The sequence below is a fragment of the Afipia dichlorophenoxyacetatis genome (assembly GCF_055386385.1).
On record NZ_AP029250.1, the window covers coordinates 397,007 to 454,677 of the forward strand.

The window sequence follows — 57,671 nt, forward strand, 5'->3', positions numbered from 1 at the left end:
ACGAGTTGTGATCGCCGGTCTGAGACACCTCAATCGTGCTGCCAACGTTCGACTGGCTTGAGCTGAACGAGTTGGCGGTTCCGGCCTGCGAGATCGACAGGGTCAGGTTGTCGCCAAGCTGAGACAGCAAAACCGTACCTTGGTTCGAGGCCGCGCCCAGCGAGCCTTGATCGATGGAGACAGTGTTGCCGCTCTGTTTGGACATGCCCGTCTGCTGAGTGAAGACGTTGTTCCCGTCGCCGAACTGCTGAACGCGAGCAGTCTGATCATCTCCAGCCTGGATGTTGGTCAGCGTGTTGCCGTTGCCCTGTTGGCCAATTGCTGTATTGCCGGTCAGCAGAAAGCTCGAGGTGCTTTGTGTCTGGTCGCTGTTGATGACGTTGTTGTCGCCATTCTGGTTCGTGTCGAAGCTGTTGCCAGACTTGGCTTGCGCCGACGTAATGCTGTTGCCATTGCCAGTTTGTACAGCACTTGCGTTGTTGGTGTGGCCGCTCTGCGTGTTGGTGACAATGTTGCTGCCGCCGTTCTGCGTGATGTTGGCAACCAGTGTCTTGCCGCCGCTCTGGGTGGAGCTGACAATATTGCTGGTGCCGGTTTGCGAGGCATTCAGCATCGCGTCTGGCGAGGTCTGGGTGCTGGTCAGCTGATTGCCGTTACCGGCCTGAGTCACGATCGCAGTCTGTGAGCCGGAGCCGAACTGGTTGCTGTTGATGTTATTGCTGTCGCCGACCTGCATGGCCGTGAGCGAAGAGCGAGCCGTCGATTGGCTGTTCGAGATCACGTTGCCATTGCCATTCTGGCCGAAAATGAAGCTCTCGTTGTTGCCAGCCTGGGTGTTGGTCGCCTTGTTGTTGCTGCCGATCTGTGCAGCCTGGGTCGGAATGCCCGTCGAGCCGATCATGAACGGCAGACCACCCGCGTAGTCGTTCTTGCCGATCTGATTGTTGCTGAACGAGTTGTGATCGCCAGTCTGAGACACCTCAGCCGTGCTGCGAATGTTCGACTGGGTTGAGGTGACCGAGTTAGCCGTGCCGGCCTGCGAGACCGACAGGGTCAGGTTGTCGCCAGTCTGAGAAAGCGTAACAGAACCCTGGTTCGAGGTTGCGCCCAGCGAGCCCTGATTGATGATGACGGTGTTGCCGCTCTGTTTCGACATGCCCGTCTGCTGGTTGAAGACGGTGTTGGCGTCACCGATCTGCTGAACGGTTGCGGTCTGGTAGTCACCAGATTGGATGTTAGTCAGAGTGTTGCCGTTACCGGTTTGGGCACCGCTCAGCAGGAAGCTTGAGGTGCTCTTTGTTTGATCGTTGGTGGCGATATTGTTGTTGCCGGTTTGCGTCGTCTCGAACGTGTTGCCAGACTTTTGCTGCGTTGACGTAACGCTGTTGTTGTTGCCCATTTGGGCGGCGCTGGCGTTGTTGAAGGAGCCCGTCTGAGTCAACGAGATGGTGTTGCTGTTGCCGAGCTGAATGGTGCGAGCGCTATGGCCATCGATCGCTGATCCGCCATTGCTCTGGGTCACGGAGATCGAATCGCTGTCGCCATTCTGGCTGCTGCTAATGTTGCTGGCGGCGCCCTTCTGGCTGAAGGTGACGCTGCTGCCGGTGCCGGATTGCGTTGATTCCAGCGTGTTGTTGGTGCCCTTCTGGGTGATCGTGGTCTGAAGGTTTGAGCCGGAGTCCTGCGAAGCCTCGGTCGAGTTGCCGTTACCCTTCTGCGACAGCGTGACGGTACCATTGTCGCCGCCCTGGGTGATGTTCGCCTGATTGTTTTTGCCCGACTGTACCAGCGAGCCAGGTGTTCCATCGGTGGCAACACCCTGGAAGGTGTTCTTGTTGCCCGACTGCGTGACGGTCAGCGAATTGAGATTGCCGCTCTGGACGAGAGAGTTGCTGATCGATGGAGCGACCGACGGATCGGCAGTTCCGGCGATGTTCCCGGTGCCTGTCTGATTGATGGTGGCCTGGCCGTTGGTGCCGGTCTGATTGATGTTGGCCTGATTGTTGATGTCGTCCGCGAATGCGGCGGATGCCGCCAAGGCCGCGATAACGCTGACCGAGGCCAATAAAAGATGCTTTTTCACTTGGATCACTCCATTACCGAGAGGTGAATCCCCTCGCGACTGTGAGCGCCCAACGCGGCCAAGCCTGCCCCGGCACGTCGTTAACGCCCGGTTAATGCTAAAACACGCGCAAGTATAAACTGCAATGTAAAGAGGTCAGATTGTCGCAGTTAAAGTAAAATTTAATATCTATGCAGTAATATCGAAATAAAAATGAAAAATAATCGTCGATTTACTGAAGTAAAACTGTCGCAAATTACTGTGCGCGATTTCGATGTTCGCGCACACGTTTGTCGTTCAGCCCTCGGACTTCTTCGCCACCGGGGCCGGAAGCGGAGTTGCGGTGACCGTCTCCTTCGACAGATAGCTCTGCAGCAATGCGCGGCCGCTTTTCTGATCCGCGAAATTCCAGATGCCTTTCTGCACGCCCTGCATGATGGTGGCGTATACACCCAGATCGATGGCCTGACGCACGGCGAGCTGTGTGGGTTCGGTGCGGGTGACGCCTGCTTCAGCCTGAAGCAGTTTGTCGATCGAGACGAACTTGTAGACGTTGGCGCGCAGCGCGATCGAATAGACCGTCTTGGTGGTCGTAATGCTCGTCAGGACTTCGCCCGTCTGAACGGACACAATGCGCATGGCGACGGTGACCGTGTCCTGCCGGTATTGCACGTCGCCGCCAATATTGAGGAAGTTCGCACCAGCGCCGCCGGTGATGACGTTGCCATCGAAGCCGATAATACCGCCTTCGACCAGCAGGCCGGCGAAACGGATTGGCGGCAGCGGTCGTGCATTCTCGCCTTCGAATTCGGCGCGCGTCACCTTCACAAGCTGACGCTCGTTGAGGAGGTCGCTTAGACCATTGCGCTCATTCACCGTGAACCAGCGCCCGTGCCCCGCACGCTGAAGTGCATCGATCACGAAACCCGATCCGCCCTGTGTCACGGCTTTGGAAAACACGGCCACGTTGTCATTGGGCTCGTTCTTGCCGGTCAAATCCTGAAATTGGTAGACAGCGATGTCGAGCTTTCGCTTGGGCGGAATCAGATTTTCCAAATCAAGAGCGGTCGGTGAAGCCGGAGTCAGAATTGGTGCTTCCTCGAGCAACTCCCGGCCTTTCGGCTCCGTAACACAACCGGCAAGCAGCACGGCCAAGCCGACTAACGGCATAAATTTAACAGCAGACAACATCATCCAACTCTGACTCGTGATTTTAACCAGCGCTCGCCTTAAGGGGTGGTCGTGGGAGGCGACGGGATCTCCACATGGGTGATGGTCTGGCCGTCGTTGATGGTGACGTCGATGGTGCCGTTAGCGTTCTTCGAGTAGGTGATCGTCGTCCCTCCGAACGTGAACGTGCCGTTTGTTGCGGCACTCGAGCCGAAAATCTGCTGCGTGATTTGATTGGCGAGCGACGAATAAAGCTGGCTTTGTAATTGTTGCGCGAAGATCTGCCCGGGTGTGGGGGTGCCCCCGACGCCACCCGAACCGCTCGAGCCCGATTGGGTGAATTGGTTTTGCGCCTGTGCCGAACCCAACAAAGCGGAGCCGTTCAACGGATTGCCGCCGAATGTCGGGTTGGTTGGCGTGTAAACCAGCGTACCAGCTTGCGCCGAGCCTATGACTGCAAGAAGTGCTGCGCCAACCAGCGAAAAGCGGCGTGCGGTATTGCTGCGCACCGGAATAACTCCAGACGTCACTTTTTATCTTCTTCCATACTGTTGAACGGAGATCGGCGCCGGGGCCGTTCCGACCACTTGAATTTGGTAAGACAGGCCGGTCCCAACCTGAAGGTTGTTGATGGTGTTACCGCTGCCATTCACGCCGATCGATGTGGTGTTCGAATTACCGATCTGTGTGGTCGTGACCGTATTCTGTGCGCCGTTGACCGTCAGGTTCGACGAGTTTTGCGATCCGTTCTGATATTGATTGGTAATGTTGCCGCTGCCGCTGAGCGTAGCAGTGGCTGTGTTCACCTGCCCAATCTGCGTCACCGTCGAAGACAAAGCTGGCGCAAAAGTTGCACTCGATGGCTGCGACGCGGCTTGGTTGATGAGCTGATAGGCAGAAAGATCGGTGTACGGATTCGGCGTGGTAGAGTTGACCTGCTGCGCAAATGCTAAACTTGGCGCCATACAGGCAGACCCACACAAAACCATCGCGCCAAATGCTGTGAATGCGCCACGCGCACGTCGAGATTTCTGAGACACTTGACCACTTCCCCGATGTTACGGGTAGGCGGTAGCACGCGGCTCACTACAGTTTTGCGACAATTTGATTGGTGCGGTCGACGCGGTCATCACAAGTGCCCACCGTCGAAGCATCGTGTTGCGATGAAGTAACGCCGCGCGGATGTTGTCGTTAAATTTATCGGCTATCGAGCCTCTGGCTGAGGGTCAAAGCCAGCAGTGTGCATGCTGCACCGGATAGTAGGTATGCGCCGGCAGACAACAATCCAAAGTTGCTCGACAGAAGAAGTGCGACGAGCGGTGCAAAGCCGGCGCCGAACAACCACGCGAAATCCGACGTCAATGCAGACGCCGTGTAGCGATTTGCGCGCGAAAAATTCGATGCGACCGATCCCGATGACTGTCCAAACGAGATGCCGAGCAAAATAAAGCCGATGATCATGAACACGGCTTCACCGGCTCCGCCGCCGTTCAGGAGTTGGGGAGCGAAGCCGCTGAAAGCTGCAATGGCCGCGGCTGACACGCCGAGCAGTGTTCGGCGGCCGAGGCGGTCTGCGATTGGTCCGGATGCGATGATCGCCGCGACGCCGAAGATGGCTGCGACGGTTTCGATGATGAGGAACCGACCGGGTCCTTCCTGTGTGAACAGAAAAACCCATGAAAGCGGGAAGACGGTAACCATGTGAAACAGCGCGAAGCTGGCAAGCGGGGCAAACGTACCGACAAGGACGTTTCGTCCTTCTGCGCGCAAAGTTCTTACAACTGGTTTCGGCTCCAGGTCCCCGCTTTCGAACAGCTCAGAGTACTGCGGGGTCACCACGATGCGAAGCCGTGCGAACAGCGCTACGACGTTGATCGCGAATGCGACAAAGAACGGATAGCGCCAGCCCCAATCGAGAAAATCCGCCGCAGACAATTTCGTGATGAAGAAGGCAAACAAGGCGCTGGCAACCATCAGGCCGAGTGGCGCGCCGAGCTGCGGGATCATCGCGTACCATCCGCGACGTTGTTCCGGCACGTTCAACGCAAGAAGCGGAGCCAGGCCATCCCACGTGCCGCCGAGCGCCAGTCCTTGTCCAATGCGAAGCAGAGCGAGAAGCCAAGCAGACAGATGACCGATCTGGTCGTGTCCGGGCAGGAATGCGACCGCCACGGTGGAGGTCCCGAGCATGAACAGTGCGATGGTCATTTTCACGCCGCGGCCATAGACGCGGTCGATGGCCATGAAGATGGTGGTGCCGATCGGGCGCACGATAAAAGCGAGCGCAAAGATGGCGAACGAATAGAGCGTGCCGGTGAGTGGGTCGACATAGGGAAAGACCAGCTTCGGAAACACCACGACCGACGCAATGGCGTAGACAAAGAAATCGAAGAATTCCGAAGTCCGTCCAATAATGACGCCGATCGCAATCTCGCCCGTGTTGACGCTGTCGTGAGCGTTTTCGCCCTGCGCCTCACGGCGCGGTGACGCGGAAGCCGTGATGTCCATGCTCATGATCGATCTCGCGTCCTTCTCGGAAACACAAAAATTGCGGCAAGCGCGGGTAACCCGCCGTCCGACTGTCCCTTTTTGTCATTGGCGATTGTTTTGAGGGATTGGGCAAATTGTCCAATGTCTCTTTCGCTGCCGTGAAGCTACGCGGAACATCAGATGCGAAACTCTTATTGGCAGGACAGATGGTGCGCCGCTTTCGTCAATTCGCCCTGTTGCCACTCGTGGCGATGTTGGGAGCCTGCAAGGCAGTGGTTCTTTCTCCGTCCGGGGACGTCGCGGAGCAGCAGCGGGATATTCTGATCCAGTCGACCTCGCTGATGCTGCTGATCGTCGTGCCGGTCATGGCGCTGATTGCGATCGTGGCATGGCGCTATCGTGAATCAAATACGACCGCCACATATGAACCGGATTGGGATCATTCGACCCATCTTGAGCTCGTCATTTGGTCTGTACCGCTGCTGATCGTCATCTGTATCGGAGCGATCACCTGGGCGAGCACGCATCTGCTGGACCCATATCGTCCGCTCGGTCGCATCGCGGAGGAACGTCCCATCCCGGCCAACACCAAGCCGTTGAGAGTCGATGTCGTTGCGCTCGATTGGAAGTGGCTGTTCATCTATCCCGAGTACAACATCGCAACCGTCAACGAGATGGCGGCGCCGGTCGATCGCCCGATTGATTTTCGCATTACGTCATCGTCCGTGATGAATTCCTTCTTCATCCCGGCGCTTGCGGGGCAGGTATATGCGATGCCTGCGATGCAGACCCAGCTGAAGGCCGTGATCAACAAGCCTGGCGTCTACCAGGGCTTCTCCGCCAATTATAGCGGCGCGGGCTTCTCCGGCATGCGTTTCGCATTTCTCGGCGTGAATGACACTGATTTCGATCGCTGGATCGCCAAAGCGCGGACTGAATCCACGAAGCTTGATCGTGCGGTTTACTTGCAACTCGAGAAGCCGAGCGAAAATGAGCCGGTCCGCCGCTACGCTAACGTCGATTCAACGCTGTTCAACGCCATCATCAATATGTGCGTTGAATCCAGCAAGATGTGCATGAGTGAGATGTCGGCCATCGACGCGAAGGGCGGCCTTGGACTCGAAGGCGCGAGAAATACGCTTCCATTGACCTACGACAAATACGCGCGCCGCGGTGCCGTATTCGGTGCAGACCAGGCATATGTCGCCAGCCTGTGTACGGTGCAAGAAGCGGAGAACCGCCCTATGGAAGTACAAGCTCTACCGATGCTCGATCTGTCGCGCCTCAAGGGCGCGGGCCTGCCGCCGCCGTCGTTCTCGCCGCTACAGTCCTCACCATCGCTGTCGTTGAGCGCGATCCGTCGTCCATCCAATACCTGATGCAAAATGAGCTTTGAGATGTTGACTGATTCCTCCTTCCTCAAGTTCGTTTTCGGCAGGCTCACGTTGGACGCCATTCCGTATCACGAGCCTATTCTTGTCGCGACATTCGCGGTCGTCGCTCTGGGCGGTATCGCGGTCGTTGGGGCTGTTACTTACTACCGGCTGTGGGGTTACCTCTGGACAGAATGGTTTACCAGCGTCGACCACAAGCGCATCGGCGTCATGTACATGGTGCTCGGCATCGTCATGCTGCTGCGCGGCTTCGCCGACGCGATCATGATGCGTCTGCAGCAGGCGATCTCTTTCGGGGCGTCGGAAGGCTATCTGCCCGCGCACCACTACGACCAGATCTTCACCGCCCACGGCGTGATCATGATCTTCTTCGTCGCCATGCCTTTGGTGACGGGGCTGATGAACTATGTCGTGCCGCTGCAGATCGGCGCGCGCGACGTCTCCTTCCCCTTCCTGAATAATTTCAGTTTCTGGATGACGGTCGGTGGTGCTGTGCTGACGATGCTCTCGCTGTTCGTCGGCGAATACGCCCGCACCGGATGGCTGGCCTATCCGCCGCTGTCGGGCATCGCCTACAGTCCTGATGTCGGTGTCGACTATTACATCTGGGGACTTCAGGTTGCGGGCGTGGGGACGACGTTATCGGGCATCAATCTCATCGCGACGATCGTGAAGATGCGCGCGCCTGGCATGACCATGATGAGGATGCCGGTCTTCACCTGGACCTCGCTCTGTACGAACGTTCTGATCGTGGCGTCGTTTCCCATCCTGACAGCAGTGCTGGCGCTGCTGACGCTCGATCGATACGTCGGCACCAACTTCTTCACGAACGACTTCGGGGGCAACCCGATGATGTACGTGAACCTGATCTGGATCTGGGGCCATCCGGAAGTCTACATTCTCGTGCTGCCGGCATTCGGGATCTATTCCGAAGTGACGTCGGCGTTCTGCGGAAAGCGCCTCTTTGGCTACACGTCGATGGTCTATGCCACGGTGTGTATCACCATTCTGTCCTATCTGGTGTGGCTGCACCATTTCTTCACGATGGGTTCCGGCGCGAGTGTCAATTCATTCTTTGGCATCACGACGATGATCATCTCGATCCCGACGGGGGCGAAGATCTTCAACTGGCTGTTCACGATGTATCGCGGCCGCATTCGGTTCGAGCTTCCGATGATGTGGACGGTCGGATTCATGCTGACCTTTGTGATCGGCGGCATGACCGGTGTGATGCTCGCGGTCCCGCCGGCTGACTTCGTTCTTCACAACAGCCTCTTCCTGATCGCACACTTCCATAACGTGATCATCGGGGGTGTGGTGTTTGGCGCATTCGCCGGCATCACCTACTGGTTCCCCAAGGCGTTCGGATTCAAGCTCGATCCGTTCTGGGGGAAGATGTCGTTCTGGTTCTGGTTTTCCGGCTTCTACTTCGCCTTCATGCCTCTCTATGTCCTGGGATTCATGGGAGCGACGCGGCGGCTGCGGCACTTCGACGATCCATCGATGCAGATATGGACCGTGATCGCTGCGTTCGGCGCGTTCCTGATCCTGCTCGGCATCCTGTCCTTCCTTGTCCAGATTTACGTCAGCATCCGCAATCGCGAGGCGCTGAAGGATGTAACCGGCGATCCGTGGAACGCGCGGACGCTCGAGTGGTCCACGTCTTCACCGCCACCGGCTTACAACTTCGCATTCACGCCGGTGGTGCATGATCTCGATGCCTGGTGGGACATGAAGCGGCGTGGCTATACGCGCCCGCTCGAGGGCTTCAAGTCGATCCATATGCCGAGTAACACCGGCGCCGGCGTGGTCCTCGCTGCTCTCAGCACGGTCTTCGGCTTCGCCATGATCTGGTACATGTGGTGGCTGGCGATCCTGAGTTTTGCCGGACTTCTCGCCGCAGCGATCGTCCACACTTTCAACTACAAGCGCGACTTCTATTTCCCCGAGGATCAGGTCGTGCAAGCCGAAGGCGAGCGGACGCGCCGTCTCGCACTGGAGGCCTGAACCATGGATCTGGCGGTTAAACATAATACGAGCGCGCAGGCGCCGGCTTTCTATGTCGTTGACGAGCATCATGCCGAAGGCGGCAGCACGATGCTCGGCTTCTGGATCTACTTGATGAGCGACTGTCTCATCTTTGCGGTGCTGTTCGCCACTTATGGCGTACTCGGCGCTAACTACGCTGCCGGACCTTCGCCGAAGGATCTGTTCGACCTGCGGCTGGTGGCGGTCAATACGTCGATGCTGCTGCTTTCTTCCATCACCTATGGCTTTGCCATGCTGGCGATGGCGAAGGGACGCGTCGGTGCCATGCAGGGTTGGCTCGTGGCGACCGCCTTGTTTGGTCTCGCTTTTATCGGAATCGAGCTGACCGAATTCGCACACATGATTCACGAAGGGGCGACGCCGCAACGCAGCGCCTTCTTGTCCTCGTTCTTCGCTTTGGTCGGCACGCACGGGCTTCATGTGAGCTTCGGTCTCATCTGGCTATTTACGTTGATGACGCAGGTCGCACGTCACGGGCTTATTCCGGCAAACATGCGCCGGCTGACGTGTCTCAGTATGTTCTGGCACTTCCTCGACGTGATCTGGATTGGTGTGTTTACTTTTGTCTATCTGATGGGAATGCTTCGATGAGCGCAAATACCCACGCCGGTCAGGATCCGCACGGTCATTCCCACACCGACGATCATGCCCACGGCTCGCTGCAGAGCTACATGGTTGGCTTCTGGCTGTCGGTGATCCTGACCGCGATCCCGTTCTATCTCGTCATGAGCGGCGTGATCGAGAACAAACAGCTTACGTCGGTCGTTATCATGGCCTTTGCTGCGGCCCAGATTATCGTCCACATGATATGCTTCCTGCATATGAACGCGAAGTCGGAGAGCGGCTGGACCCTGATGGCGCTGCTCTTCACGATCATTATCGTGGTCATCACGCTCTCTGGCTCACTGTGGGTGATGTATCATCTCAACACCAACATGATGGCTGGCCATGACATGAGTCAGCTGCCATGATGATCATCTTCGAGACCCGAGAGGCCATGGCCGGAGGACAGACGTCTTCCCGCATGACTCCGTGTCTCGAAGAAGAGACATTGGGCAGTTCGCGCTCGTCTGTACGAAAGCTCATTGCGCTTGGCGTCGTTGCCCTTGTTAGCTGTGCGATTCTCTGTGCTTTGGGCGTTTGGCAGCTTGAGCGGCGCGTCTGGAAGCTCGATCTGATCAAAAGGGTGGACGAGCGCGTTCATGCATCGCCGGTATCGGCTCCCAGTCCGTCGGCTTGGGCGCATGTTAACGCAGCCGATGACGCATATCGCCACGTCTTCGTAAAAGGGAAATTTCTCGATAGCCGGGCAACGCTGGTCAAGGCGGTTACCGAACAGGGGCCGGGTTTTTGGGTGATGGCACCGTTCCGCACCAACGATGGCTTCTCGGTGCTGATCAATCGGGGATTTGTCCCGTCTGAGCAAGACATTCACGAAGCGCTCAAGGCGCGCGGTGGTGTGACGACGGTAACTGGTTTGCTGCGCATCAGTGAACCGGGTGGTGGATTTCTCAGGAAAAACGATCCGGCAGCTGATCGCTGGTATTCTCGCGATGTCGACGCGATCGCCCACTCACGCGGGATAAAGGATACCGCGCCCTATTTCATCGATGCGGATGCCGGTGCGGACCCTCGGGCATTGCCCGTCGGGGGATTGACCGTGATCTCTTTTCCGAACAACCATTTGATTTATGCGATAACTTGGTTCGGTCTAGCGCTCATGCTGCTGGGGTGGATGGCTTATGCTGCACGGCAAGAATGGGCCTTGCGCAAATTACATTCCGGACGAACAATCATTTGAGCGCGGGCGCGCGAATTTCAGTCGTGAAAGCTGAATGATTTCCATTGATCATGTCACCGACAAGAAGAACTTGCTTCTTCTTGTGCAACTGCGATGGCTCGCCGTCGTCGGTCAAATCGTGACAATCCTCGTTGTGCAGTTCGGGTTTGGAATTGCATTGCCGTTGACCGAACTCGCGATTGTCATCGCCTTCCTTGTCGGCCTCAATATCTTCAGCCTGAGCAGGCACTATCGCCATGACATGGTAAGCAACACCGAGCTGTTTTTCGCTCTTTTGCTTGATGTTGCCGCTCTCACCGTCCAACTCTATCTGACCGGCGGCGCGGCAAATCCCTTCATTTCGCTTTACCTTCTTCAGGTGACGCTGGCGGCCGTATTGCTGGATGCCTGGTCGACCTGGACGCTGGTCGTCATCACGAGCGGCTGCTTCGTTTGGTTGAGTGTTGCATACAGGGATATCTTTCACGAGCAGGGCAGCGGCTTTGCCAAGCTGCACATGCAGGGTACCTTTATCTGCTTCCTGCTGTCCGCGACGCTTCTTGTCTTCTTCATCAGCCGCATCAACCGGAATCTTCGCGCGCGCGATGCTCATCTTGCGGGCCTGCGCCAACAATCCGCTGAGGAAGATCATATCGTCCGGATGGGTCTGCTTGCGTCGGGCGCGGCCCATGAGCTTGGAACACCGCTTGCGACCCTGTCGGTGATCTTGAACGATTGGCAGCACATGCCATCTCTTAATGAAGCGCCGGAACTTTCGCAGGAAATCGCGGAAATGCAGCTTCAGGTGGACCGGTGCAAGACCATCGTTTCTGGCATTCTGATGTCCTCCGGCGAAGCACGCGGCGAGGGGACGTTGCGGACCTCCGTGAATACGTTCTTCGATTCGCTGGCTGAGGAATGGGAGACGATCCGTTCACCGGCGCGGTTCGACTATACGAACGTGTTTGGCGACGATGCGGTGATCGTCTCCGATGCCACCTTGAAGCAGGTGATTTTCAATCTGTTTGACAATGCGTTGGAGGCGTCTCCAAAGCTGGTCAAGGCTATGGTTGCCCGGATCGACGACAATATTGTTCTGACGGTCAGTGACCAGGGACCTGGTTTCAGCAAGGAGATGCTGGCGTCATTCGGAAAGCCTTATCAGTCAAGCAAAGGGCGCCCCGGAAGCGGCCTTGGACTGTTTCTTGTCGTGAATGTTATCCGTAAACTCGGCGGGGTGGTTACGGCGGAAAACGCGCCGAATGGAGGTGCGGTCGTGACATTGACGCTGCCGCTGGATTCGTTGTCACCCCGAGGTGGATATGGAATCTGATCGCCGCCTTCTGATCGTCGAAGATGATGCGTCGTTTGCCAGAGCATTGGGCAAGTCATTTGGCCGCCGCGGCTATGATGTCCGGCAGTGTCACCGCATCGATGATCTCGAATCCCTTCTGGAGGGCTTCTCGCCCCAGTATGCCGTCATCGATCTCAAGCTTGCCAACGGGTCCGGATTGGAATGCGTGAAAGTGCTTCATGAGCGCGATCCGGAGATGAAGATTGTCGTTCTGACGGGATTTGCGAGCATCGCGACGGCGGTGGAGGCCATCAAGCTCGGCGCCTGTCACTATCTCGCAAAGCCATCCAATACGGATGACATCGAAGCCGCCTTCCGAAGGGCAGAAGGTGACGCCTCGGTCGAGTTGTCCAGCCGGCCAACCTCCATCAAGAACCTGGAGTGGGAGCATATCCACGAAGCTCTCGTCGAAACTGAATTCAACATCTCCGAGACCGCACGCCGTTTAGGCATGCACAGGCGGACGCTGGCGCGCAAGCTGGCAAAAATCCGGATGAAGTGATCTATCCCCCGTTGGATCGTGTGACAGATTTTCGAACTTAAATCACGCTTGGAGTGACAAATGAGCACCGCAGACAGCGGCGAATGCTTCGCCGCAAGATTGTGAGGTGGAAAATTTAGTCAGGAAGCAATGGCGGACGCGGAAATGCCATAGTGCGCGGGCTTGTCCTTTACGTTTCGATTTTTTGATCTCTTCGGCTCTTTCGCCAACATGCTTTATAAAATGATCCGACGTCTTGTGACGTTTCTGCTGTTGCCCATGGGGCTGCTGCTTACGTTCGTCAGCGCCAATATTTATGACCCCTATCTTATACCTCTGCGCGGCTGGTGGAGCGTGGCTCTGGTCGCAGGCAGCCTTGCGGTACTGGGGGCGCTGGTGGCCGGCGGCTATGTCCGCAGGGGTATCCTGGGCAAGTTACTGATCCTGTTGTGGTGCTTGCCACCGATTGCGATGGCTTCGGCGGTCACGATATTTCAGGTTCATAAACACGTTGTACTGGACGCCGAGGGCAAGCGTGCTGAGGCGCTCGGGCGGCATTTTATTGTCGGCTATTCATCGTTCGATGAAATTGCGGCTCTGGCGAAGAAGGGATTGATTGCGGGAATTTATGTCGCTCACCACAATATCGAGGGGCGCACGATCGATGACGTTAAAAACGAAATCGCGAGTCTCCAGAACATTCGGCGGGATGCCGGACTTCCTCCGCTGATTGTTGCTGTCGATCAGGAAGGCGGCATCGTCTCACACATGTCGCCGCTGCTGACGCCCCTGCCGGCGCTGTCCACACTGACCCCACTGCCGCCCGAGGAGCGGTTGGCGAAAGCCGAAAGTTTTGGCCAGATTCACGGGCGGGAATTGGCGAATATCGGAGTCACACTGAACTTCGCGCCGGTTGCTGATCTTCTTCGGCAGCAGCCCAGCAATCCGCTTGATTTTCACAGCATGATCAGTCGCCGGGCGATTTCCGAAGATCCGGCGATCGTGAGTGATGTTGCGCTGGCTTATGTCCGAGGTCTGGAAAGCGCGGGCATCGAAGGAACGTTGAAGCACTTTCCGGGTCTTGGCCGCATCCGGCAGGACACCCATCATTTTCGTGCCGATCTGAGTACGCCGCCTGCGGAGCTTGAAGCTTCCGATTGGCTTCCATTCAAGCAGGTCCTTGCGCGCTCAAATGCTTTTCTGATGGTTGGGCACGTCGCTGTGACAGCCATCGATCCGGCGAGTGCGGCTTCTCACTCGAAGCGCGTTGTAAGCGGTTTGATCCGCGGCCAATGGGGCTTTCAGGGGATCATCACCACCGACGATCTCGTCATGGGTCCGATCTATGAGCACGGCGTTTGTAAAGCGGTCGTGGAGGCGCTGAACTCAGGCGTCGATTTGCTGCTCATCGCCTATGACGGCCTTCAATTCTACCGCATGTATCATTGTGCGTTGACCGCGCCGCAGGGAAGCATCGATGACACGATGCTTGAGAAAAGTGCCGCCCGGCTGAAGTCGCGAATAGTGCAGCACCAGGCGGACGCACAGACGCCGAATTCCCCAAGCCCTCGCGACTGATGTCTCTAGAGTCCCGATTCCAAAGTTCGCATCATTCCGCCGCTCGTCTGCGAACTTTGGAATCGAAGGACTCTAGCAAGTTATTATTCTAGTGTGGCTTTGGTTCTGAAGTCCGCATGCTGGATTCGCCGCACAAACGATGCGGACTTCAGAACCGCCACACTAGGCTGGTTCGGCCTTAAGGCGCCGTTTGCGGATGGACGCCCGATCGGGCGATTTGCTTGGCCAGAATCTTTGCTTCCTCGGTCAGGGCAGCGTTAAGGGGCGTCATCGGCTCTCGATGAGGCACAACGAGGCCAACCGAATATCCATGATTGGGTTCGACAATCGGGATCGAGCGGACGCGATCCGTCAGGCCCAGGGTCTCCGCCAGCAATGCCGGCATGATGCTTGCCCAGCGCCCGGTCCTCACGTGCGCGTAGAGCACGATCATCGAATTTGATTCCAGCATCGGTGATGCTGTCGCGCCGGCCTGCTGAAGCATGCGGTCGATGATGCGCCGGTTCTGCATATCGGGCGTCAACAGGCATAGCGGAATGTCCGCCACCTCGGCCCACGTTACACTCTCCCGATCACCCAGAGCGCCGTCTGCCGACGTAAGCAGCCGGTAGTTTTCGCGGTAAAGCGGAACGGTGTTGACGTTTCCAAGGGGCTCGTTGTCGAGATATGTGAGACCCGCGTCGACTTCGAGGTTTTCAAGCAGCCGAAGGATTTCGATGGACGTTCGGGAGATGATCGTGAAGCGTACGTCCGGATGACGAGCCCGAAACGGGGTTGTCAGGCTGGCTGTCATGGCCAAGGCTGTCGGAATGGCGGCGATCCGCACATGCCCCACCAAGCCGTGCTTGAGCGCTTTGATATCCTGTTCCATCGCCCGGGCTTCGCCGACGATGCGGCGGGCCCATTCGAGCACCCGTTCCCCGTCGGGTGTTAACCCCTGAAAGCGTGAGCCACGGTTAACGAGCAGTAACCCCAGAGATTCCTCGAGCTGCTTGATGCCGGCCGAGAGCGTCGGCTGCTTCACGTTGCAGCTCTCGGCCGCGCGCCCGAAGTGCTTTTCGTGGGCCAGGGCGATCAGGAATTCCAGCTTGTCGATCATTTCAGGGGGTCTCGGGTCGCTTTCCTCACCATGCAGCATTCGGCGTGAACTGAACAGCCAGGCCCCGCGGGTCTCGCCGCTTGATGGCTTTTTCAGGGGCGATTGATCAGCTTTTGCTATCGCAGCATGGGAGGTGCCAGCTTGATTAAACAGACCACATTGTAGAACGGTTCAAAATCAGAATTTTGGATGAAGTGGTTAGCCCAGATGGCACGGAATAAAGCGTGGAACGCCGACCGGGCCCTTGAGATCATTGAAGAGATCAAGGCGCTTGAAGGACCTCTCTTGCCCATCCTCCATGAGTTGCAGGAGGAGTTCGGATGCGTGCCCGAACCGGCGCTCCCCATGATTGCCCAGGCGCTGAATTTGTCGCGGGCCGAGGTGCACGGGGTTGCCACTTTTTATCATGATTTCCGCCGTGAGCCGGCCGGGAAGCATGTCCTCAAGCTCTGTGGCGCCGAGGCCTGCCAGTCGATGGGCGGCGATCATATTGCCGCGTGCGCCGAGAAAAGCCTGGGCATGAAGGTCGGCAGCACCTCTTCGGATGGGCAAGTCACGCTGGAGCATGTGTATTGCCTAGGCCTGTGTGCCGTTGCTCCGGCGGCAATGCTCGATGGTCGCCTCGTCGGCCGCCTCGACGAAAGCCGCCTCCAGGGATTGCTCGCGGAGGCACGTAAATGACCGTTCGTCTCTACATTCCAAAAGATGCGGCTGCCGTTGCGGTGGGCGCGGATGATGTCGCCTCCGCTGTGCTCGCTGAAGCGGGCCGCCGTGGTCTCGATGTTGAGCTTGTTCGCACTGGATCGCGCGGATTGCTGTGGCTGGAGCCGATGGTTGAGGTCGCCACGTCTGCGGGCCGGGTCGCCTATGGACCTGTCACGATCGGCGACGTGGCCGCCCTGCTTGATGCCGCCGCGAACAACGGTGGTGCGCATCCATTGCGGCAAGGTGTCGCGGATGAGTTGCCATGGCTGAAGCGGCAGACGCGGCTGACATTCGTGCGTTGCGGCGTGGTCGATCCGGAGTCGGTGGATGACTATCGCGCCCACGGCGGCATCAAGGGGCTTGAGCGGGCGCTCACCCTCGGCAGTGACGCGATCATCGATGAAGTGTTGAAGTCGGGCTTGCGCGGGCGCGGTGGCGCCGGCTTTCCGACAGGCATCAAGTGGAAGACGGTTGCCCAGGCGGCTGGCCCGCAGAAGTACATCGTCTGCAACGCGGATGAGGGCGACAGCGGCACCTTTGCCGATCGGATGATCATGGAAGGTGATCCCTTCGTGCTGATCGAAGGCATGACCATCGCTGGCATCGCTGTCGGCGCGACCAAGGGCTACATCTATATCCGCTCGGAATATCCTCACGCGATCGCTGCCATGAAGACGGCCATCGAAGCTGCCAAAAAGACCGGGCTGCTCGGTGCGCGCGTTGCTGGCTCAAACCACGCCTTCGATCTCGAAGTGCGGACGGGTGCGGGCGCCTATGTTTGCGGCGAAGAAACGTCGCTGCTGGAAAGTTTAGAGGGCAAGCGTGGCCTCGTGCGTGCGAAGCCGCCTCTACCTGCGCACAAGGGTCTGTTCGGCAAGCCAACAGTCATCAACAACGTGCTGTCGTTCTGTGCGATTCCTTTCATCCTGTCGGAAGGCGCCAAGGCATACGCTGATTTCGGCATGGGCCGTTCGCGCGGAACGATGCCGATCCAGCTTGCCGGCAACATCAAGCACGGCGGGTTGTTCGAAGTCGCTTTCGGTATCACGCTTGGGGAGCTGATCGACGATGTCGGTGGCGGAACCGCAAGCGGTCGCCCCGTAAGGGCGGTGCAGGTTGGCGGACCGCTCGGCGCTTACTTTCCGCGGGCGCTGTTTGACACGCCATTCGACTACGAAGCATTCGCTGCGCGTGACGGCCTGATCGGCCATGGCGGCATCGTCGTGTTCGACGACAGCGTCGACATGTCGAAGCAGGCGCGGTTTGCGATGGAATTCTGCGCCATCGAATCCTGCGGCAAGTGCACGCCGTGTCGCATCGGTTCGACGCGGGGCGTCGAAACAGTCGACAGGATTCGTGCCGGGATCGAGACCGCCAAGAACATCACGGTGCTCGAAGATCTCTGCAACACGATGAAGTTTGGATCTCTCTGCGCGCTCGGAGGCTTCACGCCCTATCCGGTCATGAGCGCGCTGAAGCACTTCCCCGAAGATTTCGGTGCGACGCCGACGCGTCTGCAGGCTGCGGAATAAAGGACAACACAAATGTCGCTCATTCATGAAGTCGATTACGGCACGCCGCGCTCGAAGAGCGAGAAGACAGTCACGCTGACCATCGATGGTCAGACAGTCTCCGTGCCGGAGGGCACCTCCATCATGCGCGCTGCGATGGAGATGGGAACCGAGATCCCCAAGCTCTGCGCGACCGATATGGTCGATGCTTTCGGTTCGTGCCGGATGTGTCTGGTTGAGATCGAGGGCCGGGCCGGAACGCCGGCGTCCTGCACCACGCCGGTGATGGATGGCCTCGTCGTGCGCACGCAGACCGATCGTCTCAAGCAGCTGCGCAAAGGCGTGATGGAGCTCTACATCTCCGACCATCCGCTCGATTGTCTGACCTGCGCAGCCAATGGTGATTGCGAGTTGCAGGATATGGCGGGCGCGGTCGGCCTGCGTGATGTGCGTTATGGCTATGAAGGCGAGAATCACGTGTTTGCCAAGTCCAGCGGCATCGCCAATGAGAATTGGATGCCGAAGGATGAGTCCAATCCTTACTTCACCTATGATCCGTCGAAGTGCATCGTCTGCTCGCGTTGCGTCCGCGCCTGTGAAGAGGTCCAGGGCACTTTTGCGCTGACGATTTCCGGTCGTGGCTTTGATAGCCGCGTGTCTCCCGGCATGAGCGAGAGCTTCCTCGGGTCGGAATGCGTCTCGTGCGGTGCCTGCGTTCAAGCTTGTCCGACCGCGACGCTCACGGAAAAGTCGGTCATCCAGATCGGGCAGCCCGAGCATTCCGCGGTGACGACATGCGCCTATTGCGGCGTCGGCTGTACGTTCAAGGCGGAAATGCGCGGCGAGGAAATTGTCCGCATGGTGCCGTATAAGGACGGCAAGGCCAATCGCGGCCACTCCTGCGTCAAGGGCCGCTTCGCATGGGGATACGCGACCCACAAAGAACGCATCCTCAACCCCATGATCCGCAACAAGATCTCGGATCCCTGGCGTGAAGTGTCATGGGATGAGGCGTTCAACTACGCCGCGTCCGAATTCAAGCGTATCCAGGAAAAGTACGGCCGGGATTCGGTCGGCGGCATCACCTCGTCCCGCTGCACGAACGAGGAAACCTTCCTTGTGCAGAAGCTGATCCGTGCCGGGTTCGGCAACAACAACGTCGATACCTGCGCGCGCGTTTGTCACTCCCCAACCGGCTACGGCCTGTCACAGACGTTTGGCACGTCCGCAGGAACGCAGGATTTCGATTCCGTTGAAGACACCGATGTCGTCATCGTTATCGGTGCCAATCCGACCGATGGCCATCCAGTGTTCGCATCGCGTCTGAAGAAGCGATTGCGGCAGGGCGCGAAGCTGATCGTGATCGATCCACGTCGCACGGACCTGGTGCGCTCGGCACATATCGAAGCTCAGCATCATCTGTCTCTGATGCCCGGCACCAATGTCGCCGTTCTGACGGCACTGGCGCATGTGATCGTAACCGAGGGGCTTGTCGACGAAGCTTTCGTTCGCGAACGTTGCGACTGGAGCGAGTTCGAGGGATGGGCGAGCTTCGTTTCACTGGCGAAGAACAGCCCTGAGGCGACGGCAATTGCGACCGGCGTTGACCCGAAGGAACTGCGCGCGGCTGCGCGGTTGTTTGCGACCGGCGGCAACGGCGCGATCTATTATGGTCTGGGTGTCACCGAACACAGCCAGGGATCGACGACGGTGATGGCCATCGCCAATTTGGCAATGGCCACCGGCAATATCGGCCGTCCGGGCGTTGGTGTGAACCCGCTGCGTGGGCAGAACAACGTGCAAGGCTCGTGTGACATGGGTTCGTTCCCGCACGAACTGCCGGGCTATCGGCACGTCTCGACCGATTCGGTTCGCGAGATATTCGAATCGATGTGGGGGGTTCAGCTTAACAAAGAGCCTGGACTGCGCATTCCGAACATGTTCGATGCGGCAATCGATGGCTCCTTCATGGGGATTTATGTTCAGGGCGAAGACATTCTTCAGTCCGATCCCAACACCAAACACGTGGTCGCAGCACTGTCTGCCATGGAGTGCGTCATCGTCCACGACCTGTTCCTGAACGAGACCGCCAACTATGCCCACGTCTTCCTGCCCGGCTCGACGTTCCTCGAGAAGGACGGCACGTTTACCAATGCGGAGCGTCGCATTCAGCGCGTCCGGAAGGTCATGTCGCCTCGCAATGGGCTGGCCGACTGGGAGGTGACCATCGGCCTGGCCAAAGCGATGGGCTTTGAGATGAAGTACGATCATCCCTCGCAGATCATGGACGAGATCGCGGCGTTGACGCCGACCTTTACCGGTGTGTCCTATGCCAAGCTTGAGGAAATGGGTTCAGTCCAGTGGCCGTGTAACGAGAAAGCGCCGGAGGGAACGCCGGTCATGCACATCGATCACTTTGTGCGGGGCAAGGGTAAGTTCGTCATCACGGAGTATATTGCCACCGACGAGCGCACCGGCCCGCGCTTCCCGCTTCTGCTCACAACGGGCCGCATTCTCAGCCAATACAATGTCGGTGCGCAAACCCGCCGTACCGATAACGTGGCCTGGCATGCGGAAGATCGGCTCGAAATGCATCCGCACGATGCCGAACAGCGCGGCGTGCGCGACGGCGATTGGGTTAAGTTGGCAAGCCGTGCTGGCGAGACCGCCCTGCGTGCATTGATCACGGACCGCGTTGCGCCTGGGGTTGTTTATACGACGTTCCACCACCCCGATACGCAGGCAAATGTCATTACGACCGATTTCTCGGACTGGGCGACGAACTGTCCAGAGTATAAGGTGACGGCAGTTCAAATCTCGCCATCAAATGGGCCGAGCGAATGGCAGAAGTCCTATGACGAACAAGCACGAAATTCACGGCGGATTGCACCGGTCGTGGAAGCCGCGGAGTAATTCATGAAGTCGCCCGCTGTTTCGGTTCACCGCCGGATCTGGCGCGAGGGCGGCTTTAGCGAGAGCAATCGTTCGATTCCCGAAGAGACACCGATTGCCTTGACCTACAACGCCGGCACCTATGCCGTGATGATGGGGACACCGCAAGATCTGGAGGATTTTGCGGTGGGCTTCAGTTTGACGGAGGGGATTGCCCATTCCACCGCGGATATCCAGTCACTCGACGTGGTGATGCTGGATGAGGGCGTTGAGCTGCGCATGTGGCTTGATCAATCTCGCGCAGACCGCCTGCGTGAGCGGCGCCGCAACATCGCAGGTCCGACAGGGTGCGGATTGTGCGGGATCGATTCTATTGTCGAAGCTGCACGTCCTGCGACTATGGTCGGGGTTGGCCGTCAATTCTCGGCAGATCAAATTATGCAAGCTATGCAAAGCATATCTTCGCTTCAGACGCTCAACATTGAGACGCGTGCAGTGCACGCGGCTGCTTTCTGGAATCCGGAGCAAGGCGTTGTTGCGCTGCGTGAGGATGTCGGCAGGCACAATGCACTCGACAAGCTGACGGGAGCGCTGGCGCGCAACGCCGTTAACGCGAGCGAAGGCCTTATTCTTCTGACCAGCCGCGTCTCGGTTGAAATGGTCCAGAAGACGGCCGTGACTGGCGCAGCTGTGATGGTGTCGGTGTCGGCGCCAACGGCGTTGGCCGTGCGTATGGCTGACGAGGCAGGGATCACTCTTGCGGCGATTGCGCGCTCGGATGGATTTGAAGTGTTTACGCATCCGCATCGGATAGCTGATGGAGTTACTGCGCATGTCGCCTGATCGGCTTGTCTACATGGCCAACCAAATTGGCACGTTTTTCAAAAGTCAGGGTGAAGATAAGGCTGCTGCCAGCACCGCTGACCACATCAGAAAGTTTTGGGATCCTCGAATGCGCTCCGCGATCCTGGCGCATCTCGAAGCGGGAGGTGTAGGATTAAATCCCGATACACGTGAGGCAGTGGAAGCCTTGAAAAAAACAGGATCGTAAGACGACAGACATGCCCGCAATAAAAATTGGGCAGCTGATTTTTCGCACCTTGGGGAGAAGTTGAATGACGACTATTGAACAGGCAGGCGCCTCACCGGGCGCCGGTGCCGGTATTTTTGACCGCGAGCGCATCATCGCAAAGGCCGGCTTCAATCGCTGGCTGGTTCCACCGGCAGCACTTTGTATCCATCTCTGCATCGGCATGGCTTACGGTTTCAGCGTATTCTGGCTGCCACTGTCGCGTGCGGTCGGTCTGACCGCACCGAAGGCATGCCCGGACATGACGATCATGCAGGAGCTGTTCACCACCACCTGCGATTGGCGCGTGTCCAGCCTGAGCTTGATGTACACGCTTTTCTTCGTGGTGCTTGGTATCAGCGCTGCCATCTGGGGCAATTGGCTGGAGCGTGTTGGTCCGCGTAAAGCGGGCTTCGTCGCGGCGCTGTGCTGGTCGGGTGGACTCGTGCTGGGCGCGATCGGCATTTACACGCACCAGCTCTGGCTGATGTGGCTCGGATCGGGCGTCATCGGCGGTATCGGCCTTGGCCTCGGTTATATCTCGCCCGTGTCTACGCTGGTCAAATGGTTCCCTGATCGTCGCGGCATGGCGACTGGCATGGCCATCATGGGCTTCGGTGGTGGCGCGATGATTGGCGCGCCGCTCGCCAATATGTTGATCAACTATTTCAAGACGCCGACCGATGTCGGCGTCTGGCAGACGTTCCTCACGATGGGTGTGATCTACGCCGTGTTCATGATGATCGGCGCGTTCTCCTATCGCATCGCTCCTCCCAACTGGCGTCCAGAAGGATGGACGCCGGTTGAGAAGGCCAACACGATGATCACGACTGGTCACGTGCATCTCGACAATGCGCACAAGACCAAGCAGTTCTGGCTGATCTGGGGGGCGCTCTGTCTCAACGTGTCGGCCGGTATCGGTGTGATCGGCATGGCGTCGCCGATGCTGCAGGAGATCTTCGCAGGTAAACTGATCGGCCTGCCGGATGTGTCCTTCAGCCAATTGACCGAAGCGCAGCGTACGGTGATCGCAGGCATTGCGGCTGGCTTCGCCGGCTTGCTGTCGCTGTTCAACATCGGTGGCCGGTTCTTCTGGGCCTCACTGTCAGACAAGCTCGGCCGCAAGAACACCTACTATACGTTCTTCATTCTTGGCATCATCCTTTACGCGCTGGCGCCAACCCTCGCGGCAACCGGCAACAAGATGCTGTTCGTGCTCGCCTTCGGTGTCATCCTGTCGATGTATGGCGGCGGCTTCGCAACGGTGCCTGCCTATCTCGCCGATATTTTCGGCACGCAGTTTGTGGGTGCGATCCATGGCCGCCTGCTGACGGCCTGGTCAACCGCAGGCATCATCGGTCCCGTTGTGATCACCTACATCCGCGAATTCCAGATCGCGGCGGGTGTCCCACGCGCTCAGGTCTACGATTTCACCATGTATATTCTGGTGGGCATGCTGGTGCTGGGTCTGATCTGCAACATGTTGGTCAAGCCGTTGGCACCGCACTGGTTCATGAAGCCAGAGGAAGTCGCCGCCCTTCAGGCCAAGGGGGCAGTGGGTGCGACGAACGGTGGTTCTTACGGCATTGGCACAGGTGGTCTGGACGGCAAGGCCGCGCTGTTCTGGGCCTTCGTCGGCGTCCCGCTGGCGTGGGGTGTGTGGCTGACCGTGCAAAGCGCGATCAAGATCTTCCACTAAGATCCGCGATCAAACACGCGGGCGGGATATGACATCGAGCCGTCATATCCCGCACCGCCTCACCCATAGATTTATCGTTTATTTTCAGGAGATACTTATGCTTCGTACTGGCACCTGCCTGGTGGCCGCGCTGGCTATCGCTGGTTCACTTGCTACGGCTTCGGCGCAAACCGCTGCCCCGGCACCCGCACCAAAGACTTCAAAATTGCAATTGACCAAGGAGCGCCTGAAAGAAATGCGCGCCAAGTGGAGTCAAAACAAAGGCAAGCTCAAAGCCTGCCGGAAGGACGTCAAGGCCAAGGGACTGGCCGGTGATGACCGCTGGTTTTATATTGAAGAGTGCATGGGCAAGAGCTGACACTGCAGCTTTCAAAGCAATCGATTGGCAAAGGCACGATGAAAGTCGTGCCTTTTTCTTTACCCGCCCTCCAGCTGCTGAAGAGCTTTTGAGCGTTTTCCGCTCACTGCTTGTAGTTCTACGAGTCCGGTCATTAAGCTTTTGCTCACCGGTGTCCCCATACTCCCATAAAGGCTGGAATTTTGGTGATTCGCGAGTCGGGGAACGCGCGGATTGCACGAGCGGGGCGCAGTATTGACGAAGGATGCTTGGGGCTCGAAGCGGTTGGCACGTCTTTCGGCGTGTGTGGCTCCTCATTCCTTCCTGGGCTTTGTTCCGAACGGATATCCGGAACGGCATTCAGTCGAGGCAACAGTGCGCCTCATTCCTCAACAGTTGCGTCGTGCGTGCGTCGTTCCAGGCATGAGACCCGTCGTGGGCTGAGCAATATCTAATCCAAAGGGCTGAGAATATGAGGTTCACGGTTAAAGCGAAGCTGGCCAGCGCTTTCGGCGCGATCATCGTCCTGTCGATGATTTCCGGCGGAGTTTCGTACTGGAAGCTGAGTCAATTGGTGGAGATTTCCTCAGTCCTGGCACAGCGCGCGGGTCGTATCGAGAAGGCCGGCGAACTCCAAAATCAAGTTCTGTACCAAGTCCGCGCAGAGAAAAACATCATTCTGGAATCGAATGATGCCGAAATTGCACGGCTGACAGATACGCTCAAGGAATACCGCAAGGAAGCGACACGCATCGCCGATGAAATCAAGGCTGGTACGACGCCGGCGGGCAGAAAGTTCATGGACAAGTTCTCTTCGTCTTACGACAAGATGAACAGCATTCAAGACGAGGCGGTCAAGTTAGCGACACTCAATTCCAACAACAGGGCGGCCCATATCTGGAGCACTGAGGGTGCAGCCGCCGTCAAGAATTTCTCCGACACGGCAGACGCACTGTTCAATGATATCAGCCGGTTGCCAGCGTCTATCGAGAGTACGCGCGCGATCACCTCGCTGCTGTCCGCACGGCTTGAATCGTCCAGAACCCAGAGATTTCTGATTGTTTCCTTCTCGGCGACGAGCCTGGAATCGCTGGATTCCGCGGTGAAAAGTATTGGTCCGTCAACAGCCGCTTTAAAAGCCGCTGCGCAGTCGCTGTCGGCACAAGTCGGCCCGCTGGGTCTTTCAGCGAGCAACCTGATCGCCCGGGTGGATCAACTCGAAAAAATTATCGTCCGTACGACCGACATCGTGAAGGACGGCGGTAACATCAAGGCGGCGACGCTCTCGGCTATTGAAGGTCGCAAGGCCAATGATGAGGCGGTCGCGAATTCGGCGGACTATGTCAATTTCGTCAAGAAGTCGTTGGTTGATACGACGGCGCAGGCCGAGCAGGATGGCGCTCAGGCGCAGATGTTGCTGATCGGAATCATCTCCGTATCTCTGCTGATCGGTATTGGTTCCGCAATATGGATTGCTCTCAATATCAGCCGGGGTCTCGGCCGCGCCGTCGGCTTGGCCGATGCAGTTGCAATTGGTGACCTCAGCCACAAGATCGACGTCTCCAGCAATGATGAGGTCGGGGATCTCGTCAATTCACTGAACACGATGACGGAAAACCTCAATGCAACGGCTCGGATCGCGGATACGATTGCCAGCGGTAATTTGACGATCGATGTTAAGCGGCTGTCGGACAAGGATACGCTCGGCATGGCGCTCGAACGGATGGTCGAAAGGCTTCGGGCGATCGTTGCTGAGGCCATCACTGCCGCGCAGAACGTGTCGGCGGGCAGCCAGGAGCTGTCAGCAAGCGCCGAGCAATTGTCCCAGGGGGCGACCGAGCAGGCTTCGTCCGCTGAAGAAGCTTCGTCTTCGATGGAAGAGATGGCTGCCAATGTGAAGCAGAACGCCGACAACGCCAGCCAGACCGAGCGGATCGCGGCACAGTCCGCCAAGGATGCCGAAGCCAGCGGCCAAGCCGTCAACCGCGCTGTTGAGGCCATGCAGACCATCGCGGAAAAGATCACCATCGTGCAGGAGATCGCACGTCAGACCGATCTGCTCGCGTTGAACGCGGCGGTGGAAGCCGCCCGTGCCGGCGAACACGGCAAGGGGTTTGCGGTGGTTGCCTCTGAGGTCCGTAAGCTTGCGGAGCGCAGCCAGGCAGCTGCGGCGGAGATTGGCACTTTGTCGGCGGACACCGTCAAGGTGGCGCAGGAGGCCGGCACGATGTTGTCGAAGCTGGTGCCGGATATCAAAAAGACCGCGGAGCTGGTTGAAGAGATCACGTCAGCCTGCCGCGAGCAGGACGTCGGCTCCTCGCAGATCAATCAGGCGATCCAGCAACTCGACAAGGTCGGCCAGCAGAATGCCAGTGCGTCCGAGCAGGTGTCCTCGACCTCGGAAGAACTCGCCTCGCAGGCCGAGCAGCTACAGGCCACCATCTCCTACTTCAAGATCGATCACCATGTTCAGCGGGAAGCAGGTCTCGCTGAGACCTCAATCAACAAGGCCGTCAGCCAGCTGCGCGGCAAAGCGGCGAGTATGGCTACGTCTGTCAAGAAACCGGTCGCCAAGCCCGCTCGTGCGGCCAAGGCAGCCAACAGTGGCGGCTTTGCTTTTGCAATGGGGGACGGCGAGGACGACCGCGACGCCGACTTCCAGCGCTAAACAACTTGCCGGCCTCGCTGCAGGGTGAGGTCGGCTCTTTCCTGTCTTGAGTGGAGCGCGACATGGCCGAAACGGCGCAATATCTGACGCTCGGTCTCGCTGGCGAGACCTTCGGCATCCCGATCCGCAATGTTCGGGAAATCCTCGACATGCGGCCGATCTCGAAATTGCCCCATGCACCCGAGTTCCTGCTGGGAATGATCGATGTGCGCGGCAGCGGCTATCCGATCGTTGATCTGCGTACCAAGCTCGATTTGCCCGCCATACCTGCGACCGAGGCCACCCGCATCATCATTCTCGATGTGCCGCTGGAGGATCGTCTTGTCGGGGTCGGCTTCGTCGCCGACTGCGTTTTTGAAGTCACCGATATTGATGAAAGCCGCATCGAGCCTGCTCCGTCCGTCGGTGGTCGCTGGAAGTCGGATTATCTCGCCGGCATCGGACGCAAGGGCGACAAGTTCGTCATGATCTTCGATCTCGCGCGCCTCATGGCGACGCAGGATAACAAAGACGAAATCACTAGTGTGAGCGATTCGCCGTCAATCCGGCTGGATCTGCAAGATGTTAGAGACGGTGAGAGTTATCGCGGCCTTAGTGGGGCGATAAGCGGCTAGAGATCAATTACGTAGACCTATGCGACGTAGTGAGTATTGATTATCGTTTCAGGATCCTAACAATTCCGAATCAGGGTTGCTTCTTGTTGCCAGCGTCAGCCTCCCGATAACACGCAGAGCGCAATAAGAAATGCACGGCCGCCGAACGTCCTTTTCATCTCGATCATTATTGATGATCGCCGAAGACATGGGACAGCTTGGTATGTGGTCGTACAACGAGATGTCTCAGGAGATCTCGTGGTCGCCTGGGATGCATAAGCTGCTGGGCACTAACCCCGCGTTCGATCAGCCTTCCTTCGATGCATTTCTACGAAATGTGCATCCTGAGGATCAGGAAAAGCTGCACAAAGCGTACGAACTCTCCAAACAAGGCGTATTCTCCGAACTGACATTCCGGGTCATCCATCCCAACGGTCAGCTGCGCTGGCTGACGGGCCGAGCCGAAGTCCTGTACGCCAAAGATGGGTCCTATCTGCAAAGCTCCGGTCTCATTGTCGATGTGACAGAGCAGCAGACCCTGCTCGAACTTTTTCGCCGTAAGGAAAAGCGGCTGGATGCCTTGGCCGAAGGGTTCAATTTCAGCATGTGGTCGGCCGATCGGACGGGGGCATTGACGGCATTTCCGCAATGGCGCCTTTTTGGGGTTTCCTCGCTTGCGAAACTGCTCGATTGGGCTTGGCTTGATCGCGTGCCTGAAAATGAGCGGGAGCAGGTCCGCGCGACCTGGCAACAGGCCGTCGCGGACGGAAAGCATTTCGTGTCACGGGTCAGGTTTGTATTCCGTCCCTCCGAGAAACCTGCGCAGATGCTGATTTATGCTGCGCCGGTTCGGAATTCGGAGGGGGCAATTGTCGAATGGGCTGGGTTGGTTACAAGTCCTGCGGACGTGATGCGCCCCGCGCCAGATGCGCAACAAATAAAGGCGCCGCATATTAGGGCTGCCCGGGCTTTGCTGAATTGGTCGATCGAAGACCTTGCGAACAGAAGCAAGGCGTCAGTATCCAGCATCCGACGTGTCGAGAGTTGCGATATGTCTTCAATTCGCAAGCCGACCCTCGAAGCGATTAAAGCCGCTTTAGAGCAAGGTGGAGTTATCTTCGGAAATCGACACGGAACGATTTCAGTCGCGCTACGCAGTTAGCGCCATTGCCTGGCGAAAAGCGTTCGGCTGCTCCGAAGATGGATCCTGTGCAGGCACCAATGTGGTGGCATGCGATGTGCAAATTTCGACGACTTCATCCCATCGGGCAAGAAATGCATCCACACATGCGGGATCGAATTCTTTGCCTTTTTGTTTCTCAAGGTAGTCGCGTGCCTTTTGAACAGGCATGGGATCCTTGTAGGGCCGCTTGGTCGTGAGTGCGTCGAACACGTCTGCGACCATCACGATTCGCGCGGCGATTGGGATGTCGTCTCCCTTGAGGCCTTTGGGGTATCCGCTGCCATCCCATCTCTCGTGGTGGGCTTCAGCGATGATCGCAGCAAGTTGGATCAGCTCGCAGTGGCTGTCCGCGAGGATGTTCGCGCCAATCGCGGCGTGCGTTCTGATGATGGCCATCTCATCAGCGTCCAGCCGCCCGGGTTTCAGGAGGATGTTGTCGGGAATGGCAACTTTGCCGACATCGTGGAGTGGGGATGCAAGATAAATATCGCGACACAATCGCTCGGACAGGCGGAGCTGTTTAGCGATGATACGGCTGTATTTTGCAACGCGAAGCGTGTGATCACCCGTGTCGTTATCTCGATATTCGACCGCGAGGGCGAGTCGTAGAATGATTTCTTCCTCACGCTCCTGAAGCTTCAGTGTCGCGGCTTCCACTTCCCTCGCAAGCTCGGCCGCCTGATTGTTCAGTTTTCTGACGGCGCTTCCCAGTTTAATAAGATTACGAAGCCGAACGCCAAATTCGATCGCCTGGGGACGTTTCGGCAAAAAGTCGGTCGCACCTGCTTCCAGCGCACGCAGGCGGACGTCATCCGCTTCAATCGACGTCACCATTGCAATGGGAATGTCGGAAAATCTCGGCAGAGACCGAAGCTCGCGGATCAACGCAATCCCATCCATCTTCGGCATTTCGTAATCGGTGAGCACGATGTCGAAGCTTGTGGTCCGTGCGGCGGCCAATGCTTCGAGAGGATCCAGAAAGGTCGTTGCCTGAACGGAGCCTTCGGCTTCAACGAGGCGCTTTAGCAGGTCGAGCACAGAGCGGCTGTCGTCGACCAATAGCGCGTGGGTAAGCATGAGACGGCCTTTCTAGCCGGCGGAAGTGATTTCTCCATGGAGCCTAATTGGTACGGCTTAATATGGAACTAAATGCCGAAATCGCATTGAGCGCATTGAGGTAACGGATCGGGAAACGGCCTCATATGGAGCTGTGGATAGGTCGCATCTGCTCAATTCCTGCCGAAATACCTGCAAAACGGGTCAATCGTTTGGCTGCGATCGGTGGTGCTGTTGCCGTCCGAATTGAACGCCATGACGATCTGAGCGATTTTTGCGCTTTTCGAAAAGGCTCGTGTTGGCCTGCGATAAGGTGATCAGGCGAAAGAGCGGTTTTTGTTCAGGACCCGTATTTCTACGAGCATCAGCGTTAGCACTTTGCTGATCATACCCATCAATACTCTTGGTCGGGTGTTGGATTTAGTGATTCGCGCATTGGGGAATGCGCGATTTGCTTGGGCTGGGGCGCAGTTATTGATGGACAATGCTGAGGATTTGAAGCGGCCGGTACAGCTTCCGGCGGATTGCAGCATCGGCGCAATCCGTGGCGTCTATGAGATGGTGCGGGATGCCTTCCGGCGCGACAGCCGGGTGGAAATCGACTGTTCCAGTGTCGATAAGGCGGACGTGACGTCCGTCCAGCTGCTGCTCTCGACGGCGAAGACCGCCACTCTGGAGGGCCGCCCGCTGGTGCTCACCGCGCTGTCGCCGTCGCTTCGGACCACCTTCGAGCGTGCCGGACTGCCCGATGAGACCATAGGCGGGCAAAGCGGCTCTCAGCAGAACAATCCTCAAAATAGCGATGGCACGTGATGGGCAACATCCTCACCGTCGACGACTCGCCCAGTATTCGTCAGATGATCAAGGTCGTTCTGACGCCCGCCGGTCACACCGTACATGAAGCGGGCGACGGTGCGCAGGGATTGGAAAAGGCGAAAGCCACCAAGATGGACCTTGTTATCACCGATCTGAACATGCCGGTGATGAATGGATTGGAGTTCATCAAGGCGGTGCGCGCAACGCCCTCCTTGCTGGGTCTACCGATCGTGTTTTTGACGACCGAATCCAGCGACACGCTGAAGCAAGAGGCCAAGGCTGCAGGTGCGACAGGGTGGATCACCAAGCCGTTCAAGCCTGAGCAGTTACTCGCCGTTGTCAGCAAGTTGGTGCGCGCATGACCTCGCTGGATCCTGTCGATATCTTCCGCCAGGAAGCTAGCGAGCTGTTTGAAGCACTGGAAGGCGCACTCCTCGATCTGACGGTGCGCCCTGACGACCGCGAACTCGTGGATTCGGCTTTTCGCGCGTTGCACACCATTAAAGGGTCGGGAGCCATGTTCGGCTTCGACAAGGTGGCAGCGTTCACGCACGAATTCGAAACTGCGTTCGATCGTGTGCGCAAAGGAGAAATTAAGCCGACCGAAGATCTGATTTCGGTTGCGCTGGCGGCAAAGGATTACATCCGGGCTTTGATCGAAGCGCCGGAGACGACCGATACCATTATCGGCGACGCGATTCTGGACGATCTCGGTCATCTTGTCGGGATGAAGAATCCGGGCACGCCATCTGTTGCTCATCCAGAGCAGAGCGGTGCTGTCATCGATTTGGGGCTGGAGACTCCGGCTGCGGAGACATCCGACGACTCACAAACCGGGTGGCAGCTGCGACTGGAGTTCGACAACCACGTTTTGTGCAACGGCTCCAATCCACTCGACTTCCTCGACGACCTGCGCAAGCTCGGCTCATGCTTTGTGGTTGCGCTGACGGACGATGTGCCGACCCTCGAGGAGCTGGAACCTGAATACTGCTTCCTGAAATGGGATGTGACGCTGCATAGCCCGTGCGATCGTGCAGCGATCGATGACGTCTTCATGTTCGTGATGGACGAAATGAAGCTGACGGTCACCCCGATTTTCGGCGCTGAGGCGCCGACACTGGTGCCGTCGTTGCCGGAACCTGCGGTCAGTAAGGTCGCAAAAGCTGAGGTTGCCGAGCCATCCGCTGTATCATCTGGCTCGGTCAAGGCTCCTGTCAGCGCCGATCCCGCGGTCGACAAGAAGCGGGATGAAGCCAAGCGCGAAGAGCCAAAGCGTGAGGATCGCAGCATTGCGACGGTTCGCGTCCAGGCCGAGCGTCTCGATGAACTGATGGATCGTGTCGGCGAGCTGGTGATCGCACAGGCGCGCCTGAGCCAGCTGGCCGCCACCGGCGAAGACCTTTCGATCAAGATGATCGCCGAGGAAATCGAGCGATTGGCCGCCAGCTTGCGCGACACCACGATGGGTGCGCGCATGGTGCCGATCGGTTCGTTGTTTGGGCGCTTCCGTCGCCTGGTTCACGATCTGTCACGCGATCTCGACAAGCCAGTCGATTTTGTCACCGCCGGTGAAGATACCGAGCTCGACAAGACCATGATCGAGTGCCTGGCCGATCCGCTGGTGCACTTGATCCGCAACGCCATCGATCACGGCATTGAAGATACGGCCAGTCGCCATGCCGCGGGCAAGACCGAACAGGGGCGGATCGAATTGAGTGCGGTTCACTCCGGCGCTCAGGTGCTGGTGACGGTGAAAGATAACGGCGGCGGTCTCAATACGGCGCGTATCCGCGCCAAAGCCGAAGAGCAGGGGTTGATCGCGCCCGGCGCCGCGATGGCCGACCACGATGTCCATCAGTTCCTATTCCATCCGGGCTTCTCCACGGCCCAGACCATTTCTGCGTTGTCGGGCCGCGGTGTTGGCATGGACGTGGTCAAGCGCACCATCGAGAACATGCGCGGCACCATCGATCTTTCCACCGTGCCTGGCCAGGGCACCACGGTGACGCTGCGATTGCCGCTGACGCTGGCGATCATCGAAGGCCTGCTGATCCGCGTCGGCGAGGGGCGTTATATCGTTCCATTGTCGGCGGTAGAAGAATGTGTGGAGCTGACTGCTGCCGATGAACGCTCACGCGGGCGCAACTTTCTCAATGTGCGCGGCGATCTCGTTCCGTTCCTGCGGCTGCGCGACTTGTTTGAGATGCCGGGCGCTCCAGATCGCCATCAGAAAACGATCATCATTTCCACCGGTGAAACGCGAGTTGGCTTGGTGGCCGATCAGATCATCGGAAACCACCAGACCGTCATCAAGTCGCTGTCGAAGCTGCATTCCGAAGTAACGATGTTCTCCGGCGCGACCATTCTTGGCGATGGTTCGGCTGCGCTCATTCTCGATGTCGCTCAGCTGGTGGCACACGCACAATCGCATCAAGTCAACGAGGCCGCGTAATGAATCTGCAGCACTCAGAGATCAATGCGGCAGTCGCGGTCCACGATGGTGCGCTGATGCAGGTTGTCATGGTCGGGCTTGGCGATGAGATGTTCGCGCTCGACGCTGAGTTGGTGCGGGAAATCATTGACCCGGTACCAGCGACGAAGGTGGCGGGGGCCCGCCCATTTCTGCCAAGTGTCATCAATGTGCGCGGCAACGTTATTCCGCTGGCCGATCTACGCATTCGCTTCGGCATGCCTTTGAAAGATAACTCCGCCGAGACGCGAATCGTGGTGATCGAAATCACGCTCGGTGGTGATGCGGTGCTGGTCGGCATCATTGCTGACAGAGTCTACGAGGTTACGGAGATCTCGAAGGCTGACGTCCAGCAAACCCCTCGTGTCGGCATGCAGTGGAAACCTGAATTCATCTCTTTCATTACCAAGTGGCGCCAGGAATTTGTCATCGTTCCGAACTTGGAACGCATCTTTAATTGAAATCTACAGGGCAGGGGTTTGAAAATGCGCTTCACCATTAAAGCAAAGCTCGCCGCGACCTTTGGCGCAGTAATTGTGTTGTCGATTGTCGCAGGTGGTATTGCCTACGACAAACTCACTTCGCTGACGAACTCTCAAGACATGATTGCTCGTCAAGCGCTCATCGCTGAGAAACTGGGCGCCTTCCAGGACCGTATTCAGGGGCAGGTTCGCGCTGAAAAGAATATCGTGCTTTCCAGCGACGCCAAGCAGATCGAAACCTTCACAAAGTCTTTGCACGAGCGCCGGGCGGACGCCAACAAGCTCCGGGAAGAAATCTATGAAGTTGCCAGCGACACTGGCAAGCAGATCATGGATCGTCTGACGGCCAAACTTGCTCGCGTTTATGAGTTGCAGGATCAGGTCGTAAAATTCGGAACGCAAAACTCCAATTATCGCGCGTCGCAGATTTGGCGGTCTGAAGGCGCAGTTGCGGTCAAGGAGTTTAATGCTGCACTCGACGCTGCTTCCGCTGAGATCGAAAAGAACAAGTCTGCAGAAGGCGCGCGGGATACTGCAGCAGCAATTGCAGCCGTACGTGTCGAGCTCGCTACCGCTTTACGTTATGTTTCAGAGACGTTTGCTTCGAGCTCTCTCGAGGAGCTTGAAGCAGATCGAAAATCTGCCATGTCCCAACTGGACCTTGCGAACAGTGTTTTGGCAAAAGCGTCAGGTGGATTTTCTGCGCTCGGTGTTTCACCTAAGAATCTCGAAGTTGCGAAAGATCACCTCAAATCTGTCACGTCCCGTGTCCTGGATATCGTGAGCGAAGGGGGCAACTTGAAGGGTGGCAACCTGACCATGGGGGAGGGATTGCAAACGCTTAATGAGGCGTTGGCTGTTCTCAATGAATATTCCGCCCATGTCACGAAAAAGACGCAGGACATCACAGCTCAGGCTGCGGCGGAGGCTGCGTTTGCCAAGCTTCTCTTGATCAGCATCGTGATCGCATCCACGTTGATCGGCATCGCGGCGGCACTCTGGATTTCGATCGGTATCAGCCGCAGCCTGAGCCGTGCGGTCAATCTCGCTGACTCCGTTGCCAAGGGCGATCTCACCGAAACGATCGCGGTCACGAGTAACGATGAAGTCGGTGATCTTCTGACATCGTTGAATGGCACGGTCGAACGTCTTCGTTCTGTCGTCGCCGAAGCGATCACTGCCGCGCAGAACGTGTCGGCGGGCAGCCAGGAGCTGTCGGCGAGCGCCGAACAGCTGTCGCAAGGCGCGACCGAGCAGGCTTCGTCTGCCGAGGAAGCCTCGTCCTCGATGGAGGAGATGGCCGCCAATGTGAAGCAGAACGCCGACAACGCCAATCAGACCGAACGGATCGCGGCACAGTCCGCCAAGGACGCCGAAGCGAGCGGCGAAGCCGTTGGACGCGCGGTTGAGGCGATGCAAACCATCGCGGAAAAGATCACCATCGTGCAGGAGATCGCTCGCCAGACCGATCTGCTCGCGTTGAACGCGGCGGTGGAAGCGGCCCGGGCCGGTGAACACGGCAAAGGCTTTGCGGTGGTGGCTTCTGAAGTCCGCAAGCTTGCGGAGCGCAGCCAGGCAGCTGCGGCGGAAATCGGCGCTCTCTCCACCGAGACAGTCAAGGTTGCCCAGGAGGCCGGCACGATGTTGTCGAAGCTGGTGCCGGACATCAAAAAGACTGCGGAGCTGGTTGAAGAGATCACGTCGGCCTGCCGCGAGCAGGACGTGGGATCCTCGCAGATCAACCAAGCCATCCAGCAGCTCGACAAGGTCGGCCAGCAGAATGCCAGTGCGTCCGAGCAGGTATCCTCCACCTCGGAAGAACTCGCCTCGCAGGCAGAACAGCTGCAAGCCACTATCTCCTACTTCAGGATTGATCATGGCTCGCAAAAGGGTGCGATGCCGACGGCAGCGATCGACAAGGCCGTCAGTCAGTTGCGCGGCAAAGCGGCGAGCATGGCTGCAGTTGAGCGCGGTGCGAAGAAGCCGGTCGCCAAGCCCGCGCGTGCGACCAAGGTGGCAAGCGGCGGCGGGGGTGGTTTCGCCTTCTCAATGGGGGACGGTGAGGACGACCGCGACGCCGACTTCCAACGCTAACAATTGGCCGGCCTCGCGGTAGGGTGAGGCCGGCTCTTTTCCTGTCTTGAGTGGAGCGCGACATGGCCGAAACGGCGCAATATCTGACGCTCGGTCTCGCTGGCGAGACCTTCGGCATCTCGATCCGCAATGTTCGGGAAATCCTCGACATGCGGCCGATCTCGAAATTGCCCCATGCACCCGAGTTCCTGCTGGGAATGATCGATGTGCGCGGCAGCGGCTATCCGATCGTCGATCTGCGAACCAAGCTCGACCTGCCGGCCATACCTGCGACAGAGGCCACCCGCATCATCATTCTCGATGTGCCACTGGAGGATCGTCTTGTCGGGGTCGGCTTCGTCGCCGACTGCGTGTTCGAAGTGACCGATATCGACGAAAGCCGCATCGAGCCCGCTCCGTCCGTCGGCGGCCGTTGGAAGTCGGATTATCTCGCCGGCATCGGACGCAAGGGCGACAAGTTCGTCATGATCTTCGATCTCGCACGCCTCATGGCGACGCAGGACATGTCCGCTTCTTCGGAACCGGAGCCCAGTGAATCTGTCGCAGCCTGATAAAAGCGAGCTGCAATGTCCGGATCCGTAGCACGTTTGACCGACCGTCAGTTTCGTTCGATTGCCGAACTGGTGGAAGGACATGTTGGAATCAAATTGCCACCCGCCAAGCGTCTGATGCTTGAAGGACGGTTGCAAAAGCGTGTTCGCGCGCTCAACCAGGCAAGTGTCGGCGAATACGCAGAGCGCTTGCTCGACGGTGAATATCTGGAAACGGAGCTTGTTCACCTCATCGACTGCGTGACGACCAACAAAACAGATTTTTTTCGCGAACCATCGCATTTTGATTTTCTTCGCGACGTGGCGGTCCATGAGCTTTTGGGCCAACGGGGTCGCGGCTCTCAAGGTCTTAAAGTCTGGAGTGCCGCCTGCTCAACCGGCATGGAAGCGTACACGACGGCGATCGTTCTCGATAACATGCTGAGAAACGGCGCGCGCTTCCAGTTCCGAATTCTCGGAACCGATATTTCGACCAGCGTGCTGCGTTTGGCAAAGCTCGGGATTTACTCGAAGGAGATGATCGGACCGGTCCCGGAAGATCTGGCGAAACGCTATTTTCTGCGATCACGCGACAAAGCCAGCTCTGAAGTGCGCGTTGTCCCTGAGTTGCGCCGGATTGTCAATTTTATGCGAATGAACTTGATGGATCCGAGTTACCCGGTCGATCGGGATGTCGACATTATCTTTTGCCGAAATGTCTTGATCTACTTCGACAAGGCGACCCAGCGGAAAGTAGTCGATCGGCTCTGCAGCCATCTCCGGCCCGGAGGATATCTTTTGGTGGGGCATTCGGAGTCCATGGTTCATCAAGGTTCCGTTGGCCTTAGGCAGGTTCAACCGACGATTTTCAAAATCGAGAGCAGGAGCTGATCGATGTTGAACAATAAAATCCGTGTTCTGATCGTCGATGACTCTGCATCGGTTCGCCAGATCCTTTCGACCATTCTGAGCGAAGATCCGGACATCGAAGTGATGGCCGCCGTATCCGATCCCTTCGCCGCGGCGAAACGGCTGCAGGAGGAATTACCGGATGTGATCATCCTCGATATCGAGATGCCGCGCATGGATGGGATGACATTCTTGCGCAAGATCATGGCGCAGCGCCCAATCCCCGTCATCATTTGTTCGACGCTGACCGAACAGGGCTCGAACCTGATGTTCGAAGCATTCGAGGCCGGTGCGGTCGATATTGTTCCGAAACCTCGCGTCGATACGCGGCAAGCTCTCATGGAATCATCTGGGCGTTTGCGTGATGCCGTGAAATCTGCGTCCCGTGCGCGGGTCCGGCCTCGCGCGGCGCGGCGTCCCGTGGAAGCAAAATTGACGGCCGATGCGATTATGCCGCCGCCGGTGGCAGGCCGGTCCCGCCCGGAAACGGAACGTATCGTTTGCATCGGGGTCTCGACCGGTGGAACGGAATCTCTTCGGGACGTTTTGGAAGTGTTACCGCGCGCCTGTCCCGGTATTCTGATTGTTCAGCATATGCCGCAGGGGTTTACCGCAGCTTTTGCGAAGCGGCTCAACGGTATCTGTGAGATCGACGTCAAGGAAGCGGAGGATGGCGAACCCGTATCGCCCGGAACGGCATACATCGCTCCGGGCAGCAGGCATATGCTGCTGCAACGGACTGGCGTTCGCTATCACATCGCGATCAAGGATGGTCCTCCCGTTTCGCGACACCGCCCATCGGCTGACGTGCTGTTTCGTTCGGCGGCACAGTATGCCGGCAAAAACGCGCTCGGCATTATCATGACGGGCATGGGCGATGACGGGGCAAAAGGATTGCTGGAAATGCGTAAACTTGGCGCGGCAACACGCGCGCAAGACGAGGAAAGTTGCGTGGTCTTCGGCATGCCGAAAGAAGCCATCGCATGCGGCGCAGTTGAAAAGATTGTGTCGCTGTCAAAAATCTCCAGAGAGATCATGCTCTGGCACGATGCTGGTCAGGCGGCTTGATAACCATGTCGAATTGCTCTTCAGTGGATGTCATGACTGGGGTCACCTCGGTCGAGGACGCCGTTTCTCAGATCGAGACAACGTTTGCTCAAGTCGGAGGCCACCTTGGACGTGGTCATGCGATATTCGAGGATCTCAATGGCGGCCTTGCGCTTCTGTCCGACGAGCTGTCCGGAGCCAAGATTGAAGGCGCGACGACAGCACTTCATGACATCGCCGCAAAATTGACGGGACTTGCGGAGGTTCTGCCGCAGGAAAGCAAGCTACTTGGCGCTATCGGCACCAGTGCGAATGAGGCGTCCAATGTACTGAAGCCGCTGGTCAAGCAGATTCAGATGGTCATGATTATCGCGCGTAGCGCGCGGATCGAAGCCGCGGCGCTTGATACGAGCCAGGAAAGCTTTCTTGATTTCACTCAGGAAGCCTTTGAGCTCGCAAAGGCTGTTCAGGCCGCGATCGATAGCTGTGCGGATGATCAGCAGCGTCTTATGGACGCCATTAACGTCGCCCTGAACCGCCAACGGGATTTTGAAGGGCGTTATCACGCCCAGCTTCTGTCGGTCAGCGACGAATTGATTTCTGCGCATTCGGGAATGCAGGGACGGCAGGCGGACAGCGTGCGCCTTGCTGAACTAACAAGCGCAAGCACCAAAAGAATAGCTGGAGCAGTCGGTGCCGCGATCGTTTCCCTGCAGGCGGGGGACAGCACCCGGCAGCGCCTCGAACACGTCTGTCGGGGATTGCGAATTGCGGCTGGCTCGGAGCCGGGTCTCGTTCCGGCGGTCAGCAACGCGCAGATGGACGAGCGAGCGGTCCGTTTGATCTGCCAACTTCAGGCCTCTCAGCTCAAGAGCTCTGCGACGAGCTTCGATGGCGATATCCGTGATATCGAACGGTCCTTGAAAGCGTTGGTCGCCGATGCGACAGAGATTGTCGGTCACGGCCGTTCGTTGTACGGCGGCGATGGCGACATGACGTCGTTCATGTCGACCGTGAAGCAAGCCTTGGCTCAGGCCTCAGCGCTGATAAACACGTGCGAAAGTTCCAGGCAATCGGTCGAAGATGCGTTGTCAGTTGTCGAAGAGACGCTGGGGAAGTTCCGGTCGGCTATCACAGCCCTGGCCGAGACCATCGTTGATATCATTCTGATCGGCATGAATGCAGGGCTTAAGGCTGCGCAGCTTGGCGTCAAGGGGCGCGCATTTGTCGTGATCGCGAATGAACTCAAGGCGACGGCGGATAACATCTCCGCGGGTGCAGACCTGTTGAAGCCGATTCTTGATCGCATCGAAGGATCCGCCGGGAACCTCAAGCAGTTGCGCGTTGAGGGGGATTCGTCGAAGATGTCGGATCTTGAACCCTCAATTCTGCATGCAATTCATGAGATCGAGGCAGGCAACGGTCAACTCAGCCAGTTGATGGATCGCCTTGTGCGGGAAGGCTCTCAGTTCGAAGAGCTGATGGCCGATGCACAGACATCGCTATCTGTGCTGAGTAGGAAAGCTGCGATCCTTCCGCAGGTTGCCCGGCAATTGGAAACGGCGAACGGAAGCCCGATCAAACTGTCTACCGATGAAGCATCCGCAATCGAATACATCTTCGACGATCTCTATGCGCAATACACCATGATGAGCGAGCGGGACGTTCACCAGCAGTTTGCCCAGCGCGTTGGTCTGTCGCTCAAGCCCGGGAAGAATGAGCCGGCACCGGCCCAGGACAGCGCCGATGACGTGCTGTTCTTCTAACGGACTGCGGTGTCCGATGAACGATCATCGCAATTGGTGATCGTTCAGACGCAGCGCCACTTCGTTAGTGACGGGGTTTCTTCTTCTTGGGCTTTTTCCCAAACGCGGGCTTGTCGATTGTTGGCCAAGCCTGATTTTCAGCAGCTTTGTCGCGCTTCGGCTTTTTGCTTGATGGTGGTGAGCCCTTGAATTGATGCGGCTCCTTGCCTCGCGACTTCTCTTCGAATCGCGGTTTCTCTTCAAACGATCGCTTGTCTTTGCGGCGTGGCGCCTCGTTGCTGTCACGGTGCGAAGCTTTTCGAAAGCTTCGTTCAGCCGAGATGTTTTCGCGCTGCGGTCCACCGGGCAGCGCCTCGATCCGGATGTTGTCTTCCTTGTCCGGTCGCTTGATCTGTAACGCGAACTGTTCAGCGGCATGCACCGAAATCTCGAACTCGGTCGTGGTGTCGGAGATCCGGATCGTGCCGATGTCCTGTTTGCTGATATTGCCTCGACGACAGATCATCGGCAGCAGCCAGCGGGCCTCGGCATTCTTCTTCCTGCCAATCGCGGCGCGGAACCAGACGCCACCTTCGGGCAGTCCTCGGGTCTTCGCTCTGGGGGCTTGACCGACGTCGCCTCTGTCCCTGTTTCCTTTTCGCGAACTGCGATCTTCCTTAGGTCCGCGATCGTCACGAGAACGGCGGCTTTCGCCGGGATCGAGAATGTCCTCTGCGGCGGGGAGCTGCGAACGATACAGTCTGGCGAGTGCGGTCGCGATGTCCTCGGTCGATCGCTCGGCGAGCAACGCGCGTGCGAAGACCATATCTTCATCGGTTGCCGGATCGCTGAATAGCGTACTCTGCATCATGCGCTGTTGATCAAGCGCGCGAATCTCCTCGGCAGTCGGCGCCACGCCCCAAATGACGTCGATGTCGGCCATCTCCAACAACACATCGGCGCGGCGACGACGGGCGGGTGGCACTAGCAAAACACTGACGCCCTTTTTCCCCGCGCGGCCTGTGCGGCCGGAGCGGTGCTGCAGCACTTCCGGATCGTTCGGCAGATCGGCGTGAATGACGAGGCCAAGATTTGGCAGATCGATGCCGCGGGCGGCAACGTCGGTCGCAACGCAAATTCGCGAGCGCCCGTCGCGCAGGGACTGCAGCGCTTTGGTTCGCTCGTTCTGTGTCATCTCGCCCGAAAGCGCGACGACAGAGAACCCGCGCTCTAGAAGGGCCGCCTGCAAATGGTTCACGGCGCTGCGCGTATTACAGAAGACGATTGCGGTCGGAGATTCGTAGAACCGCAATGTGTTGACCACAGCATGTTCGACATCGCTGGGTGCCACGCGGATCGCGCGATATTCGATGTCCGAATGGCCGCCTTCGCCACCGGTGACTTCGATGCGGAAGGCGTTCTGCTGATATTGCTTGGCCAGCGCAGCAATGCCGCGCGGCAAGGTTGCTGAAAACAGCAGCGTGCGCCGCGTCTCGGGCGTAGTTTCGAGGATAAATTCCATATCTTCGCGAAAGCCGAGGTCGAGCATTTCGTCGGCTTCGTCGAGCACGATGGCTTTCAGTTCAGAGATATCGAGCCGCTTGCGACGGATGTGATCGCACAGCCGCCCCGGCGTGCCGACGACGATGTGTGCGCCATCCGCAAGCTGACGCTTTTCCTGCTGCGGGTCCATGCCGCCAACGCAGGAGACGACGCGTGCACCAGCATGCTGATAAAGCCACGAGAGCTCACGGTGAACCTGCAATGCCAGTTCGCGGGTCGGAGCCACAATTAACGCCAGCGGCGCGTCAGGTCTCTGCAACCGTTCAGCGTCTCCCAAGAGATCGCTGGCAATGGCAAGGCCATAGGCAACGGTCTTGCCCGAGCCTGTTTGCGCGGAAACCAATAGGTCGCGACCGTTGGCTTCCTCGGCGAGGACCGCCTTCTGGACCGGCGTCGGGTCATTATAATTACGCTCGGCGAGAGCGCGGGCGAGCGGCGGACTTGCGGATATGGATTTCACGGACGTCGGACCTTGAATGGCGGCATCGCCAAGAAGCAATGGGAACGGATCGAGCGCGCACGGATGCGAGCGCCTCAGCAGGTTCACGGGCTAGGTGGATTGGGCGTGCTTTAGGCTACTTTCGCTCAAAGAGCCAATAAATACTGCGATATCGCCCTTAATAGCCCGGCTCTCAGCCGAAATACGGCCTTAAAGAGGCGAGTTAACCATCTGCTGGCGTTCGCCCAGCAAAAAACGGCGCACATTGCTGTGCGCCGCTTGGTTTGAGGTCGGTATCAGGCTGTTTAGCCGGCGGCCATGATAGCCCGTTGCGCCATCACCTTGATGAGGTTCGCCCGGTAATCCGCGCTTCCGTGAATGTCCGCGATCAAGCCATCCGGCGAGATGGTCACGGAATCGATCGCATTGGCCGCCCAGTTGGCCTTCAACGCAGCTTCGATCGCGGGTACACGCATTACGCCGTCCTGCGAAGCGCCGGTCGCAGCGACGCGAACATCTCCGGCTTTTGTCTTGGCGACGAACACGCCGGTGAGCGCAAAGCGCGAGGCAGGGTGACGCATCTTTGCGTAAGCTGCCTTCGCCGGGATCGGGAATGCGACCTCGGTGATGATCTCTCCGTCTTCGAGGGCCGTGGTGAACAGGCCCTGGAAGAAATCGTCGGCCTTAATGCTGCGCTTGTTGGTTTTCACCGTCGCATCGAGCGCGACTACAGCGGCGGGATAGTCCGCGGCCGGATCGTTGTTGGCGATCGAACCGCCGATGGTGCCGCGATAGCGCACGGCGGGATCGCCGAGCACCGAGGTCAGATGCACAAGAGCAGGAATGGCCTTCTTGACGTCAGCATTGCTCAGAATGTCGTAGTAAGTTGTTGCCGCCTTGATGGTGAGGGTATCGCCTGTTGCCGAGATGCCGATCAACGCCGGGATCTTGGCAAGGTCGATAACATCGGATGGCTGTGCCAGCCGCTGTTTCATCACCGGAAGCAGTGTGTGACCGCCGGCGAGATACTTCGCTTCGGTGCCCTTTTTGAACAGGGCAACGGCATCCTCGACGGTCGAGGGACGATGATATGTTGTCTCGTACATGATCTTCCTCCCCGCCCTTATTCTGCGGCCTGTTGTTGATGAATGGCGTGCCATACCCGGTCGGGGCTGGCAGGCATCTCAAGCTTGTTGTTGCCGATCGCGTCGGTAATCGCATTGATCACCGCCGCGGATGATCCGATCGCACCGGCTTCGCCGCAGCCTTTGATGCCGAGCGGATTGCCCGGGCAAAGCGTTGTAGTGTGCGACACCTTGAACGAGGGCAAATCCTCCGCGCGCGGCATGGCGTAGTCCATGAACGACGCGGTCAGGAGCTGGCCGCTCTTGTCGTAGATGGCATGCTCAAGCAGGGCCTGTCCGATGCCTTGTGCGAGGCCACCGTGTACCTGGCCTTCAACAATCATCGGGTTGATCAGGCGGCCGAAATCATCGGCTGCGACGAAGTTCACGAAATCCGTCTTGCCGGTGCCGGCGTCGACCTCGACCTCGCAGATGTAGGAGCCTGCAGGGAAAGTGAAGTTGGTCGGATCATAGAACGCGGTTTCCTTCAGGCCAGGTTCCATGCCTTCGGGAAGGTTGTGGGCCGTATAGGCAGCAAGCGCGACCATTGGAAAGGCAATGGCCTTGTCGGTGCCGGTGACCTTGAACTGACCATCCTCGATGACGATGTCGTTTTCAGAGGCTTCGAGCTGATGCGCGACGATCTTCTTCGCTTTCGCCTCAACCTTTTCCATCGCCTTGACGATCGCCGACATGCCGACCGCGCCGGAGCGAGATCCATAGGTGCCCATGCCGAACTGCACCTTATCGGTGTCGCCATGAACGATCGAAACCTGGTTGATCGGAATGCCCAGACGATCCGCAACGACCTGAGCGAACGTGGTCTCGTGGCCCTGGCCATGACTATGCGAGCCGGTCAGGATTTCGACGGTGCCGACGGGATTGACGCGGACTTCGGCGGATTCCCACAGGCCCACACCTGCGCCGAGGCTGCCGACGGCTTTCGATGGAGCGATGCCGCAGGCTTCGATGTAACAGGACAGGCCAATGCCACGCAGCTTGCCTTCTTTCTTGGCCTTTTCCTTCCGCGCGGGGAAGCCGGCATAGTCGATGGCCTTCAATGCGGCATCAAGCGACGCGTTAAAATCGCCGGTGTCGTAAGCCATGATCACCGGGGTCTGGTGCGGGAAGCTGGTGATGAAGTTCTTCCGGCGCAGGTCGGCCGGGTCGACCTTCAACTGCCGCGCCGCTGTTTCCATCAGCCGCTCCATCACGAAGCTTGCTTCCGGGCGGCCCGCGCCGCGATAGGCGTCCACCGGCGTGGTGTTGGTGTAGACGCTGATGACCTCGGCGTAGATGGCTGGGATGTTGTACTGGCCCGACAGCAGCGTGGCGTAGAGATAGGTCGGCACCGATGACGAGAACAGCGACATGTAGGCGCCGAGATTGGCGTAGGTCTTTACCCGCAGGCCGATGATCTTGTTGTCCTTGTCGAAGGCCATTTCGGCCTTGGTGAGATGATCGCGGCCGTGCGCGTCGGTCAGGAACGCCTCGGTGCGGTCGGATGTCCATTTCACCGGTCGTTCGACGCGTTTGGAGGCCCACAGCGCGACCATTTCTTCAGGATAGATGAAGATCTTCGAGCCGAAGCCGCCGCCGACATCCGGCGCAATCACGCGCAGCTTGTGCTCCGGCGCGATGTTGTAGAATGCCGATAAGACAAGTCGCGCGACGTGTGGATTCTGCGACGTCGTATAAAGTGTGAAGTGTTCTTCAGCCGTGTCATATTCAGCAACGGCCGCCCGCGGCTCCATGGCGTTAGGCGCCAGGCGGTTGTTGGTGATGTCCATCGCCACGATATTCGCGGCTTTGGCGAAGGCGTCGTTGGTGGCGGCTTCGTCGCCGATCGTCCAATCGAAGATCACGTTGCCGGGCGCTTCAGGGTGAAGCTGCGGCGCACCGGAAGCGATTGCTGCAGTAATATCAGCGACTGCCGGTAGTTCCTCGTAAGTGACTTCGACGGCTTCGGCGGCGTCGCGCGCCTGATTGCGCGTCTCCGCGATGACGACAGCGACAGCCTGCCCGACAAAGCGCACGATTTCCGGCGCCATCGCCGGCCACGCACCCATTTTCATCGGCGAGCCGTCCTTGGAATGGATCATCCAGCCGCAGATCAAATTGCCAACTTTGTCGTCGACAATCTGCTGGCCGGTGAGGACATCAACGACGCCGGGCATATTCTTCGCGGCGGTGACGTCGATTTTCTTGATTTTGGCGTGGGCATGCGGGCTGCGGACGAAGCTCGCATAAGTCATGCCGTGAAGGCGAACGTCGTCGGTGTATCGCCCTTTGCCCGTGATAAAGCGTTTGTCTTCCTTGCGCGCAACGCGTGCGCCGATACCTTCAATTCCCATATCTGATCTCCCTGCCGGAGCGTTTGAGCCGCTGTTCCCTCGAAACGTGGCGGCTTTGAATGTTTTTATTAATCGACCGAGCGCGTTATTCCGCGGCTGCAGCGACTTTCATGCGACCGGCTGCGTCCAGCACGGACTTCACGATGTTGTGGTAGCCGGTGCAGCGGCAGATGTTGCCTTCCAGCTCCTGGCGGACCGTCGCCTCGTCGAGATCGTCGCTGTGACGATGAACAATATCGATCGCCGTCATGATCATGCCGGGCGTGCAATAGCCACATTGCAGACCATGATTGTCGCGAAACGCGGCCTGCATCGGGTGCAATTCATCGCCCCGCGAGATGCCCTCGATGGTCGTGACGTTGGTACCGTGGGCTTGGCCGACCAGTGTCGTGCAGGATTTGACGGCGCGGCCATCGATATGGACGACACACGCACCGCATTGGCTGGTGTCGCATCCGATATGGGTGCCGGTGAGCCCGAGATGATCGCGCAGCAGATGGACGAGGAGCGTTCTGTCCTCGAGCTCGGCAGACACCGCCTTGCCGTTGATAGTGAGTTTGATTGTCGACACATAGACCTCCCTAAGGACTTCGAGCAGAAGATTTTTTAATTGTTCTAATTAACAACCTGCTCGCAAAACTTTGCAACTCGGATTTTCGTCGAGGCTGTCGTGTCGCAGTCATGCGCGCGCAGCTTCCGAAGATTCGTTCATCCCGATGAGCCGCCGATCAATCTCGCAGATGCGAAAGGAAACGACTTTATGCATCCCCATAATGCAGGGGAAGCGTTTGATCGCATGCAGCTTCTTGACTAGTTTCTCCGCCAAATCAAAAGGCAGAATGCTGCTAACGGAGTGAGCAAAGACGTGATCGACAAGCGGGTAAAGACCGTGGCGGATGCCGTGGCCGGAGTGAAGGATGGAGCAACCGTCCTTGTTGCTGGATTTGGCACCGTCGGTGTCGCCAATAATCTGCTCGAAGCGCTGCACGAACAGGGAGCGAAGGACCTCACGATTGTTGCGAACAACTCAGGCAATGGCGACTGGGGACTGGCGCGGCTGATCAATTCCGGCCGGGTTCGCAAGGTGATCTGTTCTTACCCGCGGTCGGACGACTACAGCGCGTTCCTGAAAGCTTACCGCGCCAAAACCCTGGAGCTTGAGCTCGTCCCGCAGGGGACGATCAGCGAGAGAATGAGATGTGCGGCAGCCGGTCTCGGCGGCTTTTTCTCGCCGGTCTCCGCCGGCACCAAGCTGGCCGAAGGCAAAGAGCAGCGCATGATCGACGGCAAGCTGCATGTCTTTGAGAAGCCGCTGAAGGGCGACCTGGCCGTGGTGAAGGCTGCAAAGTCGGATCGCTGGGGCAATCTGATCTACAACAAATCCGCGCGAAACTTTAATCCGGTGTGCGCCATGGCTGCCGAACTGACGGCCGTAGAGGTTGACGAATTCGTTGAACTGGGTTCGCTCGATCCGGAAGCTGTCGTCACGCCAGGCATCTTTGTCGATCGCGTGGTGGTGGTTGCGGGAAAACAGACTGGAGACAAGTGATGACACCTTTGACTCGGCGCCAGATGGCATGGCGCGCAGCGCAGGACCTCCACGAGGGCAACTTCGTCAATCTCGGTATCGGCATTCCCACGCTGGCGGCCAACTTCGTGCCGAAAACACGCGAAGTGATCTTTCACAGCGAGAACGGCGTGCTCGGCCTTGGCGGTGCACCCAAGCCCGGACAGGAAGACCCAAACCTGATCGATGCGGGCAAGAACCTGACCACGCTCGTGACGGGCGGCGTTTATGTGCATCACGCTGATGCATTCCTGATGATCCGTGGCGGTCATCTCGACGTCAGCCTGCTCGGCGCGTTCGAGGTCTCGGAAAAAGGCGATCTCGCGAACTGGACCACGGAAGACGACGAATTCCCGCCGGGGGTTGGCGGCGCGATGGATCTCGCCGTCGGCGCCAAGGCGATCCGGGTGATCATGGAGCACGTCGACAAGAAAGGGCAGCCGCGTATCAAGTTCAACTGCGCCTATCCTTTGACTGCGGCAGGCTGCGTTAAGCGCATCTACACCAACTATGCCGTCATCGACGTCACGCCGTCGGGTTTGTCCGTGGTCGAGATGATTCCAGGAATGACGCTGGAAAAGCTGCAGACCATGACCGAGCCGCCTCTCAGGCTCGCGAATGACTACAAGGATCTCGCGCCGCCGGCCGAGGCCGCCTAGTTCGCAGCGCAGACAAATTGCGTTTCGAGCCCGAAGCTGATCTCAGCTTCGGGCTTTTTGCTGTCATGTTCTCATCAATGTTCTGATGTCTGATTGAGTTCACGGAAAAGCGGTTCCCTTGGAACTTTTTCTTCCATTTCGAATTGGTGATCAGGAGGCAGATGCTCCTTCAGAGGAATAAACCTGGATCAACAATCCGGGCTTTTCCCATTCGATATAGTTCCGTTCGGAAGCGCTTGAGGCTTTGCGGCTGAGAGCTCTGTCAACTGTCTGCTCGGCCAGCAACGCCTGCGACGTTCATACGACAGGGAGCAAGAGTGAGGCTGGAAAGAGAGACGAAGGGATGTCGGTTGTGACGAACATCCAGGCGTCCCAACAGCGGTCACGTCCTGCAGATGTTTCAGCTGTGGCGAAAGCCGGTGTTGTCGAGACTGATATTCCGGCGAGGTTGGATTCGCTTCGGTGGAGCAGTTTCCATACCCGCGTGATTGCCGCACTGGGGATCACCTGGATCCTTGATGGCCTGGAAGTCACGCTGGCGGGCGCATTGTCAGGTGCGTTGAAAGAAAGCCCTGTCCTCAGGTTCACCAACACCGACATCGGCATTGCGACGAGCGCTTATCTTGCGGGCGCCGTGTTGGGCGCCATTGGCTTTGGATGGCTGACGGACCGTATCGGCCGGAAGAAATTGTTCTTCGTGACGCTCGCAGTCTATCTCACGGCAACTGCCGCCACTGCGTTTTCATGGAATCTCGCCAGCTTTGCCGTCTTTCGTTTTCTGACCGGCGCAGGCATCGGCGGTGAATATACGGCGATTAATTCCACAATTCAGGAACTTGTGCCTGCGCGCTATCGCGGCCGGACGGATCTGATCGTGAACGGCAGTTTCTGGATAGGCGCTGCAATCGGTGCGGTAAGCGCCATTGTGTTGCTGGATCCTAAGGTGATCGATCCGGAACACGGTTGGCGATTGGCATTCTTTATTGGCGCCGCGTTGGGTCTGATTGTGTTGTTCATGCGGCTTTGGATTCCGGAAAGCCCGCGGTGGTTGATGATCCATGGCCAACCGGAACGTGCCGTCCAGATTGTCTCGGAGATCGAAGATTCTGTTGCGCAGCACCGTCGTCAGGATGAGACGCCGTTGCCGAAAATGAAATTGAAGATGCGGACGCACACGCCGCTGCGTGAAGTCGCCAACACCCTGTTCGGGACCTATCGAAGCCGTTCGTTTGTTGGTCTGGCGCTGATGACGGCACAGGCGTTTTTCTACAACGCCATCTTCTTTACTTATGCCCTGGTGCTGACGGATTTCTTCGGAATTTCATCCGAGCATGTGGGTTGGTACATTCTGCCATTCGCGGCGGGAAATTTCCTCGGCCCTGTCATCCTCGGCCCGCTGTTCGATACGTTGGGACGGCGCAAGATGATCGCGTTGACTTACAGTATGTCCGGACTTCTTCTTGCGATCTCCGGCTATCTGTTCTCGATCGGCGTTCTCAGTGCGCAGACTCAAACGATCGCCTGGATGATCATCTTCTTCTTTGCGTCGCCAGCGGCGAGCGCAGCGTATCTGACAGTGAGCGAAACGTTTCCGCTGGAGGTGCGTGCATTGGCCATTGCACTGTTTTACGCGATTGGAACCGGTGTTGGTGGTGTGATCGGCCCCGCTTTGTTTGGTGTGCTGATCGATACAGGTTCGCGCAGCAGCGTGTTTGCCGGCTATCTGCTCGGATCAATTCTCATGCTTGCTGCCGCTGTCATCGCCTGGCGGTACGGGGTCAACGCCGAGCGAAAATCTCTTGAAGATGTAGCGCGGCCGTTGGCTGCGCAGGAGTAATCGATGAGTGAGAACGTGACTGAATCATCTCCAAAACCTGACCGGGATATCTTGCCCGCCCCGGCGGGCATTGTGCCGGATCTCGATAAGACGGCATTGCTGCTCGACATTGACGGCACGTTGATTGAACTCGCGCCGACGCCGCGAGACATTATTGTGCCGCCGAAGCTCGGCCCCACGTTGCTGGCGTTGCATGATCGTCTTGATGGTGCACTTGCGCTCGTCAGCGGTCGATCGTTGACAGATATCGACGTTATCTTTGCGCCACTGCAGTTCCCTGCGGTCGGTGGTCACGGCGCGGAAATGCGGCTATCGACCGATAACGAGGCTGTCGATACGCACGCGCCACCAATGGATAACGACCTCAAGCGCCGTTTCATCGCGATATCACAGCTGAGCCCCGGCATTTTGCTTGAAGACAAGGGCTATTCAATCGCGCTGCATTATCGCTTGGCTCCACAATTTGAGCGCGCGATCTATGAATCCGTCTCAGCGATCAGAGCTGATCTTCCAGAGGCGCCGATCGATGTTCTTCCCGGCAAGTCCGTTGTCGAGATCAAGCACAAGGGATTTACCAAAGCGACAGGCGTTCGAGAATTGATGAGTAACGCGCCATTCGCTGGCCGGAAGCCTATTTTTATAGGTGATGACGTCACGGACGAATCTGTCTTTGCGATTATGCCTTCGTTTCGCGGTATCTCGTTTTCAGTTGGCCGGCGTGCGCATGGCGTGAATGGACATTTCAAGGCGCCGAAAGATGTGCGGGCGTGGCTGGCGCATCTTCTCGACGATGAAGCTCTGGCCGCAGAATAGGAGAAATATAAAAACTGCTCTGTTCTTGTGCGTGGGATCAAATCGACGCTTTTCTTTTCAACACGAAGTCAATCCAAGATTCCTGTGCTTCAAGATGCGGAACTCGGTTCCATGTTTTCGCGCGCCCAACTTTGACTTCAATTCGTTTGAATGGTGATCAGGAACCATATTGATGAACAGGTGTTAATTTCGCTGTAGCGAAACTAAGGGAGGGGCCCCTGTGGATCTTGTCGTCGTTTCGAATCGGGTAGCGCGGGCCAAAGCAAATGAGCCCATGACGGGCGGTTTGGCAGCAGCGCTGTTGCCGGTAGTTGAAAAATCCGGAGCGATTTGGGTCGGCTCAAGTGGCCACGTTCGTGATGGTGCTCATAAAGATTCCTTCGCTGAAATTGAATCGCTCGGTGCGGGTGCTTTAGCGTTGCTTGATCTGCCGGCGGCACATTACGGTGGCTATTACGAAGGCTTCGCGAACTCCGCATTATGGCCGGCACTGCATTCGCGTTCCGATCTCATCCACGTTTCGCATGACGATTATCAATCCTATCGCGAAGTGAATGCGTTTATGGGGCGTGCGCTAATGCGCTTCCGCAAGCCCGACACTGCGTTCTGGGTTCAGGACTATCATTTCCTTGCGCTCGGCGCTGAAATGCGCGACCTCGGCGTTCGGAACCCGATTGGTTTTTTTCTTCATACGCCATGGCCATCACGCTCCGTCATGGAATGCGTGCCGCATCATCGCGAGCTGATCGAGGCGATGCTGGCTTATGACTTGATCGGGTTCCAGACAGATAATGACCGCGATAATTTCGCGGAGTGTCTGCAATCCGATCTCGGCTTGTATGTCGAAAATGGAATTGCAACCTCGCGCTTCGGCACCTCGCGCCTGGCGACGTTCCCGATTGGAATCGACGTCGATGGATTTGCTGCGCAAGCCCAGCGCGCGTCATCGCATCCCGACGTGTCGCGGCTGCGGCGAAGCCTGCATGGCGAGCGTCTCGCGATCGGTGTGGACCGCGTCGACTATTCCAAGGGGCTGGTCAACCGCATCAGCGCCTTCGATCGTCTGTTCGAAATGCAGCCCTCACTGAAACGTTCGGTTTCCCTGTTGCAGATCGCAACGCCTTCGCGCGGTGGCATCGAGGCTTATAGTAGCTTGCAGGATGAACTGGCGAAGCAAGTGACCGATGTGAACGGGCGCCATGGTGAGGTGGACTGGACGCCGATCCGCTATCTCAGCAAGGGGTTCAGCCAAACCGTTCTCGCGGGCTTCTATCGCGCGGCACAGGTCGGTGTGGTGACGCCGTTGCATGACGGAATGAATCTGGTCGCGAAGGAATATGTCGCGGCTCAGAACCCCATCGATCCCGGTGTTCTGGTGCTGTCGAAATTCGCAGGCGCGGCCAATGAGCTCGACACAGCCTTGCTGGTCAATCCCAACGACATCGACGGAATGGCGCGAACTATCGGGATGGCGCTGTCGATGCCCGCCACCGAACGCCGGCTGCGTTGGGAGGCAATGATGACCAAGCTGCGGGCTGGGACGATCCACCAGTGGTTTGCGGGATTTATCACCACGCTGGAGGCGACCCACCTGTCGCCCGACGAGCCCTCGACTCCCGAAACGGCGATTGTCCGGCCGTTGCGGTCGGCGAACGGGGCATTCTTGCACTAAAGCCGGGCAAGATCGTCCTCCATCGTCTCATTACAGTACGGTGGGCGCAGGAATTGTGTCTTCAAATCAATGGCTTGTGGAATATTTGCCGTTGATCCCATCACTCCCTTGCAAAATCACGCGTGCCCCGTCATGACAGCGCATCCGGAGGGATGGCCGAGTGGCTTAAGGCGCACGCTTGGAAAGCGTGTGTGCGGGAAACCGTACCGTGAGTTCGAATCTCACTCCCTCCGCCAGCGACCTTCCTCGCATCATTCTCTGTTAGAATCGCACCGGCTGCTTGAGCGGCGGTAGAGAACGTGCGCGATCGGGCAATCTCCACCACTCCGGGATGAAGCACTTATTTCCTCGGACAGACCGCTCCGGTTTTCACCCAGGCCGCGGCCAGCGCTTCTGCACCCTGCTGGGTGCCCGGGGCTGGCTGACGACTGGCGCCTGGGGCCCAAGCCCAAGCCACCAGATGATCGGTGCCAATGTGGGTGACGATTTCATCCAGGGATCGACCGCCGTTGCGTGCAGGATCCTTGATCTGCGCGCAGATTTCGCCAGGCGTCTTGCCTTCCCAACCCATCTCCAGTGGCGCGAGGTGCCATGCAGGGTCGCCCGGCACTCTGCCGGGATCGAAGTTGGTGTCCTTGTGGCAGTTATTGCATCGCATGGAGGCAAGGCCGTGGCCGTCCTTGCCGCGCTCCACTGGCGGTTGATGCAGCCGCCGCATGTCACCCTGGCGTGGACGATCGCCTGCCGGATGACAGTTGGCGCAACGCGGGTGGGTGAACACCTTGCTCAGCTCGCCGAACAACGCAGCCGAGCGAGCTTCGTTGTCCTGAATGGTTGCGAAGCTGTCGGGCGAGGCAAGGCTCCCCTGTGGGAGAGCTGTCACCGCATACGTTGAAAGCATGCTCGTCAGCAGAGCCGCAGCTGCGATGAGAAGAATACTGATATTGGATTTCATCTGTTGCCGCCCCCAGGCTGATCGTTTCTTGACGCTGGATACTTGTCTTGACGCGTTTTCTTCACGCGAACCGGTCACCACTTCGCTCAAAAACGCTCTAGGCAAGATAGCGTTGGGGATCGGCGAGGATCACGTCGCGCACGGCTTCATGATATTTGACGTAGCCGGTGCAGCGGCACAGGTGACCATCCAGCGCTTCGGTGATCGTCTTCTCGAGTTCAGCGCGTGCGATTCGTTGCTTCGAAAGCCGTTCGAGCAGAACCTGTCCTTCGTTGAGAAAGCCTGCTGTGCAGTATCCGCACTGAAACGAGAAATGCTCGATGAAGGCTTTTTGCAGCTCGGATAATTGCCCGTTCTTCGCATGGCCCTCGACGGTTCGGATGGCTTTCCCATTGAAATTGGCAACCGTGACGATGCAGGTCGGGCTGGTGTAGCTGGTGCCGTCGGCGTCGTCGACAATCACAGCGCAACTCAGGCACTGCCCGGCGCCGCAACCGAATTTTGTGCCCGTCATCCCGAGGTGCTCGCGCAGAAAATCATTCATGGTCAAATTGTCGCGAATATCCATAGGACCGTGGATTTGACCATTGATTGTGATGCTGAATGTCGTCACGCCAGCACCTCCTTGAGCATCTCTTCTGTCACGGGCAAAGATTGGAAACGTCGGCCGGTCGCATCAAAAATCGCGTTCAGCAGCGCCGGTACCACAGGAATCATGACGACTTCGGCCATGCCTTTCGGGGCTTCGTCCGGAGACAGCGGCGGAAGAATGTCGATCTCCAGATCGTGCAATGGCAAATCGGAGCCGCGCGCGATTCGATATCGCCCCAGATTCCATTGCCCATCGCCGGGGCCGCCCTCATATGGCGGCAAGGTTTCGAACAGCGCATAACCCACGCCCATGGCAAAGCCGCCCTGTGCTTGTCCGATAACAACCTCTGGGACGAGGGCCTTTCCGCATTCGAAAACACTGTAGGCCTTCGCAATCCGTAAGACCCCGGTCGCGCGTTCAATCTCGACGCGAACCACTGTGCCGCAAAGCGAGGTGAAGCTGGTGCCGATCCGGTTGTAATCGGTGGGAGGATATTGAACGCTTGTGCGATCGAGACGGGCGAATTGACCGGCGCCTCTGCGAACGGCAAGTGCATCAATGTCTGCCGTCCAGTGTTCATTGGCGACCTTGAAGCTCGCCTTCGCCCACGCCCATCGCGAGAAGGCATGAGTCATTGCGCCAGTTACCACGTTGAGCGCATGCGCCTTCGCCGCGATCTCTGCCAGTGACAACGGCGGCAACCCTGCCAGCGTGAGCCGTCCATCCTTCCAGCGTGCGTCTGACCACTGTGTGGCTCTCGGATCTGTTGGTGCGATGTGCCAAAGCTTCAGCGCGGCGGGCCATAGTCCGAATCGAAATATCACGCGGGCTGCCTCGGCGGCGGCGTGAGTCCCGACATGCGCGCCGATCGAGGCGCTCGTCGGTGAACTGATCGCAGGCACCCAACGCGGATTGCGCTGCGCGGCGTCCTGCGCGGCCTGTTTCATTGTATAAGGGTCTTCGGAAGCGATGAGGCCGAGCGGATCGAAGGTGTCGATCCGCGCCACCGCGACTTCATCGGCAACACCGCCAAGATAGGCGGCGACCCGGTTTGCCAGGGCAGTGCCGATGCCGTTGCCCATCTCGACGTGATCGCAATAAATGGCAACCCGCCCATTCGGATCGATCTCGACGCGTCCGAGCGAGCAGTCGGCACCCGATCCATAGTCCTTGGTCACGCAGGCAACGCCTGTCCCGACCACGATTCCCGGTGTCGTGCGTGATTTCTCCTCAGCACGGCGCGTCCAGATCGGGTGTTTTTGCAGCTTGTCGAGAATCTCCGGCGTGCGGATCGATACGAAGTAAGGATTGCCGGTGATGGTACGACCGCCAGTTTTGAGTGCGTTACGTCGCCGGAATTCGATCGGATCGAGCGGCAGCGCCGTCGCCACCTCATCGATCATGACTTCCAAGGCAGTCATGGTCTGCAGTGTGCCGTAGCCGCGCATCGATCCTGCCGTGATGCCGCGCGAGTGAAGTGCGACCGTTGTCACATCGGCTTTCGGGACATCATAGATCCCGAGCGCGCCGGTAGCCGCGACCACGGCGACGCTCTGCGAGTAATTGGCAAGGCCGCCGCCATCCAGCACATGATCGGCAGCGAACGCGCGGATCATGCCTGTCTTGCGGTCAACGCCGATTGTACTCCGCATCTTGAATGGGTGCCGTTTGATGCCGGCCTGGAATTGCTGATAGCGATCGTGCGCCAGTCGCACCGGGCGTCCTGGAAAGAACATGGCTGCGAGCGCGACATAAAGCGGAAAAGGCGTGTGATCGCGGCCGCCGAAGCCGCCGCCGACATAGGCAAAATGCGTATTGATATGCGAAGGCTTGAAACGGGCCTTCGCCTTGCCGAGCAGGAATGCGACGGATTCTGTGGCCTCGTATGGCGATTGCACGCCAAGTACGAGTTCAAGATCCTTCTTGCTTCCGTCGTACCAGGCGAGACCGCACTCGGGCTCCAGAAATACCGGATCGACAGACTGGGTTTCGAATTCCCGGTCGAGCACCAGAAGTGCCGGATCATTCGCCGCCAGGTCTGCGCGGATTCTTTCTCCGTGCAGTGCGGCTTCGGCATATGCATTTCCCGGAGATGCTGCGCCGGGTGTCCATACTGGCAGGTCGGTATTTTGAACACGTCCCGGGCTTACCCAGCCAGCTTGGAGGGGCGAATAAATATCCGGTGCATCCGGAGTTGGACCAGCGACGCGTGTGAAGCGAAAGGCACCATAGCCGGGCATCATGACCGGGCCGGTTTCTTCTCCAAATTTGACGAAGGACTCATCACGCGAGATGAATTGCCGCGCCCCATCAAACGCGTCAAAATTTTCGAAGATCAGCAAAGCCACTGGCTGTCCGAGATAGATCGGTGTTCGACCAACGGGACAAAACAGATCGCCAGTGTAGAACTCCGGCACGCGGATACCGGTATGGACGAGATCAGCTGCGGTCACCACGACGGAAGGCTTCAGAGAGCCGCTCAAGCGCGCGAGATCGATGCCTTTGTAAACGTGGGTGGCATCCGGTGCGCGAATGAGCAGGGCGTGGGATGTTTTTGTCGGCCAGCCTGGAAGATCGGCGGCGCGAAAGTCAGATGCGTAGAGCTTGGCGCCCGTCACCTTGGAAGCGCCGTCGATGCGGCCGACGCCGGTCGCAGCCGGATTCCATTGCTGGCGACCCGGCAAGGTCTCTCGGTCGTCGAATTCAGGCTCTGTCGCGAATGCCAGACGCGATACGCTGCACATGATGCCGCTTGTCGCGGCTAATTTGATGAACTCGCGTCGCGACGTCCACATGCATTGATTCCCAGCCACATGGATCTGCGGTTGCAGCCCATGCAATCATCAATGCAGGGTAATTCGTAAAAGATTCGCTGCTACATCAATTCGCGAACGATAAATGCGTGGTGCTTTTTGCCACGTATAAAAATGTATTGCCGCGGCTGAGGACTCACATGCGAAAATATTCTTGCTCAAGGCGTCATCTTATGGCGATCCTGACATTGCTCGCTCTGGCCGGCTCAGCGGCGGCCGCGCGGTCGGAAGATCTGCCTTCCTACATGGCGCCGATCGCCGGTCGCACCACATCCAGCGCCGCCACGACATCCAACAAGGATGTGCTGGCGTTGAACACCGCCATGTTTCAGCACTACGCCCAAGCCGGTGCGGTGTTTCGACGAAATCTCATGGCGAAACATCCCATCATTCTCGCGCTGTTCTCGGGCGCTGGTGGTCGCTTCATCCTCTATCGTCCTGGTATGGCGCCGCTTGAGGCTCCTTCCGTCCCTGTTTCCTATCAGCTTGTGAAATCGGTCGCTCACAGCACCATGGCGCTGGCTGAGATCGTGATGCCTTATCTCGACAATGCCGCCGACACTTCCTGGCGCGCTTCTCTGCTGGCTTACCGAAGTCAGATGCAGTCAGCCCTCGAAGGGATTGAGGCGGCGGACATGCCGGCAGATTGGAAGGAGACCAATCGCGCGATCCTGCGGAACAACATCGGGTTCATGGACGATTGTGTGAACAAGGGCGTCATCACGGTTGCTGCCATGCAAGACTTTGCCAAGCGGCAGGCGCCTCTTCTGAAGCTGAACATCGCCTGGGCTGCGCAGACTCAGGTTGCGCACTGGATGAATGTGCTCACGGATTGGAAGAAGCAACTCGGCGATTCGTGGGACATGACCTATGCCGCAAGCAACACGATCTATGTCGCGCGGCAGAACAACGTCTTGTTCAGCGTGCTGGCCCAATTCTTCGGTCCCGACGCGATCAACAAACGGCTTTTGATGATCGAGACGATCTCTTTCACGACGACGCCCGAAGACATGCTTGAATCCTTGACCCGCATTGTTGCGGACCGCTCGGTTGGCGCGGCTTTCTTCGGCAACTATTACCTGATGGATTTCGAACTGATGGGGGGTGACGCCCGTCAGGCGATCATCGACGAAAGCGCCAACCGTGGCATGACCCCATTCCTGCCGCCGGTTGTGCCGTTTGGCTCGAACCAGTGGCCGACACTCATCACAGCTGGCAACGGCCCAGGCTCTCTCGCAGATCTTGCTGCCGGAAAATAACGGAAGTTCCGTAGCTAATGCTGCGGGGTGCACTTAACGCGATGAGCGTGCATCGATGCGCACGCTCATCGAAGCCATATACCTTTGAATAACTGCACTGATTGGTTACGGCTTTTTCCGCTCGATTTTGTAGAGCCGGTTGTTCAAGGCGAACATTGCGCTGTCGGCATTGATGAAGTGAAAATCGATCGCGCCTTCGCAGCCGGTTTCGAGCGTTGCGATCTTTCCTCCATAGCCCAACGCGGTCGCTTGCTTCGCAGGATCTGTCAGACCGCCCTGAAAGAGCATGTCAGGCTCATACTGCTTTATCTCGTAATGTGGCTTGCGGCACGTCAGCGGCCGCGGCGCGTCGATCCGGCTGGCGGAGAATGTCACAGCCTTCCCCATCAGGGCCTTGAGATCGGATTCGACCGGCTTGTCGTTCGGCTGAGCCCATGGCGCCGGTTGCGACGTGGTCACGGTCCATTTGCCCATGAAGTCAGGGTTGGCTGCGTTTGCGGCACTGGCGCCTAACAGGGCACAAGCAAGAGCGATTGAGCCGATCGTCGATAAATACGTCATGATCATGGGGGGTCCTTGGCGGCAGGCGTTCTGACGGCGCACGTAACAGTCTCGCCATCCGTTCATGAGTATCGCGAGAAGGGAGCCGGTTCAAAATATCCGTGGGTGCAGCTGACCGATTCAGTCATCAAATCGACGGGCAGGCAGATATACTCCGCCCGATTCGTCAAAGAGGGGCCGATGAACGATACGCTGATTTC

The 57,671-nt window shown here is 58.0% G+C and carries 49 protein-coding genes and 1 tRNA gene (2 of these 50 running past the window's edge); 35 read left to right on the forward strand and 15 right to left on the reverse strand.

Going from position 1 to position 57,671, the window contains the following annotated elements; all coding sequences use genetic code 11:
- The 5 genes from ACZ5C3_RS01895 to ACZ5C3_RS01915 all read right to left on the reverse strand — a co-directional run.
- Positions 1-2,083: the 5' portion of a beta strand repeat-containing protein gene (locus ACZ5C3_RS01895; RefSeq protein WP_464034829.1), read on the reverse strand. The gene continues 560 nt to the left of window position 1, outside the view; the window shows 2,083 of its 2,643 coding nt (coding positions 1-2,083); the start codon lies at positions 2,081-2,083; the stop codon falls past the left edge of the window.
- Between the two features lie 276 nt (positions 2,084-2,359).
- Positions 2,360-3,256, reverse strand: a complete 897-nt coding sequence (locus ACZ5C3_RS01900; RefSeq protein WP_464044476.1) for a CsgG/HfaB family protein — start codon at positions 3,254-3,256, stop codon at positions 2,360-2,362.
- A 35-nt stretch (positions 3,257-3,291) separates the two neighbouring features.
- A complete protein-coding gene (locus tag ACZ5C3_RS01905) occupies positions 3,292-3,762 on the reverse strand; it encodes a curli assembly protein CsgF (RefSeq protein WP_464034835.1) in 471 nt (156 codons plus the stop codon).
- 3 nt (positions 3,763-3,765) lie between these two features.
- The gene (locus tag ACZ5C3_RS01910; RefSeq protein WP_464034837.1) at positions 3,766-4,197 is read right to left on the reverse strand and encodes a hypothetical protein; all 432 of its coding nucleotides are present in this window, start codon (positions 4,195-4,197) and stop codon (positions 3,766-3,768) included.
- A 232-nt stretch (positions 4,198-4,429) separates the two neighbouring features.
- Positions 4,430-5,746, reverse strand: a complete 1,317-nt coding sequence (locus tag ACZ5C3_RS01915; RefSeq protein ID WP_464034839.1) for an MFS transporter — start codon at positions 5,744-5,746, stop codon at positions 4,430-4,432.
- Between the two features lie 185 nt (positions 5,747-5,931).
- Here ACZ5C3_RS01915 and cyoA point away from each other — a divergent pair, with 185 nt between their 5' ends.
- The 8 genes from cyoA (at position 5,932) to ACZ5C3_RS01955 (ending at position 14,358) form a co-directional block, all read left to right on the forward strand.
- Positions 5,932-7,101 (forward strand): ubiquinol oxidase subunit II, encoded by a 1,170-nt coding sequence (gene cyoA / locus ACZ5C3_RS01920; RefSeq protein WP_464038474.1) that lies wholly within the window; start codon positions 5,932-5,934, stop codon positions 7,099-7,101.
- Between the two features lie 18 nt (positions 7,102-7,119).
- Positions 7,120-9,123, forward strand: a complete 2,004-nt coding sequence (gene cyoB, locus ACZ5C3_RS01925; protein ID WP_464034841.1) for a cytochrome o ubiquinol oxidase subunit I — start codon at positions 7,120-7,122, stop codon at positions 9,121-9,123.
- A gap of 3 nt (positions 9,124-9,126) precedes the next feature.
- A complete protein-coding gene (cyoC, locus tag ACZ5C3_RS01930) occupies positions 9,127-9,756 on the forward strand; it encodes a cytochrome o ubiquinol oxidase subunit III (RefSeq protein ID WP_464034842.1) in 630 nt (209 codons plus the stop codon).
- On the forward strand, positions 9,753-10,136 hold the full coding sequence (gene cyoD / locus ACZ5C3_RS01935; RefSeq protein ID WP_464034844.1) for a cytochrome o ubiquinol oxidase subunit IV: 384 nt from the start codon (positions 9,753-9,755) through the stop codon (positions 10,134-10,136). Before cyoC ends, cyoD begins: the two co-directional genes overlap by 4 nt.
- Positions 10,137-10,189: 53 nt before the next feature.
- The gene (locus ACZ5C3_RS01940; RefSeq protein ID WP_464038475.1) at positions 10,190-10,966 is read left to right on the forward strand and encodes an SURF1 family protein; all 777 of its coding nucleotides are present in this window, start codon (positions 10,190-10,192) and stop codon (positions 10,964-10,966) included.
- A 34-nt stretch (positions 10,967-11,000) separates the two neighbouring features.
- Entirely contained in the window at positions 11,001-12,278 is a 1,278-nt protein-coding gene (locus tag ACZ5C3_RS01945) for an ATP-binding protein (RefSeq protein ID WP_464044477.1), read from the forward strand.
- Complete coding sequence (locus ACZ5C3_RS01950; RefSeq protein WP_464034850.1) at positions 12,268-12,801, forward strand: response regulator transcription factor; 534 nt, start codon at positions 12,268-12,270, stop codon at positions 12,799-12,801. The genes ACZ5C3_RS01945 and ACZ5C3_RS01950 overlap by 11 nt, the downstream gene beginning before the upstream one ends.
- A 222-nt stretch (positions 12,802-13,023) precedes the next feature.
- A complete protein-coding gene (locus tag ACZ5C3_RS01955; protein ID WP_464034851.1) occupies positions 13,024-14,358 on the forward strand; it encodes a glycoside hydrolase family 3 N-terminal domain-containing protein in 1,335 nt (444 codons plus the stop codon).
- 178 nt (positions 14,359-14,536) lie between these two features.
- On the opposite strand, the gene ACZ5C3_RS01960 is transcribed toward ACZ5C3_RS01955, so the two are convergent.
- Positions 14,537-15,457, reverse strand: coding sequence for a LysR family transcriptional regulator (locus tag ACZ5C3_RS01960; RefSeq protein ID WP_464034853.1), 921 nt, complete (start codon positions 15,455-15,457; stop codon positions 14,537-14,539).
- A 189-nt stretch (positions 15,458-15,646) separates the two neighbouring features.
- Between ACZ5C3_RS01960 and ACZ5C3_RS01965 the strand changes: the two genes are divergently transcribed.
- From ACZ5C3_RS01965 to ACZ5C3_RS02010, 10 genes are all read left to right on the forward strand, one after another.
- The gene (locus ACZ5C3_RS01965; RefSeq protein WP_464034855.1) at positions 15,647-16,138 is read left to right on the forward strand and encodes a formate dehydrogenase subunit gamma; all 492 of its coding nucleotides are present in this window, start codon (positions 15,647-15,649) and stop codon (positions 16,136-16,138) included.
- Positions 16,135-17,694: an NADH-ubiquinone oxidoreductase-F iron-sulfur binding region domain-containing protein gene (locus ACZ5C3_RS01970; protein WP_464044478.1), complete on the forward strand. Its 1,560-nt coding sequence runs from the start codon at positions 16,135-16,137 to the stop codon at positions 17,692-17,694. Before ACZ5C3_RS01965 ends, ACZ5C3_RS01970 begins: the two co-directional genes overlap by 4 nt.
- A 12-nt stretch (positions 17,695-17,706) precedes the next feature.
- Entirely contained in the window at positions 17,707-20,586 is a 2,880-nt protein-coding gene (gene fdhF / locus ACZ5C3_RS01975) for a formate dehydrogenase subunit alpha (protein ID WP_464034857.1), read from the forward strand.
- A gap of 3 nt (positions 20,587-20,589) precedes the next feature.
- Positions 20,590-21,408 carry a formate dehydrogenase accessory sulfurtransferase FdhD gene (gene fdhD, locus ACZ5C3_RS01980; RefSeq protein ID WP_464034859.1) on the forward strand — a complete coding sequence of 273 codons (819 nt, stop codon included), beginning with the start codon at positions 20,590-20,592 and terminating at the stop codon, positions 21,406-21,408.
- Positions 21,398-21,616 carry a formate dehydrogenase subunit delta gene (locus ACZ5C3_RS01985; RefSeq protein ID WP_464034861.1) on the forward strand — a complete coding sequence of 73 codons (219 nt, stop codon included), beginning with the start codon at positions 21,398-21,400 and terminating at the stop codon, positions 21,614-21,616. The genes fdhD and ACZ5C3_RS01985 overlap by 11 nt, the downstream gene beginning before the upstream one ends.
- Before the next feature lie 64 nt (positions 21,617-21,680).
- A complete protein-coding gene (locus ACZ5C3_RS01990; protein ID WP_464034863.1) occupies positions 21,681-23,333 on the forward strand; it encodes an OFA family MFS transporter in 1,653 nt (550 codons plus the stop codon).
- Positions 23,334-23,430: 97 nt separating this feature from the next.
- Positions 23,431-23,691 (forward strand): hypothetical protein, encoded by a 261-nt coding sequence (locus tag ACZ5C3_RS01995; RefSeq protein ID WP_464034864.1) that lies wholly within the window; start codon positions 23,431-23,433, stop codon positions 23,689-23,691.
- A 451-nt stretch (positions 23,692-24,142) separates the two neighbouring features.
- The gene (locus ACZ5C3_RS02000; protein WP_464044479.1) at positions 24,143-26,338 is read left to right on the forward strand and encodes a HAMP domain-containing methyl-accepting chemotaxis protein; all 2,196 of its coding nucleotides are present in this window, start codon (positions 24,143-24,145) and stop codon (positions 26,336-26,338) included.
- 62 nt (positions 26,339-26,400) lie between these two features.
- Complete coding sequence (locus tag ACZ5C3_RS02005; RefSeq protein WP_464034866.1) at positions 26,401-26,952, forward strand: chemotaxis protein CheW; 552 nt, start codon at positions 26,401-26,403, stop codon at positions 26,950-26,952.
- 172 nt (positions 26,953-27,124) lie between these two features.
- Positions 27,125-28,093: a PAS domain-containing protein gene (locus ACZ5C3_RS02010; RefSeq protein WP_464034868.1), complete on the forward strand. Its 969-nt coding sequence runs from the start codon at positions 27,125-27,127 to the stop codon at positions 28,091-28,093.
- Here ACZ5C3_RS02010 and ACZ5C3_RS02015 read toward each other — a convergent pair.
- Entirely contained in the window at positions 28,082-29,191 is a 1,110-nt protein-coding gene (locus ACZ5C3_RS02015) for an HD domain-containing phosphohydrolase (RefSeq protein ID WP_464044480.1), read from the reverse strand. The two genes, ACZ5C3_RS02010 and ACZ5C3_RS02015, sit on opposite strands and share 12 nt — an antisense overlap.
- A 456-nt stretch (positions 29,192-29,647) precedes the next feature.
- On the opposite strand from ACZ5C3_RS02015, the gene ACZ5C3_RS02020 reads away from it, so the two are divergent.
- The 9 genes from ACZ5C3_RS02020 to ACZ5C3_RS02060 all read left to right on the forward strand — a co-directional run bounded on the left by ACZ5C3_RS02020 (position 29,648) and on the right by ACZ5C3_RS02060 (position 39,284).
- On the forward strand, positions 29,648-29,983 hold the full coding sequence (locus ACZ5C3_RS02020) for an STAS domain-containing protein (RefSeq protein WP_464034869.1): 336 nt from the start codon (positions 29,648-29,650) through the stop codon (positions 29,981-29,983).
- A complete protein-coding gene (locus ACZ5C3_RS02025; protein WP_464044481.1) occupies positions 29,983-30,348 on the forward strand; it encodes a response regulator in 366 nt (121 codons plus the stop codon). Before ACZ5C3_RS02020 ends, ACZ5C3_RS02025 begins: the two co-directional genes overlap by 1 nt.
- Positions 30,345-32,438 carry a chemotaxis protein CheA gene (locus ACZ5C3_RS02030; RefSeq protein WP_464034870.1) on the forward strand — a complete coding sequence of 698 codons (2,094 nt, stop codon included), beginning with the start codon at positions 30,345-30,347 and terminating at the stop codon, positions 32,436-32,438. The genes ACZ5C3_RS02025 and ACZ5C3_RS02030 overlap by 4 nt, the downstream gene beginning before the upstream one ends.
- Complete coding sequence (locus ACZ5C3_RS02035; protein WP_464034872.1) at positions 32,438-32,917, forward strand: chemotaxis protein CheW; 480 nt, start codon at positions 32,438-32,440, stop codon at positions 32,915-32,917. Before ACZ5C3_RS02030 ends, ACZ5C3_RS02035 begins: the two co-directional genes overlap by 1 nt.
- A gap of 24 nt (positions 32,918-32,941) precedes the next feature.
- Positions 32,942-35,032 carry a HAMP domain-containing methyl-accepting chemotaxis protein gene (locus ACZ5C3_RS02040; RefSeq protein WP_464034874.1) on the forward strand — a complete coding sequence of 697 codons (2,091 nt, stop codon included), beginning with the start codon at positions 32,942-32,944 and terminating at the stop codon, positions 35,030-35,032.
- A gap of 62 nt (positions 35,033-35,094) precedes the next feature.
- Positions 35,095-35,583, forward strand: coding sequence for a chemotaxis protein CheW (locus tag ACZ5C3_RS02045; RefSeq protein WP_464034875.1), 489 nt, complete (start codon positions 35,095-35,097; stop codon positions 35,581-35,583).
- Between the two features lie 15 nt (positions 35,584-35,598).
- Complete coding sequence (locus tag ACZ5C3_RS02050) at positions 35,599-36,453, forward strand: CheR family methyltransferase (protein WP_464044482.1); 855 nt, start codon at positions 35,599-35,601, stop codon at positions 36,451-36,453.
- A 3-nt stretch (positions 36,454-36,456) separates the two neighbouring features.
- Positions 36,457-37,539: a protein-glutamate methylesterase/protein-glutamine glutaminase gene (locus ACZ5C3_RS02055; protein WP_464034877.1), complete on the forward strand. Its 1,083-nt coding sequence runs from the start codon at positions 36,457-36,459 to the stop codon at positions 37,537-37,539.
- 32 nt (positions 37,540-37,571) lie between these two features.
- Positions 37,572-39,284 carry a chemotaxis protein gene (locus tag ACZ5C3_RS02060; RefSeq protein WP_464044483.1) on the forward strand — a complete coding sequence of 571 codons (1,713 nt, stop codon included), beginning with the start codon at positions 37,572-37,574 and terminating at the stop codon, positions 39,282-39,284.
- A 64-nt stretch (positions 39,285-39,348) separates the two neighbouring features.
- On the opposite strand, the gene ACZ5C3_RS02065 is transcribed toward ACZ5C3_RS02060, so the two are convergent.
- From ACZ5C3_RS02065 to ACZ5C3_RS02080, 4 genes are all read right to left on the reverse strand, one after another.
- Positions 39,349-41,286, reverse strand: a complete 1,938-nt coding sequence (locus ACZ5C3_RS02065) for a DEAD/DEAH box helicase (RefSeq protein WP_464034882.1) — start codon at positions 41,284-41,286, stop codon at positions 39,349-39,351.
- Between the two features lie 284 nt (positions 41,287-41,570).
- Complete coding sequence (locus tag ACZ5C3_RS02070; protein ID WP_464034884.1) at positions 41,571-42,371, reverse strand: FAD binding domain-containing protein; 801 nt, start codon at positions 42,369-42,371, stop codon at positions 41,571-41,573.
- A 17-nt stretch (positions 42,372-42,388) separates the two neighbouring features.
- Entirely contained in the window at positions 42,389-44,743 is a 2,355-nt protein-coding gene (locus ACZ5C3_RS02075; protein ID WP_464034886.1) for a xanthine dehydrogenase family protein molybdopterin-binding subunit, read from the reverse strand.
- A gap of 85 nt (positions 44,744-44,828) precedes the next feature.
- Positions 44,829-45,314 carry a (2Fe-2S)-binding protein gene (locus tag ACZ5C3_RS02080; RefSeq protein ID WP_464034887.1) on the reverse strand — a complete coding sequence of 162 codons (486 nt, stop codon included), beginning with the start codon at positions 45,312-45,314 and terminating at the stop codon, positions 44,829-44,831.
- 297 nt (positions 45,315-45,611) lie between these two features.
- Between ACZ5C3_RS02080 and ACZ5C3_RS02085 the strand changes: the two genes are divergently transcribed.
- From ACZ5C3_RS02085 to ACZ5C3_RS02110, 6 genes are all read left to right on the forward strand, one after another.
- The gene (locus ACZ5C3_RS02085; RefSeq protein WP_464038476.1) at positions 45,612-46,292 is read left to right on the forward strand and encodes a 3-oxoacid CoA-transferase subunit A; all 681 of its coding nucleotides are present in this window, start codon (positions 45,612-45,614) and stop codon (positions 46,290-46,292) included.
- A complete protein-coding gene (locus ACZ5C3_RS02090; protein ID WP_464034889.1) occupies positions 46,292-46,969 on the forward strand; it encodes a 3-oxoacid CoA-transferase subunit B in 678 nt (225 codons plus the stop codon). The genes ACZ5C3_RS02085 and ACZ5C3_RS02090 overlap by 1 nt, the downstream gene beginning before the upstream one ends.
- Before the next feature lie 343 nt (positions 46,970-47,312).
- A complete protein-coding gene (locus tag ACZ5C3_RS02095; RefSeq protein WP_464034890.1) occupies positions 47,313-48,806 on the forward strand; it encodes an MFS transporter in 1,494 nt (497 codons plus the stop codon).
- A gap of 3 nt (positions 48,807-48,809) precedes the next feature.
- Positions 48,810-49,619 carry a trehalose-phosphatase gene (gene otsB / locus ACZ5C3_RS02100; protein ID WP_464034892.1) on the forward strand — a complete coding sequence of 270 codons (810 nt, stop codon included), beginning with the start codon at positions 48,810-48,812 and terminating at the stop codon, positions 49,617-49,619.
- 220 nt (positions 49,620-49,839) lie between these two features.
- The gene (locus ACZ5C3_RS02105; RefSeq protein ID WP_464044484.1) at positions 49,840-51,291 is read left to right on the forward strand and encodes an alpha,alpha-trehalose-phosphate synthase (UDP-forming); all 1,452 of its coding nucleotides are present in this window, start codon (positions 49,840-49,842) and stop codon (positions 51,289-51,291) included.
- 146 nt (positions 51,292-51,437) lie between these two features.
- Positions 51,438-51,527 (forward strand) — tRNA-Ser (locus ACZ5C3_RS02110).
- A gap of 104 nt (positions 51,528-51,631) precedes the next feature.
- On the opposite strand, the gene ACZ5C3_RS02115 is transcribed toward ACZ5C3_RS02110, so the two are convergent.
- The 3 genes from ACZ5C3_RS02115 to ACZ5C3_RS02125 all read right to left on the reverse strand — a co-directional run bounded on the left by ACZ5C3_RS02115 (position 51,632) and on the right by ACZ5C3_RS02125 (position 55,633).
- A complete protein-coding gene (locus ACZ5C3_RS02115; RefSeq protein ID WP_464034894.1) occupies positions 51,632-52,246 on the reverse strand; it encodes an Isoquinoline 1-oxidoreductase subunit in 615 nt (204 codons plus the stop codon).
- A gap of 97 nt (positions 52,247-52,343) precedes the next feature.
- Positions 52,344-52,859 carry a (2Fe-2S)-binding protein gene (locus tag ACZ5C3_RS02120; protein WP_464034896.1) on the reverse strand — a complete coding sequence of 172 codons (516 nt, stop codon included), beginning with the start codon at positions 52,857-52,859 and terminating at the stop codon, positions 52,344-52,346.
- Positions 52,856-55,633 (reverse strand): xanthine dehydrogenase family protein molybdopterin-binding subunit, encoded by a 2,778-nt coding sequence (locus tag ACZ5C3_RS02125; RefSeq protein WP_464034898.1) that lies wholly within the window; start codon positions 55,631-55,633, stop codon positions 52,856-52,858. The genes ACZ5C3_RS02120 and ACZ5C3_RS02125 overlap by 4 nt, the downstream gene beginning before the upstream one ends.
- 191 nt (positions 55,634-55,824) lie before the next feature.
- Between ACZ5C3_RS02125 and ACZ5C3_RS02130 the strand changes: the two genes are divergently transcribed.
- Complete coding sequence (locus ACZ5C3_RS02130; protein ID WP_464034900.1) at positions 55,825-56,910, forward strand: hypothetical protein; 1,086 nt, start codon at positions 55,825-55,827, stop codon at positions 56,908-56,910.
- Positions 56,911-57,015: 105 nt separating this feature from the next.
- On the opposite strand, the gene ACZ5C3_RS02135 is transcribed toward ACZ5C3_RS02130, so the two are convergent.
- Positions 57,016-57,471: a hypothetical protein gene (locus ACZ5C3_RS02135; RefSeq protein ID WP_464034902.1), complete on the reverse strand. Its 456-nt coding sequence runs from the start codon at positions 57,469-57,471 to the stop codon at positions 57,016-57,018.
- Positions 57,472-57,651: 180 nt separating this feature from the next.
- Here ACZ5C3_RS02135 and ACZ5C3_RS02140 point away from each other — a divergent pair, with 180 nt between their 5' ends.
- On the forward strand, positions 57,652-57,671 hold the start of the coding sequence (locus ACZ5C3_RS02140; protein ID WP_464034903.1) for a hypothetical protein. The gene runs 265 nt beyond the window's last position; only the first 20 of its 285 coding nucleotides appear in the window; it begins with the start codon at positions 57,652-57,654; its stop codon lies off the right edge, out of view.

Bases quoted from the DNA above. Each gene is read 5' to 3' on its own strand.
- ACZ5C3_RS02075 (WP_464034886.1), bottom strand. From the start codon at position 44,743: ATGGGAATTGAAGGTATCGGCGCACGCGTTGCGCGCAAGGAAGACAAA.
- ACZ5C3_RS01970 (WP_464044478.1), top strand. From the start codon at position 16,135: ATGACCGTTCGTCTCTACATTCCAAAAGATGCGGCTGCCGTTGCGGTG.
- ACZ5C3_RS01910 (WP_464034837.1), bottom strand. From the start codon at position 4,197: ATGGCGCCAAGTTTAGCATTTGCGCAGCAGGTCAACTCTACCACGCCG.
- ACZ5C3_RS02045 (WP_464034875.1), top strand. From the start codon at position 35,095: ATGGCCGAAACGGCGCAATATCTGACGCTCGGTCTCGCTGGCGAGACC.
- ACZ5C3_RS02000 (WP_464044479.1), top strand. From the start codon at position 24,143: ATGAGGTTCACGGTTAAAGCGAAGCTGGCCAGCGCTTTCGGCGCGATC.
- ACZ5C3_RS01990 (WP_464034863.1), top strand. From the start codon at position 21,681: ATGACGACTATTGAACAGGCAGGCGCCTCACCGGGCGCCGGTGCCGGT.
- fdhD (WP_464034859.1), top strand. From the start codon at position 20,590: ATGAAGTCGCCCGCTGTTTCGGTTCACCGCCGGATCTGGCGCGAGGGC.
- ACZ5C3_RS01915 (WP_464034839.1), bottom strand. From the start codon at position 5,746: ATGAGCATGGACATCACGGCTTCCGCGTCACCGCGCCGTGAGGCGCAG.
- ACZ5C3_RS02125 (WP_464034898.1), bottom strand. From the start codon at position 55,633: ATGTGGACGTCGCGACGCGAGTTCATCAAATTAGCCGCGACAAGCGGC.
- ACZ5C3_RS02130 (WP_464034900.1), top strand. From the start codon at position 55,825: ATGGCGATCCTGACATTGCTCGCTCTGGCCGGCTCAGCGGCGGCCGCG.
- ACZ5C3_RS02005 (WP_464034866.1), top strand. From the start codon at position 26,401: ATGGCCGAAACGGCGCAATATCTGACGCTCGGTCTCGCTGGCGAGACC.
- ACZ5C3_RS02015 (WP_464044480.1), bottom strand. From the start codon at position 29,191: ATGCTTACCCACGCGCTATTGGTCGACGACAGCCGCTCTGTGCTCGAC.
- ACZ5C3_RS02035 (WP_464034872.1), top strand. From the start codon at position 32,438: ATGAATCTGCAGCACTCAGAGATCAATGCGGCAGTCGCGGTCCACGAT.
- ACZ5C3_RS01950 (WP_464034850.1), top strand. From the start codon at position 12,268: ATGGAATCTGATCGCCGCCTTCTGATCGTCGAAGATGATGCGTCGTTT.
- ACZ5C3_RS01985 (WP_464034861.1), top strand. From the start codon at position 21,398: ATGTCGCCTGATCGGCTTGTCTACATGGCCAACCAAATTGGCACGTTT.
- fdhF (WP_464034857.1), top strand. From the start codon at position 17,707: ATGTCGCTCATTCATGAAGTCGATTACGGCACGCCGCGCTCGAAGAGC.
- ACZ5C3_RS02040 (WP_464034874.1), top strand. From the start codon at position 32,942: ATGCGCTTCACCATTAAAGCAAAGCTCGCCGCGACCTTTGGCGCAGTA.
- ACZ5C3_RS01940 (WP_464038475.1), top strand. From the start codon at position 10,190: ATGACTCCGTGTCTCGAAGAAGAGACATTGGGCAGTTCGCGCTCGTCT.
- cyoD (WP_464034844.1), top strand. From the start codon at position 9,753: ATGAGCGCAAATACCCACGCCGGTCAGGATCCGCACGGTCATTCCCAC.
- otsB (WP_464034892.1), top strand. From the start codon at position 48,810: ATGAGTGAGAACGTGACTGAATCATCTCCAAAACCTGACCGGGATATC.
- ACZ5C3_RS02010 (WP_464034868.1), top strand. From the start codon at position 27,125: ATGATCGCCGAAGACATGGGACAGCTTGGTATGTGGTCGTACAACGAG.
- ACZ5C3_RS02090 (WP_464034889.1), top strand. From the start codon at position 46,292: ATGACACCTTTGACTCGGCGCCAGATGGCATGGCGCGCAGCGCAGGAC.
- ACZ5C3_RS01960 (WP_464034853.1), bottom strand. From the start codon at position 15,457: ATGATCGACAAGCTGGAATTCCTGATCGCCCTGGCCCACGAAAAGCAC.
- ACZ5C3_RS01900 (WP_464044476.1), bottom strand. From the start codon at position 3,256: ATGATGTTGTCTGCTGTTAAATTTATGCCGTTAGTCGGCTTGGCCGTG.
- ACZ5C3_RS01945 (WP_464044477.1), top strand. From the start codon at position 11,001: ATGATTTCCATTGATCATGTCACCGACAAGAAGAACTTGCTTCTTCTT.
- ACZ5C3_RS02060 (WP_464044483.1), top strand. From the start codon at position 37,572: ATGACTGGGGTCACCTCGGTCGAGGACGCCGTTTCTCAGATCGAGACA.
- cyoB (WP_464034841.1), top strand. From the start codon at position 7,120: ATGTTGACTGATTCCTCCTTCCTCAAGTTCGTTTTCGGCAGGCTCACG.
- ACZ5C3_RS01995 (WP_464034864.1), top strand. From the start codon at position 23,431: ATGCTTCGTACTGGCACCTGCCTGGTGGCCGCGCTGGCTATCGCTGGT.
- ACZ5C3_RS02020 (WP_464034869.1), top strand. From the start codon at position 29,648: ATGGACAATGCTGAGGATTTGAAGCGGCCGGTACAGCTTCCGGCGGAT.
- ACZ5C3_RS01955 (WP_464034851.1), top strand. From the start codon at position 13,024: ATGATCCGACGTCTTGTGACGTTTCTGCTGTTGCCCATGGGGCTGCTG.
- ACZ5C3_RS02070 (WP_464034884.1), bottom strand. From the start codon at position 42,371: ATGTACGAGACAACATATCATCGTCCCTCGACCGTCGAGGATGCCGTT.
- cyoC (WP_464034842.1), top strand. From the start codon at position 9,127: ATGGATCTGGCGGTTAAACATAATACGAGCGCGCAGGCGCCGGCTTTC.
- ACZ5C3_RS02055 (WP_464034877.1), top strand. From the start codon at position 36,457: ATGTTGAACAATAAAATCCGTGTTCTGATCGTCGATGACTCTGCATCG.
- ACZ5C3_RS02115 (WP_464034894.1), bottom strand. From the start codon at position 52,246: ATGAAATCCAATATCAGTATTCTTCTCATCGCAGCTGCGGCTCTGCTG.
- ACZ5C3_RS02135 (WP_464034902.1), bottom strand. From the start codon at position 57,471: ATGACGTATTTATCGACGATCGGCTCAATCGCTCTTGCTTGTGCCCTG.
- ACZ5C3_RS02095 (WP_464034890.1), top strand. From the start codon at position 47,313: ATGTCGGTTGTGACGAACATCCAGGCGTCCCAACAGCGGTCACGTCCT.
- ACZ5C3_RS02025 (WP_464044481.1), top strand. From the start codon at position 29,983: ATGGGCAACATCCTCACCGTCGACGACTCGCCCAGTATTCGTCAGATG.
- ACZ5C3_RS02030 (WP_464034870.1), top strand. From the start codon at position 30,345: ATGACCTCGCTGGATCCTGTCGATATCTTCCGCCAGGAAGCTAGCGAG.
- ACZ5C3_RS02050 (WP_464044482.1), top strand. From the start codon at position 35,599: ATGTCCGGATCCGTAGCACGTTTGACCGACCGTCAGTTTCGTTCGATT.
- ACZ5C3_RS01965 (WP_464034855.1), top strand. From the start codon at position 15,647: ATGAAGTGGTTAGCCCAGATGGCACGGAATAAAGCGTGGAACGCCGAC.